The sequence below is a fragment of the Falsirhodobacter xinxiangensis genome, from assembly GCF_004959935.1.
GTDB lineage: Bacteria > Pseudomonadota > Alphaproteobacteria > Rhodobacterales > Rhodobacteraceae > Falsirhodobacter > Falsirhodobacter xinxiangensis.
The window spans coordinates 1-54,482 of sequence record NZ_SMYN01000015.1; the positions used below are offsets into that span (position 1 = coordinate 1).

56 protein-coding genes, 1 tRNA gene and 1 riboswitch (1 of these 58 running past the window's edge) are annotated in these 54,482 nt (G+C 66.3%); of the genes, 22 read left to right on the forward strand and 35 right to left on the reverse strand.

Annotation, left to right across the window (positions count from 1 at the left end; all coding sequences use genetic code 11):
- Positions 1–312: 312 nt before the first annotated feature.
- The 4 genes from E2K76_RS15240 to E2K76_RS15255 all read right to left on the reverse strand — a co-directional run bounded on the left by E2K76_RS15240 (position 313) and on the right by E2K76_RS15255 (position 2,744).
- A tRNA-Ser gene (locus E2K76_RS15240) sits at positions 313–402 on the reverse strand.
- Positions 403–436: 34 nt separating this feature from the next.
- Complete coding sequence (tpiA, locus tag E2K76_RS15245) at positions 437–1,135, reverse strand: triose-phosphate isomerase (protein ID WP_136685261.1); 699 nt, start codon at positions 1,133–1,135, stop codon at positions 437–439.
- Positions 1,136–1,192: 57 nt separating this feature from the next.
- Positions 1,193–1,543, reverse strand: a complete 351-nt coding sequence (locus tag E2K76_RS15250) for a HesB/IscA family protein (RefSeq protein ID WP_136685263.1) — start codon at positions 1,541–1,543, stop codon at positions 1,193–1,195.
- 58 nt (positions 1,544–1,601) lie between these two features.
- Positions 1,602–2,744 (reverse strand): replication initiation protein, encoded by a 1,143-nt coding sequence (locus E2K76_RS15255; RefSeq protein ID WP_136685265.1) that lies wholly within the window; start codon positions 2,742–2,744, stop codon positions 1,602–1,604.
- 513 nt (positions 2,745–3,257) lie between these two features.
- On the opposite strand from E2K76_RS15255, the gene E2K76_RS15260 reads away from it, so the two are divergent.
- Positions 3,258–4,643, forward strand: a complete 1,386-nt coding sequence (locus E2K76_RS15260) for an AAA family ATPase (protein ID WP_136685267.1) — start codon at positions 3,258–3,260, stop codon at positions 4,641–4,643.
- The gene (locus E2K76_RS15265; RefSeq protein ID WP_136685268.1) at positions 4,636–5,709 is read left to right on the forward strand and encodes a ParB/RepB/Spo0J family partition protein; all 1,074 of its coding nucleotides are present in this window, start codon (positions 4,636–4,638) and stop codon (positions 5,707–5,709) included. Before E2K76_RS15260 ends, E2K76_RS15265 begins: the two co-directional genes overlap by 8 nt.
- 126 nt (positions 5,710–5,835) lie before the next feature.
- Here E2K76_RS15265 and E2K76_RS15270 read toward each other — a convergent pair whose 3' ends face one another.
- The 3 genes from E2K76_RS15270 to E2K76_RS15280 are packed head-to-tail and all read right to left on the reverse strand — an operon-like array spanning position 5,836 to position 9,042.
- Positions 5,836–6,927 carry a TRAP transporter substrate-binding protein gene (locus E2K76_RS15270; protein ID WP_220432266.1) on the reverse strand — a complete coding sequence of 364 codons (1,092 nt, stop codon included), beginning with the start codon at positions 6,925–6,927 and terminating at the stop codon, positions 5,836–5,838.
- A gap of 29 nt (positions 6,928–6,956) precedes the next feature.
- Positions 6,957–8,483: a TRAP transporter large permease gene (locus E2K76_RS15275; RefSeq protein WP_136685272.1), complete on the reverse strand. Its 1,527-nt coding sequence runs from the start codon at positions 8,481–8,483 to the stop codon at positions 6,957–6,959.
- 4 nt (positions 8,484–8,487) lie between these two features.
- The gene (locus E2K76_RS15280) at positions 8,488–9,042 is read right to left on the reverse strand and encodes a TRAP transporter small permease subunit (RefSeq protein WP_136685274.1); all 555 of its coding nucleotides are present in this window, start codon (positions 9,040–9,042) and stop codon (positions 8,488–8,490) included.
- Positions 9,043–9,188: 146 nt separating this feature from the next.
- On the opposite strand from E2K76_RS15280, the gene E2K76_RS15285 reads away from it, so the two are divergent.
- Positions 9,189–11,204: an NAD(+) synthase gene (locus tag E2K76_RS15285; RefSeq protein ID WP_136685276.1), complete on the forward strand. Its 2,016-nt coding sequence runs from the start codon at positions 9,189–9,191 to the stop codon at positions 11,202–11,204.
- Here E2K76_RS15285 and E2K76_RS15290 read toward each other — a convergent pair.
- The gene (locus E2K76_RS15290; RefSeq protein ID WP_136685279.1) at positions 11,201–12,223 is read right to left on the reverse strand and encodes a GlxA family transcriptional regulator; all 1,023 of its coding nucleotides are present in this window, start codon (positions 12,221–12,223) and stop codon (positions 11,201–11,203) included. The genes E2K76_RS15285 and E2K76_RS15290 overlap by 4 nt on opposite strands.
- A 169-nt stretch (positions 12,224–12,392) precedes the next feature.
- On the opposite strand from E2K76_RS15290, the gene E2K76_RS15295 reads away from it, so the two are divergent.
- On the forward strand, positions 12,393–13,187 hold the full coding sequence (locus E2K76_RS15295; protein ID WP_246032981.1) for a RibD family protein: 795 nt from the start codon (positions 12,393–12,395) through the stop codon (positions 13,185–13,187).
- Here the strand turns inward: E2K76_RS15295 and E2K76_RS15300 are convergent.
- Genes E2K76_RS15300 through E2K76_RS15315 form a run of 4 tightly spaced genes read right to left on the reverse strand, consistent with a single transcriptional unit; the run spans position 13,140 to position 16,170 of the window.
- Positions 13,140–13,868 (reverse strand): class I SAM-dependent methyltransferase, encoded by a 729-nt coding sequence (locus tag E2K76_RS15300; RefSeq protein WP_136685280.1) that lies wholly within the window; start codon positions 13,866–13,868, stop codon positions 13,140–13,142. The two genes, E2K76_RS15295 and E2K76_RS15300, sit on opposite strands and share 48 nt — an antisense overlap.
- On the reverse strand, positions 13,865–14,857 hold the full coding sequence (locus E2K76_RS15305) for a glycosyltransferase family 4 protein (RefSeq protein WP_136685281.1): 993 nt from the start codon (positions 14,855–14,857) through the stop codon (positions 13,865–13,867). The genes E2K76_RS15300 and E2K76_RS15305 overlap by 4 nt, the downstream gene beginning before the upstream one ends.
- Positions 14,854–15,231 (reverse strand): 6-pyruvoyl trahydropterin synthase family protein, encoded by a 378-nt coding sequence (locus E2K76_RS15310; RefSeq protein WP_136685283.1) that lies wholly within the window; start codon positions 15,229–15,231, stop codon positions 14,854–14,856. Before E2K76_RS15310 ends, E2K76_RS15305 begins: the two co-directional genes overlap by 4 nt.
- Positions 15,232–15,240: 9 nt before the next feature.
- Positions 15,241–16,170: a zinc-dependent alcohol dehydrogenase gene (locus tag E2K76_RS15315; RefSeq protein WP_136685285.1), complete on the reverse strand. Its 930-nt coding sequence runs from the start codon at positions 16,168–16,170 to the stop codon at positions 15,241–15,243.
- A 105-nt stretch (positions 16,171–16,275) separates the two neighbouring features.
- Positions 16,276–16,377, forward strand: a riboswitch (TPP riboswitch).
- Between the two features lie 58 nt (positions 16,378–16,435).
- Here E2K76_RS15315 and thiD point away from each other — a divergent pair.
- From thiD to E2K76_RS15345, 6 genes are read left to right on the forward strand one after another with little or no spacing between them, the layout of a single operon-like run.
- Positions 16,436–17,245 carry a bifunctional hydroxymethylpyrimidine kinase/phosphomethylpyrimidine kinase gene (thiD, locus tag E2K76_RS15320; protein ID WP_136685287.1) on the forward strand — a complete coding sequence of 270 codons (810 nt, stop codon included), beginning with the start codon at positions 16,436–16,438 and terminating at the stop codon, positions 17,243–17,245.
- Positions 17,236–18,156, forward strand: a complete 921-nt coding sequence (locus E2K76_RS15325; RefSeq protein ID WP_136685288.1) for an FAD-dependent oxidoreductase — start codon at positions 17,236–17,238, stop codon at positions 18,154–18,156. Before thiD ends, E2K76_RS15325 begins: the two co-directional genes overlap by 10 nt.
- Positions 18,153–18,344 (forward strand): sulfur carrier protein ThiS, encoded by a 192-nt coding sequence (gene thiS / locus E2K76_RS15330; RefSeq protein WP_136685290.1) that lies wholly within the window; start codon positions 18,153–18,155, stop codon positions 18,342–18,344. The genes E2K76_RS15325 and thiS overlap by 4 nt, the downstream gene beginning before the upstream one ends.
- Before the next feature lie 4 nt (positions 18,345–18,348).
- Complete coding sequence (locus E2K76_RS15335; RefSeq protein ID WP_136685292.1) at positions 18,349–19,110, forward strand: thiazole synthase; 762 nt, start codon at positions 18,349–18,351, stop codon at positions 19,108–19,110.
- A complete protein-coding gene (locus E2K76_RS15340; RefSeq protein ID WP_136685294.1) occupies positions 19,107–19,700 on the forward strand; it encodes a thiamine phosphate synthase in 594 nt (197 codons plus the stop codon). Before E2K76_RS15335 ends, E2K76_RS15340 begins: the two co-directional genes overlap by 4 nt.
- Positions 19,679–20,602 carry a HesA/MoeB/ThiF family protein gene (locus E2K76_RS15345; RefSeq protein ID WP_136685296.1) on the forward strand — a complete coding sequence of 308 codons (924 nt, stop codon included), beginning with the start codon at positions 19,679–19,681 and terminating at the stop codon, positions 20,600–20,602. Before E2K76_RS15340 ends, E2K76_RS15345 begins: the two co-directional genes overlap by 22 nt.
- Here the strand turns inward: E2K76_RS15345 and E2K76_RS21000 are convergent.
- Entirely contained in the window at positions 20,599–20,730 is a 132-nt protein-coding gene (locus E2K76_RS21000; RefSeq protein WP_281280742.1) for a hypothetical protein, read from the reverse strand. The genes E2K76_RS15345 and E2K76_RS21000 overlap by 4 nt on opposite strands.
- A 108-nt stretch (positions 20,731–20,838) precedes the next feature.
- Here E2K76_RS21000 and E2K76_RS15350 point away from each other — a divergent pair, with 108 nt between their 5' ends.
- Genes E2K76_RS15350 through E2K76_RS15365 form a run of 4 tightly spaced genes read left to right on the forward strand, consistent with a single transcriptional unit; the run spans position 20,839 to position 24,916 of the window.
- The gene (locus E2K76_RS15350; protein WP_220432261.1) at positions 20,839–21,762 is read left to right on the forward strand and encodes a cation diffusion facilitator family transporter; all 924 of its coding nucleotides are present in this window, start codon (positions 20,839–20,841) and stop codon (positions 21,760–21,762) included.
- Entirely contained in the window at positions 21,755–22,045 is a 291-nt protein-coding gene (locus E2K76_RS15355) for an ArsR/SmtB family transcription factor (protein ID WP_246032982.1), read from the forward strand. Before E2K76_RS15350 ends, E2K76_RS15355 begins: the two co-directional genes overlap by 8 nt.
- A gap of 59 nt (positions 22,046–22,104) precedes the next feature.
- Positions 22,105–23,670: a sensor histidine kinase gene (locus E2K76_RS15360; protein WP_136685300.1), complete on the forward strand. Its 1,566-nt coding sequence runs from the start codon at positions 22,105–22,107 to the stop codon at positions 23,668–23,670.
- 13 nt (positions 23,671–23,683) lie between these two features.
- Complete coding sequence (locus tag E2K76_RS15365; protein WP_136685301.1) at positions 23,684–24,916, forward strand: AGE family epimerase/isomerase; 1,233 nt, start codon at positions 23,684–23,686, stop codon at positions 24,914–24,916.
- On the opposite strand, the gene E2K76_RS15370 is transcribed toward E2K76_RS15365, so the two are convergent.
- Positions 24,882–25,706, reverse strand: coding sequence for an aldo/keto reductase (locus tag E2K76_RS15370; protein WP_136685303.1), 825 nt, complete (start codon positions 25,704–25,706; stop codon positions 24,882–24,884). The two genes, E2K76_RS15365 and E2K76_RS15370, sit on opposite strands and share 35 nt — an antisense overlap.
- 11 nt (positions 25,707–25,717) lie before the next feature.
- Positions 25,718–26,890, reverse strand: coding sequence for an MFS transporter (locus E2K76_RS15375; RefSeq protein WP_136685305.1), 1,173 nt, complete (start codon positions 26,888–26,890; stop codon positions 25,718–25,720).
- 104 nt (positions 26,891–26,994) lie between these two features.
- Here E2K76_RS15375 and E2K76_RS15380 point away from each other — a divergent pair, with 104 nt between their 5' ends.
- Positions 26,995–27,867: a LysR family transcriptional regulator gene (locus tag E2K76_RS15380; protein WP_169053333.1), complete on the forward strand. Its 873-nt coding sequence runs from the start codon at positions 26,995–26,997 to the stop codon at positions 27,865–27,867.
- A 24-nt stretch (positions 27,868–27,891) separates the two neighbouring features.
- Here E2K76_RS15380 and E2K76_RS15385 read toward each other — a convergent pair whose 3' ends face one another.
- The 16 genes from E2K76_RS15385 to E2K76_RS15460 all read right to left on the reverse strand — a co-directional run bounded on the left by E2K76_RS15385 (position 27,892) and on the right by E2K76_RS15460 (position 42,752).
- Positions 27,892–28,704 (reverse strand): DUF3618 domain-containing protein, encoded by an 813-nt coding sequence (locus E2K76_RS15385; protein ID WP_136685306.1) that lies wholly within the window; start codon positions 28,702–28,704, stop codon positions 27,892–27,894.
- Positions 28,701–29,099 carry a phage holin family protein gene (locus E2K76_RS15390; protein WP_136685308.1) on the reverse strand — a complete coding sequence of 133 codons (399 nt, stop codon included), beginning with the start codon at positions 29,097–29,099 and terminating at the stop codon, positions 28,701–28,703. Before E2K76_RS15390 ends, E2K76_RS15385 begins: the two co-directional genes overlap by 4 nt.
- Positions 29,086–29,685 (reverse strand): hypothetical protein, encoded by a 600-nt coding sequence (locus tag E2K76_RS15395; protein ID WP_136685309.1) that lies wholly within the window; start codon positions 29,683–29,685, stop codon positions 29,086–29,088. Before E2K76_RS15395 ends, E2K76_RS15390 begins: the two co-directional genes overlap by 14 nt.
- 124 nt (positions 29,686–29,809) lie before the next feature.
- Positions 29,810–30,991 (reverse strand): metallochaperone AztD, encoded by a 1,182-nt coding sequence (locus E2K76_RS15400; protein WP_136685310.1) that lies wholly within the window; start codon positions 30,989–30,991, stop codon positions 29,810–29,812.
- Positions 30,988–31,263 (reverse strand): DUF6525 family protein, encoded by a 276-nt coding sequence (locus E2K76_RS15405; RefSeq protein WP_169053334.1) that lies wholly within the window; start codon positions 31,261–31,263, stop codon positions 30,988–30,990. Before E2K76_RS15405 ends, E2K76_RS15400 begins: the two co-directional genes overlap by 4 nt.
- Complete coding sequence (locus E2K76_RS15410) at positions 31,260–32,444, reverse strand: GTP-binding protein (RefSeq protein ID WP_136685314.1); 1,185 nt, start codon at positions 32,442–32,444, stop codon at positions 31,260–31,262. Before E2K76_RS15410 ends, E2K76_RS15405 begins: the two co-directional genes overlap by 4 nt.
- Before the next feature lie 85 nt (positions 32,445–32,529).
- Positions 32,530–33,903: an FAD-binding oxidoreductase gene (locus tag E2K76_RS15415; RefSeq protein ID WP_136685316.1), complete on the reverse strand. Its 1,374-nt coding sequence runs from the start codon at positions 33,901–33,903 to the stop codon at positions 32,530–32,532.
- Between the two features lie 7 nt (positions 33,904–33,910).
- A complete protein-coding gene (gene sseA / locus E2K76_RS15420; RefSeq protein WP_136685318.1) occupies positions 33,911–34,771 on the reverse strand; it encodes a 3-mercaptopyruvate sulfurtransferase in 861 nt (286 codons plus the stop codon).
- Positions 34,772–34,782: 11 nt separating this feature from the next.
- Positions 34,783–35,379 carry a 2-hydroxychromene-2-carboxylate isomerase gene (locus E2K76_RS15425; protein ID WP_136685320.1) on the reverse strand — a complete coding sequence of 199 codons (597 nt, stop codon included), beginning with the start codon at positions 35,377–35,379 and terminating at the stop codon, positions 34,783–34,785.
- A 1-nt stretch (position 35,380) separates the two neighbouring features.
- Positions 35,381–35,929, reverse strand: coding sequence for a TetR/AcrR family transcriptional regulator (locus tag E2K76_RS15430; RefSeq protein WP_136685322.1), 549 nt, complete (start codon positions 35,927–35,929; stop codon positions 35,381–35,383).
- Positions 35,926–36,921, reverse strand: coding sequence for a ketopantoate reductase family protein (locus E2K76_RS15435; RefSeq protein WP_136685323.1), 996 nt, complete (start codon positions 36,919–36,921; stop codon positions 35,926–35,928). The genes E2K76_RS15430 and E2K76_RS15435 overlap by 4 nt, the downstream gene beginning before the upstream one ends.
- An 81-nt stretch (positions 36,922–37,002) precedes the next feature.
- A complete protein-coding gene (locus E2K76_RS15440; protein WP_136685324.1) occupies positions 37,003–38,151 on the reverse strand; it encodes an acyl-CoA dehydrogenase family protein in 1,149 nt (382 codons plus the stop codon).
- Positions 38,151–39,251 (reverse strand): LLM class flavin-dependent oxidoreductase, encoded by a 1,101-nt coding sequence (locus E2K76_RS15445; RefSeq protein ID WP_136685325.1) that lies wholly within the window; start codon positions 39,249–39,251, stop codon positions 38,151–38,153. The genes E2K76_RS15440 and E2K76_RS15445 overlap by 1 nt, the downstream gene beginning before the upstream one ends.
- Before the next feature lie 158 nt (positions 39,252–39,409).
- Positions 39,410–40,852, reverse strand: a complete 1,443-nt coding sequence (locus E2K76_RS15450; protein ID WP_220432263.1) for a CYTH and CHAD domain-containing protein — start codon at positions 40,850–40,852, stop codon at positions 39,410–39,412.
- Between the two features lie 112 nt (positions 40,853–40,964).
- Complete coding sequence (locus E2K76_RS15455; protein ID WP_136685326.1) at positions 40,965–42,221, reverse strand: endonuclease/exonuclease/phosphatase family protein; 1,257 nt, start codon at positions 42,219–42,221, stop codon at positions 40,965–40,967.
- Between the two features lie 93 nt (positions 42,222–42,314).
- Positions 42,315–42,752 carry a DoxX family protein gene (locus E2K76_RS15460; protein ID WP_136685327.1) on the reverse strand — a complete coding sequence of 146 codons (438 nt, stop codon included), beginning with the start codon at positions 42,750–42,752 and terminating at the stop codon, positions 42,315–42,317.
- 552 nt (positions 42,753–43,304) lie between these two features.
- Here E2K76_RS15460 and E2K76_RS15465 point away from each other — a divergent pair.
- Together E2K76_RS15465 and E2K76_RS15470 are read left to right on the forward strand one after the other, a co-directional pair.
- Positions 43,305–44,834, forward strand: coding sequence for an alkaline phosphatase (locus E2K76_RS15465; protein WP_136685329.1), 1,530 nt, complete (start codon positions 43,305–43,307; stop codon positions 44,832–44,834).
- A 111-nt stretch (positions 44,835–44,945) separates the two neighbouring features.
- Positions 44,946–45,446: a CYTH domain-containing protein gene (locus E2K76_RS15470; RefSeq protein WP_136685331.1), complete on the forward strand. Its 501-nt coding sequence runs from the start codon at positions 44,946–44,948 to the stop codon at positions 45,444–45,446.
- 28 nt (positions 45,447–45,474) lie between these two features.
- Here E2K76_RS15470 and E2K76_RS15475 read toward each other — a convergent pair whose 3' ends face one another.
- Entirely contained in the window at positions 45,475–46,152 is a 678-nt protein-coding gene (locus E2K76_RS15475; protein ID WP_136685333.1) for an anti-sigma factor, read from the reverse strand.
- On the reverse strand, positions 46,149–46,703 hold the full coding sequence (locus E2K76_RS15480) for a sigma-70 family RNA polymerase sigma factor (protein WP_136685334.1): 555 nt from the start codon (positions 46,701–46,703) through the stop codon (positions 46,149–46,151). The genes E2K76_RS15475 and E2K76_RS15480 overlap by 4 nt, the downstream gene beginning before the upstream one ends.
- A 212-nt stretch (positions 46,704–46,915) precedes the next feature.
- On the opposite strand from E2K76_RS15480, the gene E2K76_RS15485 reads away from it, so the two are divergent.
- Together E2K76_RS15485 and E2K76_RS15490 are read left to right on the forward strand one after the other, a co-directional pair.
- Entirely contained in the window at positions 46,916–47,695 is a 780-nt protein-coding gene (locus E2K76_RS15485; protein WP_136685335.1) for a DUF4394 domain-containing protein, read from the forward strand.
- A 210-nt stretch (positions 47,696–47,905) separates the two neighbouring features.
- Positions 47,906–48,184 (forward strand): SH3 domain-containing protein, encoded by a 279-nt coding sequence (locus tag E2K76_RS15490; RefSeq protein ID WP_136685337.1) that lies wholly within the window; start codon positions 47,906–47,908, stop codon positions 48,182–48,184.
- A gap of 22 nt (positions 48,185–48,206) precedes the next feature.
- On the opposite strand, the gene E2K76_RS20650 is transcribed toward E2K76_RS15490, so the two are convergent.
- A complete protein-coding gene (locus E2K76_RS20650; protein ID WP_220432264.1) occupies positions 48,207–48,914 on the reverse strand; it encodes a hypothetical protein in 708 nt (235 codons plus the stop codon).
- Positions 48,915–49,463: 549 nt separating this feature from the next.
- Here E2K76_RS20650 and E2K76_RS15500 point away from each other — a divergent pair.
- The 3 genes from E2K76_RS15500 to E2K76_RS21065 all read left to right on the forward strand — a co-directional run bounded on the left by E2K76_RS15500 (position 49,464) and on the right by E2K76_RS21065 (position 53,220).
- Positions 49,464–50,915, forward strand: a complete 1,452-nt coding sequence (locus tag E2K76_RS15500) for a Na+/H+ antiporter family protein (RefSeq protein WP_136685339.1) — start codon at positions 49,464–49,466, stop codon at positions 50,913–50,915.
- A gap of 130 nt (positions 50,916–51,045) precedes the next feature.
- Positions 51,046–52,977, forward strand: a complete 1,932-nt coding sequence (locus tag E2K76_RS15505) for an AI-2E family transporter (RefSeq protein ID WP_136685341.1) — start codon at positions 51,046–51,048, stop codon at positions 52,975–52,977.
- Between the two features lie 87 nt (positions 52,978–53,064).
- Entirely contained in the window at positions 53,065–53,220 is a 156-nt protein-coding gene (locus tag E2K76_RS21065) for a CsbD family protein (protein WP_342773648.1), read from the forward strand.
- 427 nt (positions 53,221–53,647) lie between these two features.
- Here E2K76_RS21065 and E2K76_RS15515 read toward each other — a convergent pair whose 3' ends face one another.
- Positions 53,648–54,482, reverse strand: partial view of a sugar kinase gene (locus E2K76_RS15515; RefSeq protein WP_136685343.1) — the 3' portion only. It continues 41 nt past the right edge of the window; the window shows 835 of its 876 coding nt (coding positions 42–876); its start codon lies off the right edge, out of view; the stop codon is at positions 53,648–53,650.

The window sequence follows — 54,482 nt, forward strand, 5'->3', positions numbered from 1 at the left end:
TCTGGCTCTGAAACTCAATGAGTCTGGACCCTAAGCTCATCCAGACGCGGCATGAACACGCGCTGTCGCTTGCTAAGCTGGACAGGACACGTTCTCGCCCTGCAGCGAACGCGGACCTGTTCGAACACACCGCAAAATATATCTATGATCCGGAAAACGCGTGGCTGGGCGGCAACTTGCAGGAGCGAAAGCTCCTTCTGAAGTTATGTTTCGACAGCCCTCTCGTCTACCACAACAGACGAGGCTTTCGAACACCGAAATTGACCCGCATCTTCATGGCATTAGATGCCGCAGAAGAGGGAGAGTCTTATCTGGCGGATGGGGTGGGATTCGAACCCACGGTAGAGTCACCCCTACGCCAGTTTTCAAGACTGGAGCCTTAAACCGCTCGGCCACCCATCCGCAGAGGCGCTGAATATCACGCCGGGGGCGAAGTTCAAGCCGCTGCCAACGCCTTCGCAATCGCAAGGAAGTCGGCCGACTTCAGGCTTGCGCCGCCCACCAGCGCGCCGTTGACGTCCGGCACGGCAAATATCTCGGCGGCGTTGCCCGGCTTGACCGAACCGCCATACAAAAGCGGAACGTCCACCCGCGCGCGTAGGAAGCCATGAACTTCGGCGATTTCCTCCAGCGTTGGCGTGCGGCCTGTGCCGATGGCCCAGACCGGCTCATAAGCGACGACCAGCCGCGCGGGATCGAGCCCGGCGACAGACGCGGCGATCTGCGCGCCAACCACGTCCAGCGTGCGACCCGCGTCGCGTTCCGCCTCGGTCTCGCCCACGCAGACGATGGCGGTCAGCCCTGCGCCTTGGGCGGCCTGCGCCTTCGCGGCCACTTCTTCACTGGTCTCGCCATGATCCGCGCGCCGTTCCGAATGGCCGACGATGACATATTCCGCCCCGGCATCGGCAAGCATCGCGGCGGACAGATCACCCGTATGCGCGCCCGCCCCCTTCGCATGGCAATCCTGCCCGCCCACCGCCAGACCGAACGCAGCGGCGCGCGCAAGCAGTGTCGCAGGCGGGCAGATCAGCACTTCGCACCCTTCGGGCGCCCCGGCCGCAATGGCCTCGATCTCGGCCAGATCGGCCGCAAGGCCGTTCATCTTCCAGTTTCCCGCCGCCAGCTTACGCATCCACAACCTCCATTGAACGGGCGGAGGTTACGCGAGACGGACGTGGCAGGGAAGCCGTCACATGTCCTTGAACTTGATGGATTCCCCACAGCCGCATGCCTCGGCCACATTCGGATTGCGGAATTTGAACCCCGATTCCAGAAGCGAGGTCTCGTAGTCGATCTCGGTCCCGAACAGGAACATCTGCGCCATGGGGGCGATCATCACCCGCGCGCCATCTTGCTCGACCGTCTCGTCCATCGGGTTCACCTCGGACACATAGTCCATGGTGTATTCCATCCCGGCGCAGCCGCCCTTCTTTACGCCGATCCGAAGACCGGCAGAGTTCTGCTTCGTCATCAGCCGCGCGATCTGCCGCGCCGCCGCCGGGGTGATGCTGACCGCCTGCTTGCCGGGGATCGAGAACATGGGGCTACTCCTTGGAACGTCCTTGAAAATGGGGCCTCCGGCGCGCGGCTGCAAGAGGTCAGTCGAAGGCACCGGGGTGCAACTCCTCCCAGAACAGCCGAACCGCTTCCGCGTTCAGCGCACTCATCCAGCCGTGCCGCTCGAAATCGTCGCGCGCCGCGCCCGACAGCATCGACAGGAACAGCCGCCGGTCGGCGTCGCGCTGCGTCGGCGTCCGGCTCGACACCAGCTCCTGTATCCGGCTCAGCTGTTGCGCGCGCGGCGACAGCACCGCAGGTTCCGGCACCCGCAGCGCCGCCGTCAAATAGCCGACGGGGTTCCTGATACCCCCCTGCCCTTCCACATGATCCAGCTTGGCATCGACATGCCCTTCCCCATGTTCGGCGATCCACTGCCGCGCCAGCCGGTCCGCCGCACCCAGACGGCGCAACCGCTCATAAACGGGCGAGCGCCGGGTCCCTTCCCCGTCATCCAGATCCAGAATCGCAAGCTGCGGGTTCTCGCGGATCAGGAACCGGATATCGGTCACCGTCCGGCCCATCTTCCGCGTCTCCGGCTCGATCACGATGTTCGAGGACCGGTTGACCTCCTCCACCGCGGGCTTGATGATCTTGGCATTCAGATGCTTGAACACCTCGTAATAGGCGCTGTCGTTCACGCCCATCAACCGCCGGAATATATCCAGCGACCACCACCCGGTGCTGCCCGTCCGCACGAAGCGATAACAGTTCTCATACAGCGCCAGCGCATGCCCCGAGGTGAAGCGCCGCTGGATGTTCAGGTTGATCAGCGCAAAGACCTTCGGATCGTTCAGCTTCGACGCCAGCGCCGGCGAATACCCATATTCGCAAACCCCGCCCTTCAGCTTGGCATAGGACAGCAGCGAGGACACACCCCATTCCTGCCGCCCCTCCTCGTCCAGCATGTCCCACTCGGCCACCGTCTCGGCCAGCCCGCGCAGCGCCGCCTTCAGCGTGTCCATATCGTTCGAATTGTATCCGATCATCAGGCACAGCGTGCGCGCATCGATCCGGTGCACCTGCTGCGTCACCAGCGTGTCATAGGCATTCAGCAGCAGCACGTTCGACAACCGCCGCTGCAACAACGACAGCTTGCCTGATACATGGATCGCCGCCACATGCTTCTTGACCGCCCCGCGCCGCAACGCTCCGGTCAACTGGTCCCTGGGGATGTCGTTCATCCGCCTGCCTCATCACTGCTCCGGAGTCTTCGCGACTCTCTGCCCCCGAGGCTAAACCCAAAGGCACCCACCCACAAGCGCCCTTCCGGCACCTTTCCACCCATCCCGTATCCGGGCACCTTTGACGCAGAGGTTCCGCGAAAGGTATCCGTTTACGGGACGGGCCCTGTGGACAACCCAATCGCCACCTTCACCATCCCCAAAAAAACCAAGGAAAACCCCCTTCCGATTCGCTTTTCGGCAGAATCAGCACCCTTCATCCCGTATCCGGGCACCTTTCACCCCGTATTCGGTCACCCCACATCCCGAACACGGGCACCTTTGGCAAGAATTCATGTTTCTAAACATAGACTTGCTGGCTCCAAAGATTCTAAAATATCCAAAGATTCGAAACTTCAGGTTGCTGCTTTTTTCGATATTTCCTTGGAAAGGGGTCTTGGCGATTCACATCTGGCTTCGGATGTGCGACTGAACGACGAATATCTGGATAAATCGCGTACAAGAGAGCGCAGGATGAGCAGCAAATCAGATCTTCCGCCCTATTTCGGCATCGACCCAGAGGAGGAGGCCGCCCGCCTCGCCCAACCTATAGATACGTCGCGATTCGCCAAGGCCGCGGCTTTCGCGGCACGGGGGCGCGACGATCTGGCCAAGCGCGGCTATGCCCCGGACGGCAAGAAGCGCCTTCGCCGTTTCTCCACTTGGGAAGTGTGCAAATACCTCATCCCCATCGCTCCGGCCCATCTCCGCCGTGTCCTCAAATCGCATCCGGACCTGCCGCAGGGCACCGGCGAAGGTGGCGCGAAATGGTTCACACTGGACGAAATCCTTATCCTTCGCGATCATTTCGCAACCGAGGGTGCAGGCTGGCGCGAATACAAGGCGTGGCGTCCCGAAGGGCTTCCGGCGAAGGTCGTCGCAGTTGCGAACTTCAAGGGCGGCGTCGGCAAGACTTCGACCGCTGCCCACCTTGCCATGTCGGCGGCACTTGACGGATACCGCGTCCTTGTCATCGACCTCGACAGCCAGGGCTCGATGACCTCGATCATGGGCGGTCAGGTCACCGACGAATGGCAGACCGCCTTCCCCATGCTGGCCCGCGATTTCGCCATGCATCTTCAGGCTGAAAACAAAGTGCGCGAGGCTGCGGGCCAGCCCCCCCTGCCCTTCGACGAAACCTTGACCGAGGCGCTGAAGGTTTCGCCGCGAAACCTGATCCAGAAAACCCATTGGCCGAACATCGACCTGATCGGTGCTCAGCTGAACCTCTACTGGGCCGAATTTCAGGTGCCGGTCTGGCGGATGCAGCTTCGAAACTGGCCGCTCTGGGACAGTCTGGGGAATGCATTGTCCGATGCTGGCATCCTTGACGAATACGATATCGTCCTTTTGGACACGGCCCCTGCCCTTGGCTATCTGACCATCAACGCCCTTTCGGCGGCAGATATCCTGCTCGTGCCGCTGGGCGCGTCCTTCCTCGAATTCGACTCGACCGGACGCTTCTTCGACATGATCTACTCCACCTTCGCTTCGATCGAAGAAGGTGAAAACCGTGCCCGCCGCGCCGACGGACTGCCCGAGATGCGGTTCGAATGGGATGCCGTGCGGGCGCTGATCACCCGGTTCGATCCTGCCCAGCAGACGGATCTGGCGAATGTGGTCCAGGCCTATTTCGGGGATTTCATGACCACCTATCGGCAGGAGATCACCGCCATGGTCGGTCAGGCCGGCGAGCAGGTTTCGGGAATCTACGAAACCGATTATCGTGACTTCAACCGCGACACCTATGTCCGGGGGCGCGAAACCTTCGATCAGACATGGGCCGAGGTGAAACGCGTGCTTCTGGGAACCTGGTGGCGCGATATGAAACTGGCCGAGAAGGAGGCGGAGAATGGCTAAACGCAGGAAGCTCGAAGCGCCGTCCGCCGATGATCTCACGCGGTTCGAGGAGGAGTTTCGCCGCGAAACCTCCCGCATGCCGCTGGTCGCGCCCATCAGCCAGGTCGCAGCCGAGGCCGCCAGCGCGCATGATCCGCGCCCACCCGTCGAGCGTGCGGAGGCCGCCAAGGACCGCGTCGATGCCGAACGCCACCGGGATGCCGACCGCCGCGGTCTGATGCTGCGGGAAATCCCGCTGACGGATATCGAACCCGACGCCATCGTTCGCGATCGCATCGCGCTGGACAGTGACGAGCTGACCGAGTTGCAGCTTTCCATTGCCGCGCAGGGCATGCGCCTCCCGGTCGAGGTGTTCGAGATGGAGGGGCCCGGCAAGCGCTACGGTCTTCTGTCCGGCTATCGGCGCCTCCGCGCAGTCCAGAACCTCCTCGCGCTTAGCGGTCAGGAAAAATACCTGACCATCAAAGCCATTGTCCGCGACCCCGAGGCAATGGGCGGAACCTTTGCCGCCATGGTCGAGGAAAACGAGGTCCGCGCCAACCTGAGCCATTTCGAGCGCGGGCGCATCGCCGTCATCGCCGCAAAGCAAGGCGCGTTTCCGAATGTCGAAGCCGCGGTGGATGCGCTGTTCGTGTCGGCCTCCAAGGCCAAAAGGTCCAAGGTCCGCTCCTTCGCGCTGGTCTTCGAAGAACTGGGCGACATGCTGACTTTTCCCGGCGCCTTGCGTGAAAAGGACGGGCTGAAGATCGCCGCCGCCCTGCGCGATGGGCATGAGGCCGCGCTGCGCGAAGCCTTGGCAGACCGCACGCCCGAAAGCCCCGAGGAGGAGATGCAGATCATCGATGACGGGATCGCGGGCCTTCAATCGGCGGCACCGCGGCCCGAAAGGGGAGGGCGACCGAAATCCGTCTCTCGCGGGCGCAAGGCACGGCTTGCGACGCAAATAACCCTGACATCGGGTGTCGATTCCAACGGTTGGTTCATCCGGCTGGACGGCGACCGGGTCAGCGCGGATCTGGTCGAAGCCGCGATGTTGGAACTGGAGAGGCTGCTGGGTCCGGCATGAGGTTTCGCCGCGAAACCGTCAGCCTCGGGCCGAAACGTGAACATGCAGGCGCCGCAAGCGCGAAGCGTTTGCCCGCGGGCCGATGCCTCCCCCTGAGCGGGGGAGGTTGAGGGGCGCGGTTTCCGGCTATTGCCCCGCCGCTTGCGCTGCATAGGCATAGCTTTCATAGCTGTATTCGGCGACGCGGAACCATTCGAACCCCTCGTCGCGGAATTTCTTCCAGCCCGGATAGATCGCGGCCCACTCCGGCACGCGTTCGCTGTATTCGGCGTAAAGCTCGAACGTCGCCTTGTAGGCGGCTTGCATCACATCCATCGGCAGGGGGCGGAGTTGCGCCCCTTTGCCAACCAGCGACCGGATCGCGTCCTTGTTCTTCACATCGTAAAGCGCCTGCATGTTGATGTTCGCGGCCTTGCAGGCCGTGTCCAGCGCCGCCTTGAACTCTTCAGGAAGGGCGTCATGCTGCTGGCGGTTGATGAAGAAGTGGATCGTCAGACCGCCTTCCCAGAACGCGGGATAATAGTAATAGGGCGCGATCTGATAGAAGCCGAGCCGTTCGTCGTCATAGGGGCCGACCCATTCCGCGGCGTCGATCGTCCCGCGTTCCAGCGCCGGATAGATGTCGCCGCCCGGAAGTTGCTGCGGCACGACGCCAAGGCGCGACATGACCTCGCCCGCGACGCCTGCGATGCGCATTTTCAAACCCGAAAGATCGGCCAAGCTGTTGATTTCCTTGCGATACCAGCCGCCCATCTGCGCGCCGGTGCCGCCGCCGGGTTTGCCGATCATGTTATAGGCGGACAAGAACTCGTCATAGGCTTCGTTGCCACCGCCATGATAGAGCCACGCATTCTGCAGCCGGGAATTGAGGCCGAAGGGAATGGCCGAGCCGATGGCGAAGGTAGGGTTCTTGCCGGTGAAATAGTATCCGCAGGTATGGGCGATCTCGACCGTGCCGGCCTGCACGGCGTCGATGGCTTGCGGGCCGGGAACAAGCTCGCCGGCTTGAAAGACCTGAATCTGGAAACGGCCGCCGGTCATGGCGGACAGCGCCTCGGCCATGACGGTCGCGCCGCCATAGATCGTGTCGAGGTTGTTGGGAAAGCCCGAGGTCAGGCGCCAGCGGACTTCCGGCTGGCTTTGCGCCACCGCCGGAGCCGCCAATGCGGTGGCGGCCCCGGCAAGGGCGCTTCGGGACAGGAAACGGCGACGGTCTATGGACTTCATGTGGTTCTCCTCCGTGAAAATCAGTTTGCGGGTGTGCCGAAGCTGGGCGGCGGGGGCAGGGCAGGGGCCCCGCCCGGCGCAGGGGGCGCGCCGAAGGTGGGGACAGAGGGCATCGCGAAGCCGTCGGTTCCCGGCATCGGGACGTTGATCTGGATGCTGTCCGGGTCCGCCGCGACGATGCCGGACCGGTAATGCGTGACAAGGCCGGGGAAGGCGACGACGATCGCCACCATCGCAAGCTGGATCACCAGAAAGGGGATCGCCCCCATATAGATCTGCCCCGAGGTCACCGGCTGGATCGTGCGGCCCGTCACCCGGTCCTTGTAGGCGCGGCTTGGGGCCACGGATCGCAGGAAGAACAGCGAGAAGCCGAAGGGCGGATGCATGAACGAGGTCTGCATGTTGATCGCCAGCATCACCCCGAACCAGATCAGATCGATCCCGAGGCTGTCGGCCACCGGGGCCAGCAGGGGGATGATGATGAAGGCCAGCTCGAAATAGTCGAGGAAGAAGGCGAGGAAGAAGACCAGCAGGTTGGCAAGGATCAGGAAGCCGATCTCGCCCCCCGGAACCGAGGTCATCAGATGTTCGACCCAGACATGGCCGTTGATGCCATAAAAGGTCAGCGAAAAGACCCGCGCGCCCAGAAGGATGAACAGAACGAAGGCCGACAGCCGCACGGTGGAGTAGAGCGAGTCGCGCAGCAGTGGCAGGGTCAGTTTGCCGTTCATGGCCGCAAGGACCAGCGCGCCCACCGCGCCCATTGCGCCCCCTTCGGTCGGGGTGGCGATGCCGAAGAAGATCGTCCCCAGCACGAGGAAGATCAGGATCAGCGGCGGAATGAGCGAGGTGAGGACCCGGCCCAGCAGCTTCCAGCCGCGCAGGGTGCGCGCCTCGGGTGGCAGGGCGGGGACCTTGTTCGGTGCGATGATGGAGGTGATGGCGATATAGGCGGCATAGGCGCCCACCAGCATCAGGCCAGGAACCAGTGCGCCTTTATACATGTCGCCCACCGACCGGCCCAACTGGTCGGCGAGAATGATGAGCACGAGGCTGGGCGGAATGATCTGCGCCAGCGTTCCCGAGGCCGCGATGGTGCCTGCCGCGATGCGCCGGTCATAGCCGTATCGCAGCATGATCGGCAATGAAATCAGACCCATGGAGATGACAGAGGCCGCGACGACCCCGGTGGTGGCCGCAAGGATCGCACCGACGAAGATGACCGCATAGGCGATGCCGCCGCGGATCGGGCCGAACAGTTGGCCGATCGTGTCCAGCAGCGCCTCGGCCATGCCGGATCGTTCGAGGATCAGGCCCATGAAGGTGAAGAAGGGGATGGCGAGCAACGTCTCGTTCGACATCTGGCCGAAGATGCGGTCGGGGATCGCCTGAAACAGGTTGATCGGCAGGAGGCCCATCTCGATCCCGATGAAGCCGAAGACGAAGCCGACGAAGGCCAGCGCGAAGGCGACCGGATAGCCGATCAGAAGCACCACGATCAGCGAGGCGAACATGATCGGGGCGAGGTTTTCTGCGATGAAGGACATGGGGTTACTCCACCAGCGCGGCGGCTTCGGCATCCGCCTCGGCCACGGGGTCGGGGATCAGACCGCCAAGGATGGCGATGCGCTTGATCAGCTCGGACAGCCCTTGCAGCGCCAGAAGCGTGAAGCCGATGGGGATGAGCAGCCATGCCGGCCATTGCACGAGCCCGCCGGTGTTGTTCGACACCTCGCCCGAGGCGAGCTTGTCCATCGCGATCGGCCATGACAGCCAGATCGTCACGAGGCAGAAGGGCATGAGAAACAGGATCGTGCCGAAGATTTCGACGAGAAGCTGCTTGCGGCGGGACAGGGTGCCGAAGACGAGGTCCACCCGCACATGTTCGTTCCGCAGCAGGGTATAGGCCGCAGCCAGCAGGAAGGCGGCGGAGAACAGATACCACTGCGCCTCCAGCCAGGCGTTGGAACTGATGGAGAAGGCCTTTCGCATCACCGCGTTCACGGCGCTGATGAGGATGGCCGCCAGAAGCAGCCACGAGACGGATTTCCCTATGAATGTGTTGACGGAATCGATCAGGCGCGAAAGCGCCAGCAATATCTGCATGTGATATCCCCCGGGCGCCGCGCCTCCACGCGCGGGCCTACGCTAAGAAGCGTAAGGGAGGGCGGGCGTTTCGCGCAACAGGCTTGCGGGGCTTGTGCTGGCGGCGGTGGGGGCTAATTTGCGGCTGGCTGCAAGGAGATGCCCCCGTGAGTCGCGATCTGCCGTTCCAGTCCATCCACCGCCACGGATTCGTGCGCGTGGCGACCTGCACGCCTGCCGTGCGGCCCGCCGATGTGGCGTTCAACCGCGATGCCGTGCTGGAGCGGATGGCGGCGGCGGCGCGCGAGAAGGTCGATCTGCTGGTCTGTCCGGAATTGTGCCTGTCCTCCTATGCCATCGACGATCTGCATATGCAGGCGGCGCTGCTGGATGCGGTCGAGGATGCGGTGGGGGTGATCGCGGCGGCGAGCGAGGCGGCGGTGCTGATCGGCGCGCCGCTGCGGGACGGGGGGCGGATCTTCAACTGCGCGGTGGCGGTGGCGGGCGGCAGGGTGCTGGGCGTGGTGCCGAAGTCGTTCCTGCCGAATTACCGCGAGTATTACGAGAAACGCTGGTTCGCGCATGGGCGGGGGCAGCGGGGCGGGACGATCCGTGTGGCGGGGCAGGAGGTGCCGTTCGGCGTGGACCTGCTGTTCCGGTCGGAGGTGCTGCCCGGTTTCGTGTTCCATGCCGAGATCTGCGAGGATTTCTGGTCGCCGGAGCCGCCCTCGACCAAGGCGGCGCTTGCGGGGGCGGTGGTGCTGGCGAATCTTTCGGCGTCCAACATCACCATCGGCAAGGCGTCGGACCGGCATCTGCTGTGTGCCAGCCAGTCGATGCGGGCAGTCGCGGCCTATGCCTATTCCGCGGCCGGGTCGGGGGAAAGCACGACCGATCTGGCCTGGGACGGGCAGGGGGCGATCCACGAGTTGGGCGAGCTGCTGGCGGAATCGCCGCGTTTCGCGCTGGAGCCGCAGCTTTGCATCGCCGATGTGGATGTGGGGCGGATATTGTCCGAGCGGATGCGGACGGGGACGTTTGCGGATGCGGCCGAGGGCGTCGGCGGATACCGGGTGGTGGGGTTCGGGCATCCGGTGGGCGGGGCGGAGGATCTGCGGCGGTCCCTGCGGCGCTTCCCCTATGTGCCGAACCGCGAGGCGATGCGGGATCAGGATTGTTACGAGGCGTTCTCGATCCAGGTGGACGGGCTGCGGCGGCGGTTCGAATCGACGCCGGTGAAGAATCTGGTCATCGGGATTTCGGGCGGGCTGGACAGCACACATGCGTTGATCGTGGCGGCGAAGGTGATGGACCTTCTGGGGCTGCCGCGCACGAACATCCTTGGCTTCACCATGCCCGGATTCGCGACGGGAGATGAGACGAAGGGCAATGCCTGGGCGCTGATGCGCGCGCTGGGCATCAGCGCCGAGGAGATCGACATTCGCCCCGCCGCGCGGCAGATGCTGACCGATATGGGGCATCCCTTTGCGGATGGCGAGCCGGTATATGACATCGCGTTCGAGAATGTGCAGGCCGGACTGCGGACCGATTACCTGTTCCGGTTGGCGAACCAGCGGGACGGCTTCGTGATCGGGACGGGCGATCTGTCGGAGCTGGCGCTGGGCTGGTGCACCTATGGCGTAGGCGATCACATGAGCCATTACGGCGTGAATGCCGGGGTGCCGAAGACGCTGATCCAGTATCTGATCCGCTGGACGGCCGATACGCAGGTGGACGCGGGCGCGGCAGAGGTTCTGCGGCGCATTCTGGAGACGGAGATTTCGCCGGAACTGGTGCCGGGCGAGGTCTTGCAGGGGACCGAGGCGAAGATCGGGCCGTATGAGCTGCACGATTTCTTTTTGTTCCACATCATGCGCTATGGGTTCACGCCGTCGAAGTTGGCGTTTCTGGCCTGGCATGCGTGGCGGGACCGTGCGGCGGGCAATTGGCCTGCGGGATTCCCCGAGGGCAAGAAGAACGAATACGATCTGGCGACCATCTGCAAATGGCTGGAAGGGTTCCTGTGGCGGTTCTTCCAGACGGCGCAGTTCAAGCGGTCCGCGCTGCCGAACGGGCCGAAGGTGTCTGCCGGCGGGGCGCTGTCGCCGCGCGGGGATTGGCGTGCGCCTTCGGACGGGGTGGCGAAGGTGTGGCTGGACGATCTGACGCGGGTGCCGCGCTAGGTTCTGTGGCGATAGCGGGGCAAGGCGCCGTGACGCGCGCTCCATGCCTTGCGGAAGGCGGCGAGGGAGTTGAAGCCGGAGGCGAAGGCGATCTCGGTCAGGGTCATGTCGGTTTCGGACATCAGGCCATGCGCGCGGTCCAGCCGGATGCGGCGCAGGAATTTCGCGGGCGAGGTGCCGATATGGTCGTTGAACAGGCGTTCCACCTGACGGCGCGAGATTTTTTCGGCATCGAGGATGCCGGCGAGCGAGAATTCGTCGGCCCGTTCCTCGACCATCTGGCGGATGATGCGCAGAAGCACCGGGTGCCGCGTCTGATAGGTGGCGGCAAGCGAGACGCGCTGGCGGTCGTCGGCGATGCGGGAGCGACCGTGCAGGCACATGTCGGAGACCATCTGCGCCAACGCCGCGCCGTGGTCGGCGGCGATCAGCGCAGTCATCATGTCCACTGCCGCGTTGCCGCCGCCGCAGGTCAGCACGCGCTTGTGCTGGACATAGAGCGCATCGGCAATGGCGAGGTCGGGGAAGTGTTCGGTGAAGGTGGGGTGGACCTCCCAATGGATGGTGAAGCCTGATCTTTCCAGAAGGCCCGCGCGGGCGAGGCTGAACGCCCCGGTGCAGAGGCCGCCGACCGTGCCGCCGTGGCGGGCATGGTCGCGCAGCCATGCCAGCGCGCGGGGCGATGCGGCAAGGTATCCGTCCACACCCGAGCAGATGAAGGCCGTATCCTCGCGCGGGACGGTGGCAATGGCGCTGTCCACCGGGATCGCGATGCCGTTGGAACAGCGGACGGGCTGGCCATCCTCGGATTGCAGGAACCAGCGATAGAGGCACCGGCCCGTCAGCTGGTTGGCGATGCGCAGCGGTTCGACCGCCGATGAGAAGGCCAGCATCGTCATCCCGCGCAGAAGCAGGAAGTGGAAGTCGCGCGGCGCATCGACGGCGCGGATCGACAGATGGGCCGCGCCGCGGCTGACGAAGCGGCCGTTGTCGGCAGGGGGCTTGGGCTGAGCGTTCATTCTGGCCTCTCGCTTTGGGGTCAGCATCGCGCCGGGCGGGGCGGCGCGCTGTGCGGGGTGCGTCATCCCGTGATGCGAAGGCGACCTGCCGCTTGACCGGGATGGGGGCGGGGCTAGGTGGATTCTGGTTCCGTGCGGGTGCCGGGCTTTGGGGAAGGAAGCATACGAGGTGCAGAGGGTTACTGTGACGCAGGGCGGCTGGCGTGACCTTCTGGATATGCGGGACGGCGGTGGGCCGGCGCATCGCGCCTCGGCGGCGACGATGGCGCTTTATGGGCCAATCGCCGGTGCGCGGGGCCGGTTCTGTCTGGCGCAGGTCGGTCAATCGCTGGACGGGCGGATCGCGACCGTGTCCGGGGACGCGCGCGACGTGTCGGGGCAGGGCGGGCTGGTTCATCTGCATCGGTGTCGCGCGCTGGTGGATGCCGTGGTGGTGGGGATCGGGACCGTGCTGTCCGACGATCCGCGCCTGTCGGTGCGGCTGGCCGAGGGGCCGGACCCGGTACGCGTGGTGATCGACTGCAACGGTGTGATGCCCGCCGACGCGCAGATGCTGGAGGATGGCGGAACCGAGGTGATCGTGGTGCAGGCCGATGACGTGCCGGTGCGGTTTGCCGGAACGATCCGCCTGCCGCGGGGGCCCAAGGGGCTTTGTCCGGGCGCAATACTGGACGCATTGGCCGCGCGGGGGCTGTGCCGTGTGCTGATCGAGGGCGGGGCGCGGACCATCGCGCGATTCGTCGAGGCCGACCTGCTGGACCGGCTGCATGTGGCAGTTGCGCCGCTGATCATCGGGGCCGGACCATCGGGGATCAGCCTGCCCCCGGTGGAGCGGCTGTCGCAGGCGCGCCGCCCCGTGACCGAGGTTTACGACATGGGCAGCGACGTTCTGTTCGATTGCGTGCTGCGCCTGCCCTCAGCCGTCCGGCAGTGCCAGAAGATCGAGATGCCCCACGCGACATGACCCCCGAGAGGCGAGACGCGCGGCGAGCCAGTCTTGCGTATCGATGCCGGTTGCAGCGGCGGCCTCTGCGACGCCCGTGACGAAGGCGGTGTGGAGCGGGCCGGGCTGGAGCAGCCACGGGCTGGGGGCGAGGGTGGCGCGAAGCCCCATCCCTTCGCAGCGTGCGGCAAGGATTTGCGCCGCCTCTGGCCCAGCGGCGGGGCCGAAACCCTTGTCGCGCCGCTGATGACGGTTGAAGGCGGCGACCACGGCACCGTCCTGTGGGTGCGGGTCGGACCATTCCATCATCCCGTCATAATTCAGCGCGGCATAGAGGCCGGTGCGTCTGCCAAGATGGGCAACGAAATCCGTAATGAAGGCGGGCGAGCAGAGGTCGAACAGGGCAGAGGCCGTGACCAGATCGGCGGTGGGAAGCGTGGAGAGGTCGGCGAGGTCGATCCGCAGGGTTTCGGCCTGGGGGTGGTTCTGTGCAGCTTCGGTCAGCAAGGCGGGATCGCGGTCGGCGAGGGTCCAGCGGGCGGGGCGGTTCACCGCGCGCAGGGTCGATCCGGTGCCGCAGCCGATGTCGAGGATGCGGGTGGCGGGCGTGATCCTTGCGCGGAAGGCGTCCAGCAGGGCGGGATCGCGGGCGGCGTGGTCGGCAGGCTCGCGCAGGGTCAGCCATGCGGCGGTGAAGCTCATGCCAGCGCCTCGGCGACGATGCGGGCGGTTTCGGTCCAGCGGGGCAGGGGTGTGCGGGCCGCGCCGGAGGCGAGGCGGCAGCGGGTGGCGGGATCGGTCAGCAGAAGGCGCAGGGCAGCGGCGAAGGCCGAGGCGTCGTTTGGCGGCACGAGGATGCCCGCGCGTTCCGGCACGACATCGGGGATCGCGCCCGCGCGGCAGGCAACGATGGGCAGGCCTTGGGACATCGCCTCGGCAAAGACCATGCCGTAGCCTTCGTATTTGCTGGCAAGGGCGAAGATGTTCGCGCGGGCCATAAGGGCGCGCGGGTCTGCGACCTCGCCCATGAAGGTGACGCGCGGGGTGGCGCGGGATTCGAGCGCGGCGGCGGTGGCGGGGTCGAGGCTGCGCGATCCGGCGATGATGCAGGTCCAGTCGAGGTCGTTTAGGGTTTCGAGCGCGTCCAGCAGGATGTCGTGCCCCTTTCGCGGGATCAGCGTGCCGATGGACAGGATCAGCGGCGGGGTGCTGCCCGTGGCCATCGGGGCCGGGTCGGTGCCGGGCAGGGCGACGGTGGCGTTGGGGATGCCGAACTGGGCGGCAAGGTCGCGCGCGGTTTGGGGCGAGGTGACGATGACGCGGGCGGCGGCTGCGAGGGCGCGGGTTTCGGATTGGCGCAGGGCGGTTTCGGTTTCCGGCGGCAGGCCGCCTTCCAGCGCCAGCGGGTGATGGACCAGCGCGGTGATGTCCAGCGTCGAGCGGGCGGCCCATGCGTCCAGCACGCCATAGGCGAGGCCGTCGATCAGGATACGGCTGCCTTGGGGCAGGGCGTCCAGCGCGGCTTCGGCTTTGCTGCGGGTGTCCGGCGAGGGGTTCGGAAAGCCTTCGCCGAGCGGCAGCAGGTCCACCTGCCAGCCCAGCTTGCGCAGTTCCGCGATCAGGCGGCGGTCATAGGCGTAGCCGCCCGTGGGCAGGTCCAGATCGCCGGGATAGGCGAAGGTGAGCTTCACAGGTCGGCCTCGTACCAGCCGCGGGCGGCGTGGGATTCGTGTAGCGTCACGCGGATGCGGGCGATGTTCGGGCCGATGCGCTCTGCGCGGGCGGCCAGTTGGTCGAAGATGTGCTTGGCAAGGAATTCGGTGGTGGTGATCTTGCCCGGCAGTACCTCGTCAAGGTTCTTGTAGTTGAGGGGGGCGAGGGCTTCCTTCAGTTCGGTGGTGGCGAGGCCGATGTCGATGGCGAGGCCGTCCTCGTCCAGCTCTCGGGCGAAGAAGGCGGCATCGACGACGAAGGTCGCGCCGTGCATCCCCTGGGCCGGGCCGAAGACCGGGCGGGGCAGGGAATGGGCGATCATGATGTGATCGCGGACCTCGATGGCGAACATGGCGGGCTCCTAGTAGCGGATGCGGTGGCAGATGGTGTCCGGCGCGGAGAGGATTTCGCCGTAGCGGGCGGGCAGGTCGTCGAAAGCGGTCTCGCCGGTGATGAGGGCGTCGAGCGCGGGGTCGCGCAGGAGGTCGAGCGCCTTTTGCATCCGGCGGGTGTGGGTCCAGCTGGGGCGGCGGGTTGGCGGCAGGTTTCCGACCTGCGATCCGGCGATGCGCAGGCGGTTCGCGTGGAACGCGCCGCCAAGGGGGATGGTGACGGGGGCGGGGTGCCAGCTTGCCTCGACGATGAGGCTGTCGGGGGCGGCGTGGTCGATGGCGGTGGCGAGCGCGTCCGCCGAGGCGCTGGCGTTGATGGCGATGTCAGATCCGGGTTGGGGCGGGCCGAAGGGGATGTTCAGCGCGCGGGCCGGGGTGGCGCGGGCGGGGTTGGGGTCGGTCAGGCGCAGGTCCGTGCCGGGGATGCGCGCGGCGATCCATGCCGTCAGAAGGCCGACCGTGCCTGCGCCGAAGATGTTCACCCGGTCGCCGGGGGCGATCCCGGCATCCCAGACGATGTTCAGCGCGGTTTCCATGTTGGCCGCGAGGATGGCGCGTTCGGGGGGCAGGCCGGGGGGGAGGGGGTATGCCTCGGGCGCGTCGAACTGGGTCTGGTGGGGGTGGAGGCAGAAGACGGGGATGTCTCCGGCAAGGCCGACGGTGGCGTAGCCGTATTTGACGGGGAAGGGAAAGCTGCCGCCCTGGTTCGGGCCGCGCATCCGGTCGTACTCGCTTGGCGGGACGCGTCCTGAGAAGACCATCGCCTCGGTTCCCCGGCTGATGCCGCCGAACAAGGCGCGGATGCGGGTCTGGCCGGGGGGCGTGGGGGGCAGGGTTTCCGCGCGAAGCTCAGCTTCTTGGGCGCGGGGGAACCAGAGGGCGCGGGCGGTGTCGGGCAATGGGTTTTTCCTGAGGGCTGCTTGGCAGCTAGTGTCGTGCGGGGCCGGGGCAAGGCTGCAAATCCGGGCTGGACGGGGGAAGGGCGCGCGGATAGGCTTTGTCTTGATTATCCGTTGGGGTGCCCTGCGAGGGGCTGAGAGGCGATGCGCCAACCCATCGAACCTGATCCGGGTCATGCCGGCGGAGGGAACGGATAGGCGGCGCTTTTCCCGGCGCGGCCGTCTTGTCTTTCGTCGTCGCCCCCGGTCCGACCGAGGAGGGAAGATGACGAAGGTTGTGCTTGCGATCGCCGGGTCCGACAGCGGCGGCGGTGCGGGAATTCAGGCGGATCTGAAGGCGGTCTCGGCGCTGGGCGTCTATGGCGCGACGGCGGTGACTGCTGTGACGGCGCAGAATACGCGCGGGGTGACGGCGATCCATGCGGTGCCGCCTGCGGTGATCGGGGCGCAGGTTGCGGCGGTGATGGCCGATATTCGCGTCGATGCGGTGAAGATCGGGATGGTTGGCGGGCCGGGCGCGATTGCGGCTGTGGCCGAGGGGCTGCGGGGCTGCGGGGCGCCGGTGGTTCTGGACCCGGTGATGATTGCGAAATCGGGGGACGCCTTGGTGGGCGCCGATGGGGTGGCGGCGCTGATGCGGCTGCTGCCGCTGGCGACGGTGCTGACGCCGAACCTGCCGGAAGCCGCGCGGCTGTTGGATATGCCCGAAGCGCAGGGCGAGGAGGAGCGGGTCCGGCAGGGGCGGGCGCTGTTGGCGCTTGGCCCGCGATATGTGCTGATGAAGGGTGGCCATGCGGAGGGGGCGGTCTGCACCGATCTGCTGGTCGGGGCGGAAGGGGTGGCGCGGTTTGCGGCGCCGCGCATTGTCACGCGGAACACGCATGGGACGGGGTGTTCGCTGTCCTCGGCCATTGCGGCGGGGCTGGCGCGGGGGATGGCGGTGCGCGACGCGGTGGGGCTGGCGCATCGTTGGCTGCATGGGGCGATCCTTGCGGCCGATGGGCTGGGGATCGGCGGCGGGCACGGGCCGGTCCATCATTTCCACGCGCTTTGGCCGGTGCCGGAATGCGTGTGACGGTGATCGGCGCGGGTGTCGCGGGGCTGTGCGTCGCCCGCGAATTGCGGGCGCGGGGGGCGGAGGTTGCCGTGATGGGCGCGGCGCCGGGGCCGGAGGCCTGTTCGTGGTGGGCGGGCGGGATGCTCGCCCCCGATTGCGAGGGCGAGAGCGCCGAGGAGCCGGTCGTCCGGCTGGGGCGCGAGGCGGCGGATTGGTGGCAGGCGCAGGGCGTGCGGGTGCATCGGCGGGGAACGCTGGTGGTGTCTCCGCAGCGGGATGCGGCGGCGCTGGCGCGGTTCGCGCGGCGCAGCGGCGGGCATCGCGAGGTGGATGTGGCGGAGATTGAGCCTGCGCTGCCGCAGCGGCGGGGGCTTTTCTTTGCCGGCGAGGCGCATCTGGCCCCGCGCGAGGCGCTTGCGGTGTTGGCGGCGGGGGCGGAGTTCACGCGCCGGGCCGAGGGGCGGGTGATCGATTGCCGGGGCCTGTCTGCGCGGGATGCGCTGCCGGATCTGCGCGGGGTGCGGGGAGAGACGGTGCTGATCCGCTGCCCGGACGTCGCGATCTCGCGTCCTGTGCGGCTGCTGCATCCGCGGATGCCGCTTTACCTCGTGCCGCGGGGGGAGGGTGTTTACCTTCTGGGCGCGACCAGCGTCGAAAGCGACGGGCGGGGGCCGCCGACGGTGCGCGCGGTGCTGGAATTGCTGTCCGCCGCGTTCGCGCTGCATCCGGCGCTGGCCGAGGCGGAGGTGCTGGAACTGGGCGCGGACGCGCGGCCCGCCTTTGCCGACAACCTGCCGCGCGTTCGCCGGGTGGGCGAGGTGCTGCATGTCAACGGGCTTTATCGCCACGGCTTTTTGCTGGCGCCCGCGATGGCGCGGTTGGTGGCGGATCATCTTTTGCTGGGGATCGAACCGGAGGTCATGGAATGAGGATCATCGTCAACGGCACGCCGCGCGAGGTGGTTGCGACCACGCTGGCCGGGGCGTTGGAGGAGGTGGGGATCGTCGGGCGCTTTGCCACCGCCGTGAACGGCGTGTTCGTGCCAGCGGCGGGGCGGGAGATCGCGTTGTCCGAAGGGGACGCGGTCGAGGCGTTGGCCCCGATGCAGGGGGGCTGATCGGATGGCGGTTTTCTATGGCGAGGAGTTGGGGAGCGCGCTGATGCTGGGGACGGCGGGCTATCCCTCGCCCGCCGTGCTGGCGCGGGCGTTTCGGGTGTCGGGGGCGGGGGTGGCCACTGTCTCGCTTCGGCGCGAGGCGGGGGGCGGGCAGGATTTCTGGGCGCTGGTGCAGGATCTGGGCGTGCGGCTTTTGCCGAACACTGCCGGCTGTCATGGCGTGCGCGAGGCGGTGACGACCGCCCAGATGGCGCGCGAGGTGTTCGGCACCGACTGGATCAAGCTGGAGGTGATCGGCCATGCCGACACGCTTCAGCCCGATGTGTTCGGGCTGGTCGAGGCGGCGCGTATACTGAGCGCCGAGGGGTTTCGGGTGTTTCCCTATTGCACCGAGGATCTGATCGTCTGCGAGCGTTTGCTGGAGGCGGGTTGCGAGGTGCTGATGCCTTGGGGCGCGCCCATCGGGTCGGGGATGGGGCTGAACAATCCGTTCGGTTTGCGGGCGTTGCGGGCGGCGTTTCCGGGCGTGCCGCTGGTGGTCGATGCCGGGATCGGGCTGCCGAGCCATGCCGCGGCGGCGATGGAGATGGGATATGACGCCGTGCTGGTGAACAGCGCCGTGGCGCGGGCGGGCGATCCGGCGGCGATGGCGGGCGCGATGGCCGGTGCGGTTCGCGCGGGGCGGGCGGCATGGCTGGCCGACCCGATGGAGCGGACGGATATGGCTGTCGCCTCGACCCCCGTGCTGGGGAGGGCGTTTTTGTGAAGCTGCCACGGTTCTATCCGATTTTCGACAGCGCGGATTGGGTTGCGCGGGCGCTGCCTTTGGGTGTGCGGATGGTGCAGTTGCGGATGAAGGACCGGCCCGAGGAGGCGTTGCGGGCCGAGATCGTCCGGGCGCGCGACCTGTGCCGGGATCATGGGGCGATCCTTGTGGTGAACGACCATTGGCGGTTGGCGATCGGGGCGGGCTGCGACTGGGTGCATCTGGGGCAGGAGGATCTGGACGATGCCGATCTGGGCGTGATCCGGGCGGCGGGGCTGCGGGTCGGCATCTCCACGCATGATGGGGCGGAGTTGGATCGGGCGCTGGCGGCGGGGGCGGATTATGTCGCACTCGGCCCGGTCTGGCCGACGATCCTGAAGAAGATGAAGTGGGAACGGCAGGGGGTGGAGCGGCTGACCGAGTGGAAGCGCCGCGTGGATGTGCCGTTATGCGCCATTGGCGGCCTGACGCCCGCGCGGGCGTTGGAGGCGTTTGCGGCGGGGGCGGATGTCGCCTCGGCGGTGACGGATATCACGCTGCACCCGGACCCCGAGGGGAGGATGCGCGAATGGCTGAGGGTGACGGGATGAGATATGCGCGGCAAGAGGTGATGATCGGCGCCGAAGGGCAGGCGCGGCTGGCGGCGGCGCGGGTGCTGGTCGTGGGCGCGGGTGGGCTGGGCGTGCCGGTGCTGCAATATCTGGTGGCGGCGGGGGTGGGGCATATCGTGCTGGTGGACCCCGACCGGGTGGAAGTGTCGAACCTGCACCGCCAGCCGATCTATGGTCGTTATCCGGGGATGCCCAAGGTGGAGGCGGCGGCGCTGGAGATGGCGGCGCTGAACCCGGAGGTGGTCGTGGAGGCACGCAGCTGTCGGCTCGACCCGACGAATGCCGATGGGCTGGTTTCGGCGGCGGATCTGGTGCTGGACTGCGCCGACAGTTTCGCCGCGACCTATGTGCTGTCGGATGCGTGTCTGGCGGCGGGGCGGGCGCTGATCTCGGCCTCGGTCCTGCGGGCGGAGGGGTTCGTGGGCGGGTTCTGCGGGGGGGCGCCCTCGGTCCGGGCGGTGTTCCCGGAATTGCCGGAGCGGGCGGGGACTTGCGCGACCTTGGGCGTCATGGGGCCGATGGTGGGGATGATCGGCGCGGCGCAGGCGCAGATGGCGCTGACGGTGCTGCTGGGCGACCGCACGCCGCTTGGGATGCTGCTGCGGTTCGACGGGCTGCGTCCGTCGGCGTTCCGCTTCGACGGGGCGGTGGAGCAGGGGGGCTTTCGGTTCATCGCGGCGCAGGATGTGCGCGAGGATGATCTGGCGGTGGAGTTGCGGGACGAGGAGCCGGTGCCCTTCGTCCCTTGGGCCGTGCGCGAGGTGCGTGCGGATGGGCGGCGGGTCGTGTTCGCCTGCCGGTCCGGGCTGCGCGCATGGGCGGCGGCGGACCGGCTGCGTCGCGACTGGCCGGGAGAGATCGTGCTGGTCGCGATGGGTTAGCCGCAGACGCCCTGTTTGCCGCCATCGGCCTGATCGCTGCCGCCGCGCGTCTCGCGCTGCCAGCCGCAATCGTGGTCTGCCTGACGGACCGGAGCGGGTTCGGATTTGGGTGTGGCGGATTGTTTCATGAGGGTGCTCCTTGTCTGGCGGCGTTTGAACATCCGGGAGGGGGATTTGTTCCAGCTTGACGAATCCAACGTATGAACAGATGTTCATGTCATTCGCGGAGGGATGCCATGCACGATCATGACCACGACCATCATCATCACGCGCCGGATGTGACCGCCCGGAACGAAAAGGTGGTTCTGGCGGGGTTCCTGCTGACCTTCGGTTTCATGTTTGCCGAGATCGCGGGCGGGCTCTTGTCGGGGTCGCTGGCGTTGATCGCGGATGCGGGGCATATGGCGACGGATGCGCTGGCGCTGGCGCTGGCATGGCTGGGGTTCCGGCTGGGACGGCGCGCGCAGGACGAACGGCGCAGCTTTGGATACCTGCGGACCGAGGTTCTGGCGGCGCTGTTCAACGCGGTTGCGCTGATCCTGCTGACCGTGTGGATCGTCTATGAGGCGGCGGTGCGGCTGGCTGATCCGGGGCCGGTTCTGGCCGGGCCGATGGCGGCCGTGGCGGCGCTGGGCCTTGTCGTGAACTGCGCGGTGTTCTGGATGCTGAGCCGGGGGCAGCGCGATCACGTCAACATCCGCGGGGCGATGCTGCATGTGCTGGGGGACCTTCTGGGCTCGGTCGCGGCGATCGGGGCGGCGGTGATGATCCATTTCACCGGCTGGACGCCGATCGATCCGATCCTGTCGGTGCTGCTGTCCGCGTTGATCCTGCGCAGTGCCTGGGGGCTGCTTGGGAATTCGCTGCACATCCTGATGGAAGGTGCGCCGGGCGGTGCGGCCCCCGAGGCGGTGCGGGCGGAGGTTCTGTCGCTGCCGGGCGTGCGCGAGGTGAGCCATGTGCATACATGGTCGATTTCCTCGGGCAGCTCCGCCGCGACGATGAGCGTCACGCTGACCGACGGCGCCGACCCGGCGGGGGTGGTGGCGGAGGTGAAGCATCTGCTGGCGGAACGGTTCGCGCTGTCCCATTCCACCATCGAGATCGACTGGACGGGCCGGGACGATCATTGTCCGCTGGGACGGCACGCGCGTGGATGATGTGGAAGTGATGGCGGGGATATTCCGCCTGATGGGCGATCCGACCCGGCTGCGCATCCTGCTGGCCTGTCTGGACGCGCCGCAGTCGGTGGGGGCCATCGCGGCGGCCACGGGCGCCTCGCAATCGCTGGTCAGCCATCACCTGCGCCTGCTGCGCGCCGCGCGTCTGGTCGCGGGCCGGCGCGAGGCGCGGCAGGTCTTCTACGTCGCCGCCGACGACCACGTGCGCGACGTGCTTCGGAACCTGATGCATCACGCGGCAGAGCAGGGCGGCCCGACTTGACGCGCCCTCCAAGGCCCTTAAAACTCGGCATACAGCAGTTGCGCTGCACAAGGCGAAGCATGAACGAAAGCGAGCGACTTTGCGAACTGGATTCCCTTGGGATCATGGATACCCCGGCGGAACCGGAATTCGACACGCTCGTCACGGTCGCTCGCGCGCTGTGCGACGTGCCGGTGGCGCTGATCAGCCTTGTTCATCGCGAAAGGCAGTGGTTCAAGGCCCGCATCGGCTTTGCCCCGCATGAGACGCCGATCAATCAATCGGTCTGTGCCCATGCGCTTGGTGGAACCGAACTTCTGGTCATTCCCGATCTGACGCTGGATGCCCGGACGGCGGCGAATACGCTGGTGACGGGGGAGCCGCATATCCGTTTCTATGCCGGGGCGCCGCTGGTATCGTCCAGCGGGGCGGTGCTGGGCAGCCTTTGCGTGATCGACACGGTGGCGCGCGACGGGCTGACCGCGTCGCAGGCGGCGGGGCTGGAGGCGTTGGCCCGGCAGGTGATCCTGCAGATCGAGGCGCGGCGGCGCGATCGCCAGCTGGTCGAGGAAAGCGCGATGGCCGCGCAGCGGGCGCTGGCTCTGGTCGATCTGGGCGACAGGCTGCGCGATGCCGAGGATGTGGGCGACATGGTGCGCCTTGGGTCCGAGGCGATGGCGCGGGTCCTGTCGCCGTCGCGCGCGGGCTTCGGCATCGTCTCGCCCGAGACGGAGACGGTGATGATGCAGCCCGAGTGGCTGCGCGGTGGCGTCGTGTCGCTGGCGGGGCTGCACCGGTTCCGCGACTACGGGACCTTCATCGACGATCTGACCCAAGGGCGCACCGTCATCGTCGAGGATGTGGAGCTTGACCCGCGCACCCGCCGGAATGCGCAGGCGCTTCTGGATATCGGCATACGGGTGCTGATCAACGTTCCGGTGTTTCAGCTTGGGCGCTTTTCCTTGGTCAGTTTCGTGCATTACGACACGCCGCGCCCGCTGACCGCCGACGACATCGGGTTCATCCGCAGCGTGGGCGACCGGATGCAGGCGGCCATCGCCCAAAGCCAGGCGCGTGAAGAACGCCATCTGATGAATTTGGAGCTGAGCCACCGGCTGAAGAACACTTTCGCCATGGTGTCTGCCATCGCGCGCCAGACCTTTCCGAACGAGGCGGAACGGCAGCAACTGTTCAACCAGCGGCTGGGCGCGATCGCCTCGGCCTATGCCGCGCTGGCCGAGGAGCGCTGGTCCGAGACGGATCTGCATTCGCTGCTGCGCGCCGGGACATGGCTGGGTGGGGATGACCGCATCCGCGCGGATGGTCCGCATCTGGCGCTGAGCGCGGCGGCGGCGCCATCGATTTCCATGCTGTTGCACGAACTGGCGACGAACGCGCTGAAATACGGCGCATTGTCGGTGCCGGGCGGGCGCGTGGATCTGCGCTGGATGGTCGATGGGCCGGATGTGGTGCTGGACTGGATCGAGAGCGGCGGGCCAGTGGTGACGCCGCCATCGTCGCGGGGCTTCGGATCGCGGCTGATCCGGGCGGGTTTAGATGGTGCGGGACGCACCGAGATCGACTTTGGCGCGTCGGGGCTTCGGGGACGGTTCCGGGCGGATCTGGGGGCGCTTGCCCCGCAATAGGGAGGGTGAGGGCATGTGGATCGGAACGGATGGGCCGCGTCTTGTCGCGCGTCAGGCGCATCGGCTGTGGCTTTTGGAACAGGCGCGGCATCTGCTGGATCTGCATGGGACGCGCACGATGGATGTGCGCGGCGGGTTCCGCCCCCTGACGACGGAAGGCGGGCCGCGCCAGATCCACGACACCGCGCGCATGGTGCATTGCCACGCGGCGGGGCATCTGCTGGGTCATCCCGGATCGGACCGGATGGTGGATCATGGCATGGCGTTCCTGCTGAACGGGCATCGGGACGCGGTTCATGGAGGCTATGTCTGGAGCCCGGATGGGAATGACACGAAGCAGGCTTACGGCCATGCCTTCGTGCTGCTGGCGGCAAGTTCGGCCAAGGTGGTGGGCCACCCGGACGCGGACGGGCTGTTGGCCGATGTCGCGCAGGTTCTGACGGATCGGTTCTGGGACGAGGAGGCCGGAGCCTCGCGGGAGGAGTTCGGGCGCGACTGGTCCGGGATGGGCGGCTATCGCGGCCAGAACTCCAACATGCACCTGACCGAGGCGCTGATGGCGGCTTTCGAGGCGACGGGCGAGCGGGCGTTTCTGACCCGCGCCGAACGGATCGCGGAATTGGTGATCGACCGCCTTGCCCGCGCCGAGGGCTGGCGCGTGGCCGAACATTTCCACGAGGATTGGACCGTGGACCGCGATTACGCCGGGGACCCGATGTTCCGCCCCGCTGGCACCACCCCCGGTCATGCGCTGGAATGGAGCCGACTGCTGGTGCAGCTTGGCCAGCTTTCGGGGCAGGGGTGGGTGCTGGAAGCGGCGCGGGCGCTGTTTCTGAACACCGTGCGGATCGGCTGGGCGGCGGAGACGGGCGGGTTTTATTACACGCTGGATTGGCAAGACCGGCCCGCGCGGACGGATCGGTTCTGGTGGCCCTGCGCCGAAGGGATCGGGGCTGCCGCCGTGCTGGCCGAGGTGACGGGCGATCCGGTCTTCGAGGAATGGTATCGCCGCATCTGGGATACCGTCGCCGCGCATTTCATCGACCCGGCGGATGGCGGCTGGTTCCCCGAACTCGACGAGCAGATGCGGCCCGTCGAGAGGGTGTTTTCAGGCAAGTCGGACCTGTATCACGCGCTTCAGGCCTGCCTGATCCCGCTGCTGCCTGCCGATGGCAGCGTGACGCGGGGGCTTTCGGAACGGGTGGACCTGCTCAATCCCACTTGGGGGCAAGGCCCGCGGGGTTGACGATGCGGCCGTCCGGGCGGGCAAGACCGTGGATCGCGGCCATGTCGTCCGCCGAAAGATCGAAGCCGAAGATGTCGAGGTTTTCGGCCACCCGCGATTGGGTTGCCGTCTTCGACAAAGCGATCAGCCCGTCCTGTTGCACGATCCAGCGCAGGACGATCTGCGCAACGGTCTTGCCATGGGCGGCGGCGATCTCCTTCAGCACCGGCTCGGCAAAGACCTTGCCGTCGGCCATAGCGTAGTAGGCGGTCAGGGAAACGCCCGCCTCGCGCGCGGCGGTCAGCAGCGGGGTCTGGTCCAGCCACGGGTGGTATTCGACCTGATTGGTGACGATGGGTGCATCCGACAGGCGCACGGCCTCGCGCAGCAAGGCGGTGTTGAAGTTCGACACGCCGATGTGGCGAACCTTGCCAGCCTGTCGCACCGCGTTCAGCGCGCCGATCTGTTCGGCCAGCGGCACGTCGCTGTTCGGCCAGTGCAGCAGCAGCAGGTCCACATGGTCCGTCTTCAGCTTGGCAAGGCTTTCATCGACCGAGGCGAGGAAGGCGTCGTGGCGGTATTTGTCCACCCAGACCTTGGTGGTCAGGAAGATGTCGTCCCGCGCAACGCCGGATGCGGCGATCGCCTCGCCCACCGCCGCTTCGTTGCCATAGATCTGGGCGGTATCGACATGGCGGAAGCCCAGTTGCAGCGCATGGGGGACGGTGTTCATCACCTCGGCGTCGGACATGCGGTAGGTTCCGAAGCCGAGGGCCGGAATCTTCGCGCCGTTTGCGTTGACATATTGCATGGTCGTTCCTTTCAGGCGGCAAGGGGGGCTGCGCGGCGGTCGAGCGCGCCGCTGAGCATGGTAAGGCCGGTGGCGACCGCGACAAGGATCGCGCCGACGAAGGGTGTGGCCGTCAGGCCGGGGCCATCCGCGACGATACCGCCCAGCCACGCGCCCAAGGCAATGCCAAGGTTGAAGGCCGCGATGTTCAGGGCCGAGGCGACATCGACGGCAGCGGGGCGGTGTTCTCGCGCCATCTGCACGACGTAAAGCTGCAGGCCCGGCACATTGGCAAATTGCAGGAACCCGAGCGCGGCGAGGGTCGGGATGACCAGCCAAGCCGAAGGTGCGGTGAAGCCGAAGACGACGAGCACGGCGGCCTGAAGCGCGAACAGCACCGTCAGCGCGCGAACCGGATCGGCATTCGCCAGCCGCCCGCCCGCGACGTTCCCGGCGGCGATGGCAAGGCCATAGAGCACGAGGATCAGGCTGACCGCGTTCTCCGAAAAGCCGGTGACCTGCTGAAGGATCGGTGCAAGGAAGGTGAAGGCGACGAAGGTGCCGCCATAGCCCAGCGCGGTCATCGCGAAGACCAGCAGCAGGCGGCCAGAGCCGAGCACGCGAAGCTGATCCTTCAGGCTGGCGGGCGGGGCTTTGGGCAGCCGGCCAGGCAGCAGCGCGGCGATGGCCAGCAGGGCGATGACGCCAAGGCCCGCCACCGCGGCGAATGTCGCGCGCCAGCCGAAGGTCTGGCCGATCAGCGTTCCCAGCGGGACGCCGGTGACGATGGCGACGGTCAGGCCCATGAACATCATGGCGATGGCCGAAGCGCGGCGGTCCTTGGGCACCAGATCGGCGGCGATGGTCGCCCCGACGGAAAAGAACACGCCATGGGCGAAGGCGGACAGCACCCGCCCCGCCAGCAGCGCGTGATAGCCGGGGGCAAGCGCCGCGACGGCATTGCCGAGGATGAACAGGGCCATCAGGCCCAGCAGCAGCGGTTTGCGTTCGATCCGTCCGGTCAGGGCGGTCAGCACCGGTGCGCCGAAGGTGACGCCAAGCGCATAGATGCTGACGATCAGCCCCGCCAGTGGAAGGGTGATCTGAAGGTCCGAGGCAACCGTCGGCAAAAGGCCGACGATCACGAATTCTGTCGTGCCGATCGCATAGGCCGCGATCGTAAGAGCGATGAGGGCAAGTGGCATGGAGGGGGTCCGATCTTGTAACCCCGCCCATATCGCATCTTGCGGATGCGACGATAATGGCGGCAATCTGCATATTGCTTGTTCCGCAAAATCACAGGTGGCCTATGGACAATCGGTTCGGAGAGATGGAGGTCTTCGTGCGCGCGGTCGCGGCTGGCAGCTTTTCAGCGGCGGCGCGGCAGCTTGGGATGACCCCTTCGGCCGTCAGCCGGCTGGTGTCGCGGTTGGAGGAGCGGTTGCGCGTGCGGCTTCTGGTCAGGTCCACCCGAAGCCTGACCCCGACCCCCGAAGGCGAGGCCTATTTGGCCGAGGCGCGCGAACTGGTGGACCGGCTGGCCGATCTGGAGGGGCGGCTTGCGCGCCGGGACGTGCCGCGCGGGCCGCTTCGCGTCAGTTCGACCGTTGGATTCGGCGCTGCGGTGATCCTGCCGCTGGTGCCCGATTTCCTGCGCGCCTTCCCCGAGGTGGAGCTGGATCTTACGCTGGATGACGGGGTGATCGATCTTTGGCAGGAGCGGACGGATCTGGCGATCCGGTCGGGGCGGCTTTTGTCTTCGACGTTGAAGGCGCGGCGGATTGCGACCATGCGGCGGATCGTGGTGGCGGCACCGGACTATCTGGCGCGGCGGGGCGTGCCGGAAACTCCCGCCGATCTTCAGGCGCATGACTGTCTGCTCTATAACTTCCTGCCAAGCGAGTGGGAGTTCGCGGGGCCGCTGCGCCAACCCGTGCGTGCGACGTTCCGGGGCAGCGACGGGACGGTCCTGCGCCATGTCTGCCTTGCCGGGCTCGGCCTGATGAAGACGGGCGAACGGGCGGTGGCGGAGGATCTGGCTGCGGGCCGGTTGGTCGAGGTTCTGGCCGACTGCTGCCCGCCCGAGCCGGAGGTGATCCACGCCGTCTTTCCCGGTCATCCGCATCTGGCCAGCCGCATCCGTGCCCTCATCGATTTCGTCGCGGATCGGGCGGGCCCCTGACAGGCGAGGGCACGCCCTATGGGTTCATGACTTGTGGGCGAAGGTATCCTTTGCCTCGCCCATGGCGGCCTGCGCCACGTGTTCGACCTTTTCCGCCAGTGTGCGACCGCCTTCGGGGACAAGCCCTTCCTCGCGGGCCGTATCGACGGCTGCGGCGTAGCCCGCGCGGGCGGCAGCTTTGGCCCTTCCGCCCGCATCGGCGGCTACGTGCCTCGCTTCGTCGCGCAGATGTTCGGCGCCGGGGCCGATCCAGCGATCCTCGACGTCGGAGCGTGGCATCGCGGCGGCGATGACCGCGCCGACCCCCGCGGCAAGCATGCCGATCAACAGCGGATGATCTTCGATCTGGCGGCCCGCGCGGTGCGTAAGATCCGAACTGCGATGCCGGGCGCGTTCATATCCCGAATGCAGTGCGTGTTGCGCATCGTGCAGCTTTTCCCGGGCCATGTCCGTGTATTCGGACGCGGTATCGCGGATCTGCCCGCCATATTGCGAAGCGCCGTCGCGGACGCGGCTGGCAAGCCCCGGCCCGTCATCGTAACGGGCATAGCTGCGGGACAGGTCATGCTGCGGGCGATACCCGTCGCTGCGGCGGGTCGCCCCGGTCGCCAGAAGTGCGAGGCCAAGACCTATCAGGCCGAACGCGACCGGGTTTGCGTTCACCTCGCGTCCTGCGGATTCCAGCGTTCCTCGGGCATCGCGGATGCCGATGAAACGGGTTGCGTCATTCACGACGCCTTCGAATGAAAGCCGGTCCTTCAGCGCGTCCAGCGTGTGTTCGACCTTGGCGCGGTTTGCTTCGACCTCGGCTTCTATCCGGTCGGGATTGTCGCTCATCTGAGAGTCTCCTTTGCAAGTTTGGCGTCGCGTGCCGTCTGATCGACGGTACGCTCGGGCACGAGGGTCTGAAGCGAAAGGTTCGTGCGGCCTTTGACCATCAAGAGCCCGCCGATGACGAAGAGCACCCCACCCACCGCAACTGCCGCCCAGAGGGGGCCGAGCCAGAAGGCGAGCGCGATGACCAGCGCCTGAAGCAGAACGATCGCGGCCAGCAACATGATGATCGCGCCTGCTGCCAGCATTTCGGCCCCGGTGGCAAGGCGTCGGCTGCTTTCGTTGATTTCGGCGCGCACCAACCGGCTTTCGCTTCGGATTAGGTCTGAGAGATCGCGGATCAGATCACCCAGCAGGGCGGGCAGGCTGCGCGTTTCGTGCTGGTCATGAATTGCCATCGAACGCCCCTGTGAGCGGACGGCCGGATGCGTCGCGCGCGGTGGTGGATGGCGTGCCATAGATCGGCGGCTCCACGCCCGGCTCGCGCGTTTGCGGCGCGGTGTAGGTGCCGTATTGTGGACGGGTGCTCGACGCAGTGACCAGCCGCCCCACGGCGATCCCGGCCAGAACGCAGCCCCCGATGAAGATTGCCGGATTGGCGCGGGCATAATCGGATACCGAACGCGCGATATCTTCGACCGAACGCTTTTCCAACCCGTCGCCGAGGCTTTCCAGAACGCCCGCCCCCTGACGCAGCAGCGAGGAAGGCGCGGTCCCGGCCCCGATTTCAGCCTTCTCCTCCTGCTCGTCCGCGGCATGGCGCAGCGTGTCGGCCAGATTGCGGATTTCCGAGCCGAAGCCGGTCCGGCGGCGGTCAAGCTCGTCCGTCACCAGCGCGCGGATGTTCTGCCCGCCTTCGCGCCGCAGCTTGTCCGCCTGATGCGAAAGCCGGTCCTTGGCGTCCTGATATTCGTGGCGCGCAGCCCTGCCGATGTCGTCGGCCCTGGGTTCGCCCAAATCGGCTGTGTGATCTGTATGGGTCATGGTCTGTCTCCTGTGAGGCGATTGCCTGACGGCCCGGTTAAAGGAACCGCCGTCTTCGCGATTGGTTCGCGGAAAATCACAGAGAGACGTTTGGCGCGGGCCGATGACCCGCGCCGGGTGTTGGTCAGTGGCTCAGACCGCTGCCGCCGACGACCGCGATGTTATAGGGCTGGCCGCCGATCTCGACCGCGCGCGCCACATCCAGCGTCTCGGCATCGACCACCTGCACCGCACCCTTGGCCGGATCGGTCACGAGAATGCTGCCCCCCGCCACGGCAAGACGCGGGCGGGCATCGTTCCAGTGCCCTTCCATCGAATAGGGGCCGGTGACCTTGGCGCTGTCCTCGATCCGGGCGTCCAGCATGTTCAGGCGGTGCAGGCTGCCGTCTTCGGTCAGGATATAGGCCGCGCCGGGGCGTGCCGGGTCCAGCGCGAAATCGACGCGGCGGAAGGGCAGTTTCACATGGCGGAAATGCGGCTCGTCCACCGGGTCGATGACCACGAGGCCATCGGCCCCGAAATTGCCGAGGAACATCTGGATCGAGGTCGAGCCCAGCAGCGTGCCTGTCTTGCCTTCGGGGAAGTCGGCCGGATAGGGCAGCATCGCAAAGCGCGGGCCGTCGCCGGATTCCTGAACGGTCAGCACGCCTTCGTTGCAGCCCGCGGCAAGGAAGCTGCCCGAAAACGCCTCGCCATGGATGCCGGTGCAGGTCGCGACTTCGCCCATCGGATCGCCTTTCGCATCGAAGGCCTGAAGGCCCAGCCGGGGGCCGTCGGTCGCGTCGGAGGCAACGGTGGACAGGGTCACGCCGTCGAAGGGCGTGACGAAGCCGTGATGGGCGCGGGACTGCCGGAACTCGGTCGGCTCGACCTTGCCGGTCGCCAGCGCGGATTGCGGCAGGATCGCAGCGTAGCCGCCTTGGTCGAAGTTGATGACGGTCTGCCCGTCATGGTTCACGACGTGGAAGGGGCGCGGGCCGGTCAGGGTGCCGTCGATGGCCGAAGGGTCCGCGACCGAGATGTCGGAATGATCGCCATGCGAGGTCAGGGTGATGCCGCTGTTCAGGAAAGATACGGTCTCGTCATCCGACTGCACCGCGACGAGGGCCGCGCCATTCGCTGCCGGATACAGCTTCGCCTGCCCGACCGTAGGGAAGGTCCAGCGGCCGTCGCCCTCCAGATCGAAGGCGGTGATCCCGGCATCGCCGTGATCGGCGACGAAGACGCGAAAGGCGGTGTGCGTGTCATCGGCAAGCGCGGGAGAGGCGGCAAGGGCGGCTGCGGAAAGAAGCCAGCGGAAGGTCATGTAGTGCTCCTGTTTGAAATCGAAGGGTGGTCCTTGCCCCAGATCCGGGCTGCGTCGCGGGCGATGGATCGCGCCTCTGCTGCGGCAAGGAAACGGGCGGGGTCGGCGGGCGAGACGGCCAGCGCGCGAGTCCAGAGCCGCAGAGCGGAGGTCGCGCTCCACGGCAGGGCGGCATCCTGAAGCCATGCGCGCAGGTCCGGGGGCAGCGCGTCGTAGCGGCGCATCGGATCGGGGTGGGCGCGGCGGGCCAGCGTGGTGCGCAGGTTCCTCATGCGCGGCGCCATGCGGGGAAGGGATCGGGCAGGTTTGCCCAAGCGTCGGGGGTGAAGGCATCGCCGGGGATGAGCGCGGCATCCAGCGCGGCGGTGATCGCGTCGCGGTCCATACCGGCGCCGATGAAGACCAGTTCTTGCCGCCGGTCGCCCCAAGGGTCCTGCCAGCGGGTGGCCAGTTCCGCGATGGCGTCGGGGTGGTCCGGCCAGCGATCGCGCGGGATGCTGGCCCACCAGCCGCCCAAGGGGGACAGGGAGGATACCGCCCCGGCAAGGCTGAATTCGACCACCCAGCCGGGGCGGGTCGCGATCCACAGATGACCCTTGGCGCGGATGACGCCCGGCAGGTCGGCGTTCAGCACCCGGTGGACCTGCGCCGGATCGAAGGGCCGCCGCGCGCGATAGACGAAGGAGGAGATGCCGTATTCCTCGGTCTCCGGCACGTGGTCCGCGAAGCCGTAGAGTTCCTTGGCCCACATCGGGTGCATATGGGCGCGGTCCAGATCGAACAGGCCGGTGTCGAAGATCGCATCCGGGTCGACACGTGCGAAATCGGTTTCGATCAGTCGGGCGTCGGGGTTCAGGGCGCGGATGATCTTGCGTGCCTCGTCCAGACGCTGCGGGCCGGCGGCGGTGGCCTTGTTCAGCACGATCACGTCGGCAAATTCGATCTGGTCGGTCAGCAGGTCCACCAGCGTGCGTTGATCGTCGGGGCCAAGGCTTTCGCCCCGATCCGCGATGAAGTCATGGCTGGAGAAGTCGCGCGTCAGGTTCGCGGCATCGACAACCGTGACCATCGTGTCCAGCCGTGCAAGGTCGGACAGGCTTTGCCCGTCGGCATCGCGGAAGTCGAAGGTGGCGGCGACGGGCAGCGGTTCGGCAATGCCGGTGGATTCGATCAGCAGGTAGTCGAAGCGGCCTTCCTCGGCCAGCCGGCGCACCTCGGTCAAAAGGTCGTCGCGCAGGGTGCAGCAGATGCAGCCATTCGTCATCTCGACCAGTTTTTCCTCGGACCGGGAAAGGCTTGCGCCTTCGCGGACGAGGTCGGCGTCGATGTTCACCTCGGACATGTCGTTGACGATCACGGCGACGCGGCGGCCATCGCGATTGTTCAACACGTGATTCAGAAGCGTGGTCTTTCCTGCGCCGAGGAAGCCGGAGAGCACTGTGACGGGAAGCATGGCGCGTCCTTGGTAATGTTATGACATAACGCTACTAAGGCGCGATAAGGATGGGGGCAAGCCGGAAAATGGCTTGCCCTTTGGGTCAGGCGGGGATGATCTTGCCGGGGTTCAGAAGGTCCTGCGGATCGATCGCGGCTTTCAGCGCGCGCATCACGGCCAGCGCGCCCGCATCGTGCTCAAGTCGCAGGTAGTCCATCTTGCCCGTGCCGACGCCATGTTCGCCCGTGCAGGTTCCCCCGACCGAGATTGCATGTTCGACCATCCCGGCATTCACCCGTTTGATGGCCGCGATCTCCTTGGGGTTATCCGCGTCCAGCGCGAAGACGACGTGGAAGTTGCCGTCGCCCACATGGCCAAGGATCGCGGCGGGGGCGGGGCAGTCCTTCAGCAGTTCGCGCGCGTTGCGGATCGCGCCCGACAGTTCCGACACTGGCACGCAGACGTCCGACGACCAGCCCTTGGCGCCTTCGCGCTGGCCGACCACGGCATAGAAGGCGTTGTGGCGTGCCTTCCACAGGCGGTTTCGTTCCTCGGCATTGGTCGCCGCCTCGAACCCCGTGCCGCCGCAATCGGCGACGATCTCGGCCACCTGTTCGGACTGTTCGGCCACTCCGGCATCCGAGCCGTGGAATTCGAACGCCAGCGTATCGGCGACGGGCAGCGACAGGCCGAAGCGGTCGTTGACCATGCGGATCAGCCCTGCATCCATCAGCTCCATCCGCGCGACCGGGATGCCGAACTGCGTCACCATCGTCGCGGCGCGGACCGCGTCCTCGACCGTGGCGAAGCTGCACACCGCGGCCGAGACGGCCTGCGGGATGCCGAACAGGCGCAGCGTCACCTCGGTGATGATGCCGAGTGTGCCTTCCGATCCGATGAACAGGCGCGTCAGGTCATAGCCCGCCGCGCTTTTGCGTGCGCGCGAGGCGGTCGTGATGATCTCTCCGCTGGGCAGCACGACCTTCAGCGACAGGACGACCTCGCGCATCGTGCCGTAGCGCACGGCGTTGGTGCCGGAGGCGCGGGTCGCGGCCATGCCGCCGATGCTGGCATTGGCGCCGGGGTCGATGGGGAAGAACAGGCCCTGATCGCGCAGGTGGATGTTCAGCGCCTCGCGCGTGACGCCGGCTTGGACGGTGCAGTCCAGATCGTCGGGGCTGACGCGCAGCACGCGGTCCATGCGCGACAGATCGACCGAAACGCCGCCCTTCAGCGCGGCAAGCTGCGCCTCCAGCGAGGTGCCCGCGCCGAAGGCGATGACAGGAACACCCGCCGCCGCGCATTGGCGCATGATGGAGGCGACTTCCTCGGTGGTTTCGGGATGCACGACGGCATCGGGCGCGACGGTGGGGTGCCACGTCTCGCCCTTGCCGTGCTGGTCGCGCAGCGCGACCGAGGTGGAGAACCTGCAGCCGAATTCCAGCGACAGGGCGGTGAACAATGCTTCTTTCGACATCCTGACCTTATGCTTTCCCGGTTGCGACGGGGGTGTCGCCTTCGCGGCCCCACTCGCTCCACGAGCCGTCATAGACCGCCACATCGTCGCGGCCAAGCAGCGACAGCGTGAAGGCGAGCACGCCCGCCGTCACGCCCGACCCGCAAGAGGTGATGACCGGCTTGTGCGGATCGAGCCCGGCATCGCGGAAGCGTTCGGCAAGGGCTTCGGGCGGCAGGACCTCTCCGGTCGCCGGGTCCGACAGCTTGCCGAAGGGCAGGTTCAGGCTGCCCGGGATATGGCCCGACCGGATGCCCGGGCGCGGTTCGGGCACGGTCCCCTCGAACCTGTCGGCGGCGCGGGCGTCGATCACCTGCGCGGCGGCAGTGTCGAGGTTCGTCAGAACGTCTTCGCGGCTGCGGACCAGTTCAGGGCGGAAGCGCGGGGTGAACGTCGCCTTCTTGGGTGGCGCGGGTTCGGTCGTCTCGGCCCGGCCTTCGGCCTTCCATTTGCGAAAACCGCCATTCAGGATCGCGACGTTCTCATGCCCGAAGACGCGCAGGGTCCACCATGCACGCGGGGCGGACATGAGGCCGGTGGCGTCATAGATCACGACCGGCGCGCCGTCATGGATGCCCAGCCCTTCCGCCACGGTTGCGAAATCCTCGGGCGAGGGGAGCATGTGCGGCAGGGGGCTGTTCGGATCGGCGATATGGTCGATGTCGAAGAAGCGCGCGCCGGGGATGTGGCTGGCTGCAAAAATCTCGGGCGCGGTGGGTGTCGCGCCGGGCATGGCGAAGGTTGCATCCAGCAGCACCAGTTCCGGCGATGACAGGTGGTCGGCAAGCCATTCGGTCGAAACCAGCGGGCCGGGGAGTTCGAGCGTCATATGCGGTCCTTTCACGCAGTCAGCTTTTCGCCGCGCAGATGGCGGTCGAGGAAGGGCAGGCTGTCCTGTCCCCAGAAAAGCTGGCCGTTATGGCGATAGGTGGGGATGCCGAACACGCCGGCAGCCGTTGCGGTTTCGCGGCTTTGGGCAAGGCGGGCGGTCACGTCATCCTGCGCCGCGCGGGACTCCAGCGCCGCTCCGTCGAACCCGGCCTCTGTCACCACCGCGATGCGCACATCCGCCGCGCCGATGTCCTGTGCCTTGGACCAGAAGGCGCGGTGCAGCGCGCGGGCCACGCCCAGCCAGTCCTGACCGTCCAGCCATGCGGCGACGATGAGGCGGCCCGCCGGGGTCGGATCGGACAGTGCGGCGCGGTCGAAGGACAGCTCGATCCCGCGCAGATGCGCCCAGCGTTTCAGATCCTCGGTCCAGTAGTCGCGGCGGGCGGCGGGGCGGTTGCGGGAATAGATGCCGCCGTTTTCCTCGATCAGCGGGATGACATGCGGCTCCACGCTGGCGCCATGCTGGGTTGCCAGCGCGGCAAAGGCGTCCAGTCCCACGTAAGCCCAAGGAGAGCCGATCCCGAAGAAGTAGTCGATATGTGCCATGTCAAATCACCTGAGCCTGCGCTGCGTCGAGAAGGAAAAGTGCGGAGTTCCGGGCGTCCAGCATCGGCTGCGCGTTGCCGGTGACTGCCCGCCGGGCCAAAGCCCCGTCGTAAAGCAGCGCAAGATGGCCGCCAATGGCCGGATCGCCGACGATCCTGCGCAGAAGATCGGCGACGGCCTGTTTGTGCATCCGCGCCAGCCCCACGATGCGATCGGACGAGCCGTGTTCCGCCACCGCCAGCGCGAAGGCGCATCCGCGGAATTCGGGGTTCTCGGCCTTTTCGTGCAGACGCGCGAAGATCACCTCGATCCGGCGCCGTGCGTCGGGACAGGCGGCCAGAACCTCCTCCAGCCCCTCCATCACGCGGGCATGGCGGTCGTTCAGATAGGCGAGGACCAGATCTTCCTTCGATGGGAAGTGACGGTAGAAGGTCGCCTTGGCGATGTCGGCCTCCTGGATGATCCGGTCGATGCCGACGGTGCGGATGCCTTCGCGGAAGAACAGCCCGCTGGCGACGGCAAGGATCTTGTCGGAGACGGGTGCCTTCATGATGCCGCCCGCAGGGCCGCATCCGGCCCGGCGAGTTCGATCAGCCGCGCGATGGCGATGCTGCCCGGTGCGCCGCCCGCCGCCGCAAGCTCGGCTGCAAGGCGCTGCGCTGCGCGGTTCCACGGGGTCGGCACGCCATGCAGCGCGCCCAGCAGGGCGACTTCGCCGTTCAGGTAATCGACTTCGCTGCGGGCGCCGCGGGTGAAGCTTTGCCATGTGGACTGGCCGGTGCGCGCCTTGCTCTGCGGGCGCATCAGCTTCCAGTCCGTGATATCCACCAGCCGCTCGTCCGGTCGCGCGGGGTCGTGGCCTGCGGCGATCAAAACCTGCCGCGCCTCGTCCGCGATGCGGCGGGCGGTCAGTTCGACGGTCGCCGCATCGCCCGCGAACAGTTCCAGCACGTTCTTGACGTTGTGCAGCAGCTTGGCGGCCTTCCAGCGCCGGATGTCGTTACGTTCCTCGGCCAGCGAATTGGCGCGGGTCAGGTCGGCGACGATCCGGGCCGATGTCGCATCGCGGCCCGAGGGGAAGCGTCCGACGACGACCGAGGCAAGCTGCGGTCCTGAAAACACACTGACCTTGCCGGTTTCGACATAGACCGCGGGGACGAGGATGCTGGCAGCATAGACGCGCGCGAAACGGCGCAGCGCCGCGCGTTCGGTTTCCAGCCCGTTCTGCAATGTCACCAGCGGCAGATCCGCGCCGCGCTCGCCACCTTCCACCGGCTGGTCCGCCCAGAAGGAAATGGCGGCCTCGGCATCCTGCGTCTTGACGGTCAGCAGCAGGATATCGTCTGCGCGCAGATCGGCGCGGTCCGACAGGTCCAGCCGCAGGGTCTGCGTGCCGGTGGGGCGTTCGTAGATCAGGCCGTCCGCCTTCAGCTTTTCAAGCTGCGCGCCGCGCCCGATCAAAAGATAGTCGATGCCGGCCCGTTCGAACTCTGCCGACAGTGCAAGCCCGACGGCCCCCGCCCCGATGATGATGTAGCGCATGTATCGACCTCTTGGACTGCCGCGTGTTTCATGTGTAGGGGGCTGGCGCGCATTTTTGAACCCCGCGCCAGACCGTTCCGATCAGGCAAGCGCGGCCCGGCCCAGAATGGAGATCGCGACGTCCTCCTGCGGGGCGTGGACCAGCGTGGCCTGCACGTTGCGGAAATGACGCTCCAGCCCCAGATCCGCCGACAGGGCCGGGTTGCCCAGCGTGCGGACGGCGATCTGCACCGCCTCCTGGATGTTGCGCCCCGCGATCAGGCGGGCGCGCATCAGCGTCTCGGGGCTGTCCTGATGATGATCCAGCGCGTCGAAGATGATGTCGCGGGCGCTGCCTGTCAGCAGGGCGATCTCGCCCGCCGCCGTGATGATGCGGTCGGTGGTCGCGATCGGGCGGCCAAGGTTGGCGGGGATGCGGGTTCTGGCGAATTCGGCAAAGACGTCCTGCGCCGCCTCGGCCACGCCAAGATAGATGGCGGTCAGGCCCAGCGTCATCGCGGCATGGGCGCGGTTGTCCTGTTCCGCCCGCCCGGCGGGGCCGATGTTGATGACATGATCCGCCGCCACGGCCACGTCGCGGAACACCACGTCATGCGAGGAGGTTGCCCGCATCCCGAGGCTGTCCCAGTTGCGGACGATCTCGATTCCGGGCGTGTCGGTGGTGACGATGAACGTGCCGACGCGCTGCTCCGGCTCGTCCGTCGCGGCCCAGACGAGGAAATGCGTCAGCCCCTCCGATCCGGTGACGAAACGCTTGCGGCCGCTGATGCGCCAGCCATCCGCCATGCGGCGCGCGATGGTGCTGGGCAGCCCCCCGCGCGATGGGGAGCCGAGATCGGGCTCGCCGCGCGCGGCGTTGATCAGCACCGGCTGCCGGCGCGCCTGTTCCAGCAGGGCACGATAGACATCGGTGGGCCAGGTGGAACGTTGCGCCTGCGTCAGGTGGTTGAACAGGTTCATCGACGCAATCAGCGCGACCGAAGGATCGGCCCGGCCGATTTCGGCCAGTATCCGGGCGGCGGTTGCCAGATCGGCGCCATGCCCCCCGTTTTCCGTGGAAACCGTGGCTTCCAGCAGGCCCGCCTCGTGCAGCGCGCGCAACCCTTCCCATGGGAAGCTGCCGGTCCGGTCGGCCTCGGGGGCGGCGGCGGCGATCCGGGCCAGCGTGGCGGCGGGGACCAACCCACCGGCGCTGGCGGCGGCGGCGAGGGGCTTCTTGTCGGCGATCATCAGGCGACGGCCTGTTTCGCGGCTTCGCGCGCGGCAAGCTCCTTGCGGACCAGCGGCAGGATATAGCGCCCGTAATCCACGGCGTCGTTGTAGTTGTCGTAACCCCGGATCGAGATGAGGTCCGCGCCAAGATCGACGTAATCCAGAAGCGAGGCCGCGATGGTTTCCGGCGATCCGACCAGCGCCGTGGACGCACCGCCCGCATTCGTCGCCGTCACGGTCGGATACCACAGCGCGCGATCCTGCACATCGCCGCGCTTTGCGATCTCCAGCAGGCGCTGCGAGCCGACGTTCTTCGGCGCATCGGCGCCCGGGGCAAAGCGGCCCAGACCCTTGGCGCGGTTCGCCGTCAGCAGATCGAGGATGTTATGCGCCTTCTTCCACGCAAGATCGTCCGTCTCGGCCACGATCGGGCGGAAGGTGACCCAGATGCGGGGGCGGTCCTTGCGGCCTGCCTTGGCGGCTTCGGCATGGATGCGTTCGATCTGCTCGCGCGTTTCCTTCAGCGGCTCGCCCCACAGCCCGAAGATGTCGGCCAGCGCCCCGCCCACGCGATAGGCTTCGTCCGACGATCCCCCGACCGAAATCGGGATCGTTCCCTTGGTTGGCCGCACCTTGTTGGAAAAGCCGCGGAAGCTGTAATGCACGCCGTCGAAATCGAAGGGTTCCGACGATTCCCATGCGCGGCGCAGGATGCGGATATATTCCTCGGTCCGGGCATAGCGTTCTTCCTTGGTCGAAAAATCGCCTTCGCGGGCCTGTTCCTCGTCGCTGCCGCCCGCGATGAAGTGGACGACGACGCGCCCGCCGCTCAACTGGTCCAGCGTGGCAAGCGCCTTTGCCGCGACGGTGGGATAGACCGTGTTGGGCCGCAGCGCGACGATGATGCTGATGTTCTTGGTATTGGCGAGGATCGTCGCGCCGATGGTGAACGGATCGAAAGAGGACGAATGATATGGGATCAGCGTATAGTTGAAGCCGTAATCGTCCAGCGCGCGGGCATAGCGCACCAGGAATGCCGGATCGATCTTCGGCTCGACTTCGGGGGCAAGCTCGTTCGAGGCGTTGGGGAAGGTCACGCTGATGAATTCGGTCGGCATCTGGGTTTCTCTCTCGCTGGAGGATTTGACCAGAAGCTAGCCAGATTGGCGGCGAAATAGAACGACCTGTCTTTCTATAATGTTCGGGGCGGGGAGAACAGTTTTATCCCGCGCGAGTTTTCCGGAGAATCCCGCTCTTGCGCCGCTTGCCGGGCGATTCACGCCCAGAAGCGCTTGGCCTCCACCAGATCGTCATAGGCCGCCGCCGCCGCGCGCAGCAGGGGTTTGCGGCGGGCATGTCCCAGCAGGCTCGGCGCCGCCGGATCGCTTGCGATCCCCAGATCCGCCAGCAGTTGCGGCGCGGTCGCCATGTCGTTGAGCGTGCCCAGCTGTTCCTGAAGATCCTTCAACGCGCCGACGAATTTCTTGCGCGATTTTCGCTTGGCGAACAGGGGGGCGAAGAAATCGACGGCATAGCGCAGCTTCTTGGCGTCCTTGCGGACCTCGTGTCGGGTCTCGTCGTCGATCTTGGTGATATTCGCGCCATCCTTTCGGACCTTGCGGCGAAAGCGGGCCAGCGCGGTTGCCGCGAAATCTTCGGCTGGTTCGTCGCGATCCTTGGCACGGGCCTCGTCGCGAAGCCAAGGGCCGACTGCCAGCCATTCCGACAGGTCGATCATCAGCCGCGCCGCCCGGTCCGATCCAAGCGCCTTTGCCGCGCGATCATGGGCGTCCTCCCGTTCGCGCCGCAGGCGATCCTCCAGCGGCCCGCCGGAGGCGCGGTGCAGGATCACGTCGAGATCGCGCGCGGGGCCAAGCTCGCCTGCCAGCCAGCGCAGCTCGTTGGCGATGGGGCGGCCTTCATCGCCCAGCATCGGGCGAAAGATCGAAAACGCCGACCGCAACCGGCGCAGCGCCACCCGTGTCTGATGAAGCGCCTCTGCCCCGCGCGTGGTCAGCAACAGGTCTTCGTTCAGGCGGAACTGCCGCAGACAGGATGCCGCGATCTGTTGGAAGGCGTCGGCGGCTGTCGCATCCTCGGTCAGCGCGATGGGGTCGGCCTTGTGGCTGTCCGGCATCGGCGCAAGCAGCATGTAGCCCCGCGCGGATTTGGACAGAACGCCGATCCTGACCGGGATCACATCTGCAATTTGCCTTGCCAGCACGAAAAGCGCCTCGGCGGGGCCGGATTTCAACTCCAGCTCGCATTCATGGATCGGCGTCTGCCTGTCCGCGATGCGAACATCACCGCCGTCGAGCGCAACTTCGATTTCCGCGCCGTCGCGGTGCAGCGTCCAGACGCGGCGGTCGATCTCCACATCGAAAACCCGGATCAAATCCTCGGTCCGGTCGCCAAGGATCGCACGAACGGGTGTCACGTCGTCCAGCACCGGGTGATCCGTCTCGACCAGCTTTTCCCATTCGCCGCGATCGAACAGCCCTGCCGCGCGGGCGGGCGCGTGTTTGGTGGTCTGGATGCGCTTGCCGTCGGTTTCGCGGATGCGCAGCGAGACCCCATGTGCCGCCAGCAGGTGATCAGGCGTATCGAAATAGACGGCGCGCTGCATCCGGCGCAAGGGCGCCCCCGGCAACATGCCCGAATCCGCGAGCGCGTCGCCCGCCCCGGGCGCGATTGCGAGCTTCAGTTCGATTTCCGACATGATCCGGGCCCCCGTCTGCAACTCAAAGGCAAACGCGCGAGGGGAGAATGGGTTTCGTCGAACTTTGCCGAATGGCGAGAGCCGTCATCAGGCAGCTTCCGCCGTTCTGCTCTTATTTCCGGCGGCGCAGCAGGGCCATCGCCCCGAGTCCCGCGCCCAGCAGCCATGCCGCGCCCGGAAGCGGGACAGGGGCGACCTCGATATCCGTCCAGACCAGCCGGTGATCCGAGGATGGAAAGCCCCCCGGCAGCGAGGGATCGTAATCCCCCACCAGCGAAAAGAGCGGGTCTTCCGGCAGGGGCCAGAACACGCCGCTGTCCGAAATCTTCAGCCCCGCCGAGGGCAGGACATAGTCGGCGCGCAGGTTGCCGGGGGCCGTATCGGCGAAATCGGCGGTGTCCTGTGCGGGGTCGCCGCCATGGCCCGCGTTGGCATTGCCCTGACGGTCCGACGCCGCCGCGCCGCCAGCACTGGACGGCACATCGCCGGCATTCACGCGCGGGTTCTCCAGCAGTTGGCGGATGGCCTTGTCGTAGCTGTCGCCGTCGAACGGATCGGCGTTCAGATCGCCCGCGATGACGAATGCCTTGCCTGCGGCCAATCCGCCCGTGCGGCCCTGATCGTCGGTCATGTAATCCGCGCCGCCGACATAATCCGAGATCAGGCGGATCTCGTCATGGTTGCGGCGACCGTTGCGATCCTCGGGTCCGTCGAAGGTCGGTGGGGTCGGGTGACTGGCGATGAGGTGAACGGTCTGACCGTCGATCTTGACCGGCACGTCCCAATGGCTTTTCGACGACAGGCGCAGGATCGCCTGCTCCTCGGCATCATAGAAGCCTTCCGGCATCGCATTGCCGGGCATGTCCTTCCACAGGAAATTCTGGAAGCTGCGGATCGCATCGACGTCCAGCTCGTGTTTCGAAAAGACGGCCATACCGTATTGCCCAGCAAACTGCCCGAAGCCGAGCGCGTCGTCGCCGCCGCCGACCGTTCCGTCGTTGTTCAGGTCGAACCCGCTGGGAATGCCGGTGTTGGACGGTGCGATGAAGCTGTAGCGATAGTCGAGCCCGGCGGTGCCGCCCTGACCGGACACGTTTTGCGCCTTGGCAAGGTAGTTGTCGGCGAACAGCCGGTCGTTGCCGGGGGCATAGTCGAATTCGTTGATCAGCAGCACGTCGGGGTTCACGCGCTGGATGATTTCGGCCACGGCCTGCGCCTGACGGTCGGCGCCGGTGGCAAGATCCGCCGCAAGCTTCCCCTCGGTCCCGCGGTTCAGCGAGGCGTTGAAGGTGGCGAAACGGATCGTCTCGGCTTGCACGGTTCCGGCAAGGGCCGCAACCGGGATGGTCAGGATGAGCGTTCTGCGCATCGGATGTCCTCGTCACTCTACATACAGGTGCATCCTCGCCCATGGCTGCGACAGACATATGTCAGGGGAGGCGTTCGCCTCCCCTTCGTGTCGTCAGATCTCGCGTCCGATCAGCCGATCGACCGAGAACCTGCCGCCGCCGCGGGCGACGAAGAACAGCGTCACCCCCGACCAGATCAGCGAAAGTTCGGCACCCGAATATCCTTCGGCCTTCAGGACCCAATGGAAATACACCGTCACCAGCAGGATCACCGTCGTCGCCCCTGCCGCAAAACGGGTCAGCAGGCCGAACATCAGCAAGAGGCCGCCGAAGAATTCGCCCGCCGCCAGCGCAGGTGACCAGAGCCAGCCCGGATGGAAGCCGATGCTTTCGACCATGCCGACGGCGCGCATCGGGTCCTGAATCTTGGGCCATCCATGCATGGCCAGCGCAAAGCCGGCGATCACGCGCAGCCAGGTTTCCGCCAGCGGCGCGGCGCTGGAGTAAAGGGGCCGCAGGGCGGGGATGAGAAGTCTGTTCTGTTGGGTCATGTCATATCTCCGTTCGCACAATCACGCGGGATCGTGCTGCAAATCGTCTTCGATGGTATGCTCGTCACGCTCAGGCGCGTGGGGGACGCCATCGGTCCGTGGCGGCGGTCTGCGCCTTCGGAACGACCGGAGAGAGGGGCGGCAGCGCGGACATCTCGCGCGGCTGCGGCGGCAGGAGTGATGCCACGGGGTTCAACGCGCAGCTGATGCAGGATTTGCTGTGCGGCTGTGCAGGTGCGGCGGGTGTGCCGGGCGCTGTGCAGATGTCGATCCTGGTGGCTTGGCTGGCACAACCGCCTTGCGCATATGCCATGCCCCCGCCGCGCATCGGCGCAAGCGCGAAGCAAAGCGAGACGATCAGAAGAAGGCGCGCGAGGTGCATCATGACATGCCGTGATTGCATGATGCGGGCAGCCGGTGCAATCCCCGCGTGATGCCCCCCGGCTGAACGACCGCGATCGAGAGTTCACGGAATGTTAACGATTGCGGCAACTTTACGTCATAAATCCGGCCTAGCAATCGCCTCACGGTTTCGCGATCGAGAGGATTTCCATGAAACTTCAACAGTCTTTGCTGGCGGCGGCTTCGGCCATCGCCCTGACCGCCCCGCTTGCCGCCGAGGCTGCGAGCGTGAAGAACACCATCCTGCTGGTCTCGGACGGCGCCTCGTGGGGCACCTGGGACATGGCCAGCTATTGGCAGCACGGCGAGAAGGGCCGCCAGACCTATGACGGCTTCGACGTCAAGCTGGGCATGACCACGCTGCCGCTGAACACGTCCAACACGCCGACCAACTCGAACACGCCCGAAGTCAGCTACGAGCCCGGCAAGGCCTGGGACGCGACCCCGGTGGACAATGGCGAGAAATTCGCCGGATACGACTACATCAAGCAGGGCGCGACCGACAGCGCCGCCGCCGCGACCGCCCTTTCGACCGGCAAGGCGACCTATAACAACGCCATCGCCTATGACAACTTCGGCCGCCCGCTGCCGTCGATCACCGACAAGCTGAAGGATCAGGGCAAGGCCGTTGGCGTCGTGTCCTCCGTTCCGCTGAGCCATGCGACCCCCGCCGGGTTCGCCGCCGAAAACATCTCGCGCAACAACTATGGCGAGATCAGCCGCGAGATGATCCAGTCCGGCAACATGAATCTGGTCATGGGCGGCGGCCATCCGTTCTATGACAGCAACGGCCAGTTGAAGACCGAAGGCGCCTTCGCGAACGAGACCGGCACCGGCGGTGGCTACATCGCGAAAAGCGTGTGGGACGACGTGACGGGCGATGCCGCCTCGATGCAGCTGATCCAAGAGCGCGCCGATTTCGAGGCGCTGGCGGATGGCAGCAAGACCGTGGACGGCCCGCTGCTGGGTGTGTTCAAATCGGGCGACACGCTGCAACAGGCCCGCAGCGAAGACGTCTTCGGCGCGGATGCCGCGGATGCCGCGAATGCCTCGGGCATCGCGTACAATCAGGACGTCCCCACGCTGGAGACGATGACCAAGGGCGCGCTGAACCATCTTGGCCGTGACGAGGACGGTTTCTTCGTCATGATCGAAGGCGGTGCCGTGGACTGGGCGGCCCATGCCAACCAGACCGACCGCATCATCGAAGAACAGGTGGATTTCAACAAATCCGTCACCGCCGCCTATGACTGGGTCAATGCCAATTCGAACTGGGACGAGACGCTGCTGATCGTCCTGACCGACCATGGCAACGGGATGCCGATGGGCCCGAACTCTGACACCATCGCGTTCGAGGGCATCCAGAACAACGGCGCGGGCAACCTGCCGGGCGTTCAATGGCATCACGGCACCCACACGCGCGAGAATACGCTGCTTTGGGCGCATGGCGCAGGGTCGGACCTGTTTTCCGATGCGATCCTCGGTTCGGACCCGGATTTCGCGCGCCTGATCGGCCACACCCCGACCGGGGACTACATCGCCAACACCTCGGTCCATGATGTGATCGCGGCGGCGAATGGGGTCGAAGCCCCCGCGCCGGTTCCGGTTCCGCTGCCGATCGCGCTGCTGGGCGGTGGACTTGCCCTGCTGGGCGGGCTGAAGCTGCGCCGCAAGGGCTGATCCGAAGCGCCTCCCCGCCGCAGCGGTTCGCGGCGGGGAGAGCCGTTGCCCTTCTTGCAAAAGCGGGGCAGAAGGCAGTGTGTGAAAAGATGCGCAGTGCGCAGGTGCCAGATGCCGATTGAAATCGAGCGCAAGTTCTTGCTCGCAGATGCCTCGTGGCGGGCGGTGGTCGTCAGATCGGTGCGGCTTCGGGATGGCATTCTCGCCTTCTATGACGGGCGGAAGATCCGCATCCGGTTCTATGACGACGTGGCGACGCTGACGGTGAAGGGTCCGCGCAAGGGACTGGCGCGGGACGAGTTCGAATATGCGATCCCGACCTCCGATGGGCTGATCCTTTTGGAACAGCATTGCAAGGGAGAGGTCATCGAAAAGACGCGCCATCATATCGCCATGGGCGATCACGAATGGGTCGTGGACGAATTTCACGGGCTCTTGTCAGGTGTGCTGCTGGCCGAGGTGGAACTGCCGGATGAGAGCGCGAGTTTCGTGCTGCCGGACTGGGTCGGCAAGGAAGTCACGGGTGTCGAAAAATACCGGCAGATCAACATGATAAAATCGCGCAAACGCAAGTTGGCGGATGCGGCACGGCGGGCAAGGAAGCCGAAGTGAGCGCCCGGCGGGATGTCGGGCGACCTGTTCAGATGTCGTTCTGCCGTGCCGCAAAGCCTTTGGCGAGGATCGGCCCGGTCGGCCGCCCGGTCGGAGAGCCGCCTAGAGGCTCCAGCGTGATCTCGTAAAGCTGACCGTCGGCGGGCGTCGGCAGTTCGGGCGGCGACAGATGCTCGGCGCGATCCTCCTTCAGCAGCCCGAGCGAGACGGGGCCCCGTTCGGGCGACGGCAGCGTCCAGACCTGCATCTGCTGCCCGTCCGGCACCGCGACATCGCTGACGAACCGCACGCGCGCGGATTCGGAGCCGTAATCCTCGACCACGGCACGGGCGGCGCCGCTATCGTCCATCAGCACGGCGATGACCACCGGCTCCGGGCGCAGCGTCTGGCTGCCGATTCCGATGCCGACGGCCAGCGCGATGGCGGCGGCGATGCTGGCGGGCAACAGACGGCGCAAACGCGGCGCCGATGGCAGGTTCGCGGCCTTCGGTTTCGCCATCTGCAGCTCGGGGGCGATCCTTTCCCACAGATCGGCAGGCACGGGTGCGGGTACGGCGGTCATGTCCAGCGGCAGGAAACGATCCCGCGCCTGACCGACGGCCCGCGCCCATTCGGGGTCGGTCGCGAGCGCCGCTTCCGCCCGGCTGGCTTCGGTATCGTCCATCAGTCCAAGGACGAAGGCTTCGGCTTCTTGTTCACGGCTCATGAAAGGCACCGGCGCAGGGCATCGAGGCCGCGTTTGATCCAGGATTTGCAGGTTCCCAGAGGTATGGACTGCAGGGCCGCGATCTCTCCATGGCTGTAGCCGCCGACATAGGCGAGAAGGATGGCGCGGCGCGGCGCAGGCTCCAGTTCCGCGAGGCAGTCCTTCAGCGCCATTTCATCCAGCGCGTCGAAGCTTTCCAGCGCCGCGGCCTGCCGCCCGTCCTGGATCGCCAGCAATGCCGCATCGTCCAACGTCGAAAGACGACCGCCATCGCGCAGGATGTTCAGACAACGGTTGCGAAGGATCGCAAAGACCCATCCGCGCGCCGATCCCTCGCCCGCACGGAACTGGGAGGCCTTGCGCCATATCTGCACCAGAGCGTCCTGCACGGCTTCCTCGGCCAGATCGCGCCTTTGCAGCATCCGCTTTGCGATGCCCATCAGGCGCCCGCCCTCCAGTTCGATCACGCGGTGCAGGCCTGTCTGTTCGCCTCTGGCACAAGCGGCAATGGCGCTCGTCATCTCGCAAGCCTCGGTCTGGTTTGTCGTCATGCGTTCCCCGTGCGGTCCGGCCGATATTCCGAACGTCGCACGAAGCGCATTGCAAAGTCCACGCACGGGTTCAGTCGCCCCAAGGACACATGGCACGGCCCGCGGGATGCATCGGTGAAAAAAATTTGCCTGGTCTGCATCCGTTGCTCGCCTCTCGCGTGTCCTTGGGGCGAGGACTGCGAAAGCACGTCCCTTGAACCGGAGGAATTTGGATGAAAGCTTTTTATCGGACCGCCGCGCTGCTGGCGCTTGCCGCCCCGGCAGCCCATGCTGCACCGGTGATCGGTCTGGTCGGTGACGGCACCTTGGTTTCGTTCGATACCGACACCCCGTCCGAAGTGACGATGATGGCGGTTTCGGGCGCGGGGCCGCTGGTCGGCATCGATCTGCGCCCGTCGAACAATACTCTGGTCGGCGTGACGCGCACGAACGAGATCGTGACCATCGATCCCGCCACGGGCGCCGCGACACCGCTTTCCACGATGAACACGCCGCTGCCGATGGGCGACGGGCCGGTCATCGTGGACTTCAACCCGATGGCCGATCGCCTGCGCCTGATGACCGGCACGACCAATCACCGGGTGGACGTGGACACCGGCGGGGTGACGGTCGATGGCTCGCTGGCCTTCGAGGCGGCCGACATGCATGCGGGCGAGACGCCGATGATCGCGGCTGCGGCCTACACCAACGCCTATGGCAAGCCCGAGGCGACGGCGATGTATGATATCGACACCACCATCGGCGCGCTGATCCGGCAGACGAAGCCCAATGACGGCACGCTGGCGGCCGTTGGCAAGCTGGGTATCGATCTGAACGACACCACCCCCGCCTTCGACATCCAGACCACCGCCGATGGCACGAACACGGCCTGGCTGGTGGCGTTGGGCAAGCTCTATACCGTCGATCTGGAAACCGGCACCGCGACGGAATCCGGCACGATCGAGGGTGTGGACGGCGATCTGATCGATATCGCCGTGATGCCCGCACCCTGATCCCGGCTTTCAAAAAGTCATTCTTGCGAGTTCTTGCGCGTTTTGCATTTCATAGGGTCGATGCGCTCGTTCGAAAGAACGGGCGCATCTTTTTTCCCATGCGCCCCCGAACAGGCTCCAAGACCGGGATCATGGGTATTGCGGCGCCCGGCTCTACTGGAACTTGGCCCGTGTTTGCCGTAACGGATGCAAAACGATTTGGGTCAGACAATGCGAACACCTTTTGCCGCGCTTGCCGCTTTGATGATCGTCGCCAGTTGCGGGATGGGCGGCGGCACCGTGGTCAAGGGTGCCGGGCCGGACGATCTTCTGAAACTTCGGGCGGGCCCCGGACTGAACTACAAGATCCTTATGGGCCTTCCCGATGGGACGCGCCTCCGGCGGCACCGCTGCGTGACCGAAGTCGGCCAACTCTGGTGCCAGGTCTCCCTTGCATCGACGCCCGCCGTAACGGGCTACGTGTCGGCTGATTATATTTCGGATCTGTGATCTTTGACGATCGCGAGCCGCGTCACTTGGCGGGCAGGCCCGGCGGGTTGGTCCGCGATGCCGTCAGCCCTTCTGCGGTCAGACTCCATTTCTCCAACGCCTTGGCATAGTTGCCGTTGGCGATCTGGGCATTCAGCGCGGCGGTGATCGCATCGGCGATGCCGACATCCTTTTTCGTGGCGACGGCGATCTCGGCGGTTTCGGGGAAGCCGCCGGAAAGCGTGCTGACCAGTCGCGTCTTGCCCTCGCGCGCGGCTTGGAAGGCCAAGGTCGGTCGTGGTAACATCGCGCAGCACGGCCGATCGCCGGAGGATTTGAAGATTCCGTGCGCTTCTACCCGCCCGCCGTCACGTTTGGTCCGGGCTGTCGCGGGGTACGCATTGGCGGCGACGGAGATGGCGGGTGCCGCGGCATGGAGGCGCAGGATGCCCAGCTTGACCAGCACTTCTCGGCAAGCGATCGGCGGTAGGGTTCGCAGTGCGCCGCGGGCATAATGGTGAAGCCGACCAGCGCCCCCAAGCGTTGTCAACAGCAGGGTCCGGCCAAGCCCGACCAGCACGGTTTCGGCGAAGAAACATTCCGCAAAGACGCCCCAGCCCCGACGCGGATTGCCAAGGACTGAAACCAAGATCGCCAAGATGATGATCCCGGGGATGGTGCCGAAGGTGCGGGCATGATGACGGGCCGGAAGGATGGGGGCAGGATCGCGGCGGCGTCGGCTGGATTTCACCTCCCACCAGACCGCCCGGCGATTTGCCGATGCCCAGATCGACCCGTCCAGGTGCGACCGAGGCCAGCACGCCGAACACTCCGGCCACCTTGAGCGCGCCGTAATGTTGCAGCAGAACGCCGCTCGACCCGCAGCATATGTGTCACCGCCAAGCGTGGTTGATCCGTGATGTTAGGCCAGCCAGAAGCGATGATACCCAAGACCATCGGCGGCGCGTGCCGGCGCGATCGTTGCCTGAAGGGCGTCAGTTGCGCTTCGTCCCGGTGCGACAGGGCTTTTGTCCAGAAGACTGAGTTTACAGACCACGTGCATCCCGGTTGCGGTGCCATTGAACGCTACCGATCAGGCCGTCATTTCGTCCATGATAAGTTTTCACGTATTTTGCCGGGAAAGAAGTCCGATCCGCCGCCCGGATGCCGGTTTGGAGAAATTGGTTCTCCGCCCCGCCGGATGATGCGCGAAAGGGGCGCCCGGCATCTTGAAAAGTCATGCCCGCACGACGTATCGCGTGGCCGCCGGGGTTTGCGCCGGAACTGCTGCGAGAGCCACATGTCCTATCTGTCCATCGATCCCTCACGCGGTGCCGAAGGGTTTCGCCGCAAGCGCGTCATCCCGGTGCTTGCCATGTTCGCCGCGATCCATGTCGCCTCGGTGCTGGCGGGCGTGCATTTGAACGCCATCGTGGTGTCCATCGTCGTGATGATGGCGCTGTGCCTGCTGCGCGTGCCGGTTGCCATCGCGCTTGTTGCTTCGGCCATTCTGGGCGGGCTTCAGGCCGGAATGTCGATGACCGATACGATCGCGGCGCTGAACGATAACATGCTGATCGGATCGCAGGTGGGGATCACCTATGTCATGATCGGGGCTTTCGCGGTGGCGCTGGCGCGCAGCGGCTTGCTGGAACTGCTGGCGGCGAAGATCTCGGGCAGGCTGGGCGCGGACGAGGGCAGAACCAATCGCGGCGTGAAATGGAGCTTGCTTCTGATCCTTTGCGCAGCTTCGGTGATGTCGCAGAACGTGGTTCCGGTCCATATCGCCTTCATCCCCGTGCTGATCCCCCCGCTACTGGGCGTCATGAACCGGCTGCGGATCGACCGCCGGGCCATCGCCTGCGTTCTGGCCTGTGCGATCAGCTCCAGCTATCTGCTGCTTCCGACCGGCTTCGGTGCGATCTTTCTGAACGACATCCTGCTGACCAACCTGAACGAGGTCGGGGGCAGCCTCGGGCTTTCCGTGACCGCCGACATGGCACCCAAGGCGATGTTGCTGCCAGTGATGGGCATCGTGGCTGGGATGCTCGTCGCCATCTTCATCACCTATCGCAAGCCCCGCGACTATGCCTTGGTCGAGACGGAGACGCGGGATACGCCGCCCGTCACCCTGACATTCACGCAGCTTGCCGCCACCGTCGTCGCCCTGATCGCCGCGCTTGTCTGCCAGTTGCAGTTCGACTCGCTTCTGATCGGGGCAATGGTCGGCTTCGTCATCCTCAGCTTTGCGGGGATCTTCCGCTGGCGGGATCAGGACGATGTCTTCACCGAAGGGCTGCGGATGATGGCGCAGGTCGCGGTCATCATCACCATCGCCTCCGGCTATGCCGGCGTTCTGAGCGCCACCGGAGAGGTGCAGCCGCTTGTCGGGGCCTCGGCGGAATTCATCGGCAACAACAAGGCGCTTGGTGCGGCGATCATGCTGCTGGTCGGCCTGTTCATCACCATCGGCTTCGGCGACTCCTTCGCCTCGGTGCCGATCCTTGCGCCTATTTATGTCCCGCTGGCGCTGACGCTCGGCTTTTCGCCGCTGGCGACGGTGGCGTTGCTGGGGGCGGCGGCGGCCTTGGGCGATGCGGGATCGCCCGCCTCCACGATCACGCTTGGCGCCACTTCGGGCCTGAATGCGGACGGGCAGCACGATCACATCAAGGACAGCGTGATCCCGACCTTCTTCCACGCCAATATCGGGATGGTGCTGTTCGCATGGGTCGCGGCGTTGATCCTGTAGGGCGATCCCGCGCAGGCCGCAGATTTTTCGGCGGGATCGCGCGAAAACCCGCAACGCGGCGCTAGCTCTGTCGCGAAGGACGCACATCGGGCGGCGATGGGATGCGAAAACAGGAAGGACTTGGCCCGCGATGACGGACCCGACCCGGATCAAAGGCGCATTCCCCGGCTCACCATTGCCTTCGCGATCCGCCGCGACCTCACGGCGGATCAACCTGCCGACTTTGGCGACCATCGCGGCGGTGGTCGCGATCATCTATTTCGCGCAAAGCATCATCCTGCCGCTGGCCATCGCGATGCTGCTGACCTTCGCGCTTTCGCCGTTGGCGAATGCGCTGCGCAAAATGGGCCTGCCGAACCTTCCCGCGGTTCTGATCGTAACCACCGGTGCCTTCGTCGCCGTCGCGCTTTTCGTTCTGGTGGTTGCCAGCCAGCTTTCCAGCCTGAGCGCCAGCCTGCCGGAGTTTCAGGCGAACATCATCGCCAAGGTCGACGCGATCCGCGAGGCCAGCAGCGAAACCGGCCTCGTGCGGCGGTTTTCGAACATGCTGGCGGCGATCAATGCAGAGATCGGCGCGGGGGCTGCGGACGATCTGGCCGGGGGGCAGGACCCGATGCAGGTCGAAGTGATCGAACGGCAAAGCATCATCGGAATGGTCAGCTCGCTTATCCTGCCGCTGGTCAGCCCGATCGCCACCACGGGCCTCGTGGTGGTCATCGTCGTCTTCATGCTGCTGGAACGTGCCGAAATCCGAGACCGTTTCATCAAGCTGATCGGGTCGGACGATCTGCACCGCACGACGCAGGTGATGCAGGAGGCGGGCGGGCGGGTCGGGCGCTACTTGCTGATCCTGCTGATGGTCAACGTGATCTATGCGGTTCCGGTCGGCCTGGGGCTTTGGCTGATCGGTGTGCCGAACGCGCTGCTTTGGGGGTTGCTGACGCTCGTGCTGCGGTTCGTGCCCTATATCGGCACGATCCTTTCCGCCGCGTTTCCGCTGTTCCTTGCCTTTGCCGTGTCGCCCGATTGGTCGGCGGTGCTCTGGACGCTTGCGCTGTTCGCCGCGATCGAGCTTGTGACCAGCAATATCATAGAGCCCTGGCTTTACGGATCGCGCACGGGGGTCAGCCCGCTTGCGATCATCGTGTCGGCGATCTTCTGGACGTGGCTTTGGGGGCCGCTTGGCCTCATCATCTCGACACCGCTGACGGTCTGCCTTGTGGTGCTGGGTAAGCACTTGCCGCAGTTCGCGCTGTTCGACATCCTGTTCGGGGATGAGCCTGTGCTGGCACCCCATTCGCGCCTGTATCAACGGCTTCTGGCAGGGGATGCCGTCGAGGCGACGAGCCGTGCGCATGAAGCGCTGGAGGAGGCCTATATCGGCGAATATTATCGCGACGTCGGCATCCCGGCCCTGCTGATCGCGCAGTATGATGTGCAGCGCGGCGTGCTTGCGCAGGATCAGCATGACCGGCTGGTGCATGTGGCAAAGGCGATGGTCGAAGATCTGGCCGACGTCGCCGAAGCCGAGGAGGAGGACGAGGATCGACCGGGGCAGGGGGTCCGTGTCCTTTGCGCCGGGGGACGCACCGATCTGGATGACATCTCCGCCTCGATGCTGATGCAGACCATGCTGGCCGAAGGGGCATTCGCAAGGCAGATCCCCCATGGCGATCTTCTGCGCGAACGCTTCCGCGCCATCCACGCCGAGGAATACGATTGCGTCGTGCTGAGCTTCACCGACCCGTCGCCCAGCCGCGCGTCGCTTCTGCACATCCGGCGTATCAAGCAGGTCGCACCGCATCTGCGTGTCGGCGTCGCCGTCTGGGCCATGGCGGACGAGGCGGAGGCGAAATCCGATCCCGAAGTGCGCGGCGCCTTTGCGGTCAGGGATGAAAAGCTGGAGGAAGCGCGGGCCATCGGCGCTGATTTCGCCGTCAGCACCTTCGAGGGTCTGCTGGAAGAGGCGTTCAAATCCGATCGCCCCATCCCGCTGCCCGCCCCGCATCACGCCCGCAGGGGGGCGTTCAGAAAGGCTTCTGCCGCACCAACATTCCCGTGATCGGCGGAACCGACGCCCCCTGTTTTGCGATGATCCGGCATAGGCTCGTGCATGTAGGAGGTCACGATAGGTTCGACGACTGACAAGCTGAAAGCGGCAGGAAACAAGCTGACGGGCGGCGCGAAGGACGCTGTCGGCAAGGCGACCAACGACAAGCAGCTTCAGGCCGAAGGCAAGGCGCAGAAGGCCAAGGGCGCGGTTCAGGACGCTGCCGGCACCGTGAAGGGGAAGCTTGGGCACTAAGCCCCGGCATCCCAGTGGACGTGGACGGGACGGCCCTGCGATAGCTGGGCCGTTTTCGCATTGGGCAAAGGGGTGCTGTCGCCGGCCGCGTGGACAGGTCCGGGCAGATTTCACCATCCCGAGGTGCGATCTCTGGTTCGTCTGTAAAGCGATACCGCTACGCGCCGCGGCACGTCCCAAGATTGAGACCAGCGACGCCGCCCATGCGCTCGCCGCGGTGACTCGGCGGCATTCGATTAAGGGTTTGTTCGGGGTGATGCCCAGTTCCTCCAGCGCGCGGCAGATCGTTCATCGACAGGCTACCAACCGCTTCGGGCGTATTGAATCGCCGGGGATGATTGCTTCCGCCTAGCTTCGCATTTCCGAGACGGGCCGATGACTGCCGTGGTTCCGCATGCAAACAGCGCGCCGTTGAAGGCGGATCGGATTACTGCAGATCGATCAGCGCACCGTGGCGTGCCACGACCTGCGCGGCGACGCGGTGGGCCTGCCGCGCGCTTTCCTGTGGGGAAAGCCCTGCGAGGCGGCCCGCAAGATAGCCACCGCAGAAGCTGTCCCCCGCGCCGGTCGTGTCGATTGTCTCCACCTGCGTGGCAGGAATTTCGGCGTGGCCTTGGCCGGTCAGGAGGTAGGCGGGCGCGGCGCCGCATTTCACCACGATCTCGGCCACTCCGGCGCCGTGCAGACGGCGGGCGGCGGCGTCGGGTGTTGCTTCGGCCAGATCCTCGAATGTGGGCAGGGCGATGTCCGCCAGCGCGAAGGCGCGGGCATATGCCAGTCGGGCGCTGGCATCGTCAGGCCAGAGCCGCAGGCGGTGGTTGGGATCGAAGGCGATCCGTGCGCCATTCGCCCGCGCATTTTCCAGCGCGGCGAAAAGAACCTCGCGGTCCGGTTCTGCCAGAATGGCAAGCGTGATCCCGGTGAAATAGGCGATGTCGCAGCCCGCAAGGCTTCGGTCCAGCGCGGCGGGATCGCTTGCGAGGCGGCGGGCGGCGGAATCCGATCGCCAATAGGTGAAGGACCGTTCGCCCCCATCCAGCGCGATGGCGTAAAGGCCGGGGCGCGCGCCGGGGATGGTCGGACTGCTGGCGGTGCCGATGCCCGCCCGGCGCAGGAAATCGCGCTGCTGGTCCGAAAAGGCGTCGTCGCCGAAGGCCGAGACGAAGTGGACCTCCGCCTCGGGCAGCAGGGCGCGCACATACCATGCGGTGTTCAGCGCATCACCGGCGAATCCCATCGTCCAGCGGCTGTCGCGCTGATCC

Bases quoted from the DNA above. Each gene is read 5' to 3' on its own strand.
- E2K76_RS15375 (WP_136685305.1), bottom strand. From the start codon at position 26,890: ATGCCACTTGCCCTCATCGCTCTTACGATCGCGGCCTATGCGATCGGC.
- E2K76_RS15265 (WP_136685268.1), top strand. From the start codon at position 4,636: ATGGCTAAACGCAGGAAGCTCGAAGCGCCGTCCGCCGATGATCTCACG.
- E2K76_RS15445 (WP_136685325.1), bottom strand. From the start codon at position 39,251: ATGCCGACCGAATTCATCAGCGTGACCTTCCCCAACGCCTCGAACGAG.
- E2K76_RS15345 (WP_136685296.1), top strand. From the start codon at position 19,679: ATGGCTGAGGGTGACGGGATGAGATATGCGCGGCAAGAGGTGATGATC.
- E2K76_RS15310 (WP_136685283.1), bottom strand. From the start codon at position 15,231: ATGTTCGCCATCGAGGTCCGCGATCACATCATGATCGCCCATTCCCTG.
- E2K76_RS15350 (WP_220432261.1), top strand. From the start codon at position 20,839: ATGCACGATCATGACCACGACCATCATCATCACGCGCCGGATGTGACC.
- E2K76_RS15470 (WP_136685331.1), top strand. From the start codon at position 44,946: ATGCCGATTGAAATCGAGCGCAAGTTCTTGCTCGCAGATGCCTCGTGG.
- E2K76_RS15475 (WP_136685333.1), bottom strand. From the start codon at position 46,152: ATGAGCCGTGAACAAGAAGCCGAAGCCTTCGTCCTTGGACTGATGGAC.
- E2K76_RS15385 (WP_136685306.1), bottom strand. From the start codon at position 28,704: ATGAGCGACAATCCCGACCGGATAGAAGCCGAGGTCGAAGCAAACCGC.
- E2K76_RS15260 (WP_136685267.1), top strand. From the start codon at position 3,258: ATGAGCAGCAAATCAGATCTTCCGCCCTATTTCGGCATCGACCCAGAG.
- E2K76_RS15465 (WP_136685329.1), top strand. From the start codon at position 43,305: ATGAAACTTCAACAGTCTTTGCTGGCGGCGGCTTCGGCCATCGCCCTG.
- E2K76_RS15390 (WP_136685308.1), bottom strand. From the start codon at position 29,099: ATGGCAATTCATGACCAGCACGAAACGCGCAGCCTGCCCGCCCTGCTG.
- E2K76_RS15440 (WP_136685324.1), bottom strand. From the start codon at position 38,151: ATGATCGCCGACAAGAAGCCCCTCGCCGCCGCCGCCAGCGCCGGTGGG.
- E2K76_RS15290 (WP_136685279.1), bottom strand. From the start codon at position 12,223: ATGAACGCTCAGCCCAAGCCCCCTGCCGACAACGGCCGCTTCGTCAGC.
- thiD (WP_136685287.1), top strand. From the start codon at position 16,436: ATGACGAAGGTTGTGCTTGCGATCGCCGGGTCCGACAGCGGCGGCGGT.
- E2K76_RS15300 (WP_136685280.1), bottom strand. From the start codon at position 13,868: ATGAGCTTCACCGCCGCATGGCTGACCCTGCGCGAGCCTGCCGACCAC.
- E2K76_RS15455 (WP_136685326.1), bottom strand. From the start codon at position 42,221: ATGCGCAGAACGCTCATCCTGACCATCCCGGTTGCGGCCCTTGCCGGA.
- thiS (WP_136685290.1), top strand. From the start codon at position 18,153: ATGAGGATCATCGTCAACGGCACGCCGCGCGAGGTGGTTGCGACCACG.
- E2K76_RS15400 (WP_136685310.1), bottom strand. From the start codon at position 30,991: ATGACCTTCCGCTGGCTTCTTTCCGCAGCCGCCCTTGCCGCCTCTCCC.
- E2K76_RS15435 (WP_136685323.1), bottom strand. From the start codon at position 36,921: ATGCGCTACATCATCATCGGGGCGGGGGCCGTCGGGCTTGCACTGTCG.
- E2K76_RS15425 (WP_136685320.1), bottom strand. From the start codon at position 35,379: ATGGCACATATCGACTACTTCTTCGGGATCGGCTCTCCTTGGGCTTAC.
- E2K76_RS15410 (WP_136685314.1), bottom strand. From the start codon at position 32,444: ATGCTTCCCGTCACAGTGCTCTCCGGCTTCCTCGGCGCAGGAAAGACC.
- E2K76_RS15365 (WP_136685301.1), top strand. From the start codon at position 23,684: ATGTGGATCGGAACGGATGGGCCGCGTCTTGTCGCGCGTCAGGCGCAT.
- sseA (WP_136685318.1), bottom strand. From the start codon at position 34,771: ATGACGCTCGAACTCCCCGGCCCGCTGGTTTCGACCGAATGGCTTGCC.
- E2K76_RS15335 (WP_136685292.1), top strand. From the start codon at position 18,349: ATGGCGGTTTTCTATGGCGAGGAGTTGGGGAGCGCGCTGATGCTGGGG.
- E2K76_RS21000 (WP_281280742.1), bottom strand. From the start codon at position 20,730: ATGAAACAATCCGCCACACCCAAATCCGAACCCGCTCCGGTCCGTCAG.
- E2K76_RS15395 (WP_136685309.1), bottom strand. From the start codon at position 29,685: ATGACCCATACAGATCACACAGCCGATTTGGGCGAACCCAGGGCCGAC.
- E2K76_RS15250 (WP_136685263.1), bottom strand. From the start codon at position 1,543: ATGTTCTCGATCCCCGGCAAGCAGGCGGTCAGCATCACCCCGGCGGCG.
- E2K76_RS15500 (WP_136685339.1), top strand. From the start codon at position 49,464: ATGTCCTATCTGTCCATCGATCCCTCACGCGGTGCCGAAGGGTTTCGC.
- E2K76_RS15255 (WP_136685265.1), bottom strand. From the start codon at position 2,744: ATGAACGACATCCCCAGGGACCAGTTGACCGGAGCGTTGCGGCGCGGG.
- E2K76_RS15505 (WP_136685341.1), top strand. From the start codon at position 51,046: ATGACGGACCCGACCCGGATCAAAGGCGCATTCCCCGGCTCACCATTG.
- E2K76_RS15490 (WP_136685337.1), top strand. From the start codon at position 47,906: ATGCGAACACCTTTTGCCGCGCTTGCCGCTTTGATGATCGTCGCCAGT.
- E2K76_RS15360 (WP_136685300.1), top strand. From the start codon at position 22,105: ATGAACGAAAGCGAGCGACTTTGCGAACTGGATTCCCTTGGGATCATG.
- E2K76_RS15480 (WP_136685334.1), bottom strand. From the start codon at position 46,703: ATGACGACAAACCAGACCGAGGCTTGCGAGATGACGAGCGCCATTGCC.
- E2K76_RS15405 (WP_169053334.1), bottom strand. From the start codon at position 31,263: ATGAGGAACCTGCGCACCACGCTGGCCCGCCGCGCCCACCCCGATCCG.
- tpiA (WP_136685261.1), bottom strand. From the start codon at position 1,135: ATGCGTAAGCTGGCGGCGGGAAACTGGAAGATGAACGGCCTTGCGGCC.
- E2K76_RS15415 (WP_136685316.1), bottom strand. From the start codon at position 33,903: ATGTCGAAAGAAGCATTGTTCACCGCCCTGTCGCTGGAATTCGGCTGC.
- E2K76_RS15430 (WP_136685322.1), bottom strand. From the start codon at position 35,929: ATGAAGGCACCCGTCTCCGACAAGATCCTTGCCGTCGCCAGCGGGCTG.
- E2K76_RS15380 (WP_169053333.1), top strand. From the start codon at position 26,995: ATGGACAATCGGTTCGGAGAGATGGAGGTCTTCGTGCGCGCGGTCGCG.
- E2K76_RS15460 (WP_136685327.1), bottom strand. From the start codon at position 42,752: ATGACCCAACAGAACAGACTTCTCATCCCCGCCCTGCGGCCCCTTTAC.
- E2K76_RS15325 (WP_136685288.1), top strand. From the start codon at position 17,236: ATGCGTGTGACGGTGATCGGCGCGGGTGTCGCGGGGCTGTGCGTCGCC.
- E2K76_RS15450 (WP_220432263.1), bottom strand. From the start codon at position 40,852: ATGTCGGAAATCGAACTGAAGCTCGCAATCGCGCCCGGGGCGGGCGAC.
- E2K76_RS15485 (WP_136685335.1), top strand. From the start codon at position 46,916: ATGAAAGCTTTTTATCGGACCGCCGCGCTGCTGGCGCTTGCCGCCCCG.
- E2K76_RS15370 (WP_136685303.1), bottom strand. From the start codon at position 25,706: ATGCAATATGTCAACGCAAACGGCGCGAAGATTCCGGCCCTCGGCTTC.
- E2K76_RS15275 (WP_136685272.1), bottom strand. From the start codon at position 8,483: ATGTCCTTCATCGCAGAAAACCTCGCCCCGATCATGTTCGCCTCGCTG.
- E2K76_RS15280 (WP_136685274.1), bottom strand. From the start codon at position 9,042: ATGCAGATATTGCTGGCGCTTTCGCGCCTGATCGATTCCGTCAACACA.